This is a genomic window from Streptomyces sp. NPDC086777, from assembly GCF_040702065.1.
Classification (GTDB): Bacteria; Actinomycetota; Actinomycetes; order Streptomycetales; family Streptomycetaceae; genus Streptomyces.
The window spans coordinates 95149-150918 of record NZ_JBFBJI010000003.1 but is presented as its reverse complement, the minus strand read 5'-3'; the positions used below and the strand labels follow the sequence as shown (position 1 = coordinate 150918).

Annotated in this window: 52 protein-coding genes, 4 tRNA genes and 1 pseudogene (1 of these 57 only partly in view); 30 read left to right on the top strand and 27 right to left on the bottom strand. The window is 71.9% G+C overall.

Annotated elements, in window-relative coordinates; translation table 11 throughout:
* The 4 genes in view from AB0472_RS05645 to AB0472_RS05630 are tightly spaced (each overlapping or abutting the next) and all read right to left on the bottom strand, a layout consistent with a single transcriptional unit that may run on beyond the window.
* Window positions 1-827: the 5' portion of a site-specific integrase gene (locus tag AB0472_RS05645; RefSeq protein ID WP_366353667.1), read on the bottom strand. 157 nt of this gene lie to the left of the window's left edge; only the first 827 of its 984 coding nucleotides appear in the window; it begins with the start codon at window positions 825-827; its stop codon lies beyond the left edge, outside the window.
* Window positions 821-1027 (bottom strand): helix-turn-helix domain-containing protein, encoded by a 207-nt coding sequence (locus AB0472_RS05640; protein ID WP_366353666.1) that lies wholly within the window; start codon window positions 1025-1027, stop codon window positions 821-823. Before AB0472_RS05640 ends, AB0472_RS05645 begins: the two co-directional genes overlap by 7 nt.
* Complete coding sequence (locus tag AB0472_RS05635; protein WP_366353664.1) at window positions 1024-1380, bottom strand: replication initiator; 357 nt, start codon at window positions 1378-1380, stop codon at window positions 1024-1026. The genes AB0472_RS05640 and AB0472_RS05635 overlap by 4 nt, the downstream gene beginning before the upstream one ends.
* Window positions 1377-2522, bottom strand: a complete 1146-nt coding sequence (locus AB0472_RS05630; RefSeq protein WP_366353662.1) for a replication initiator — start codon at window positions 2520-2522, stop codon at window positions 1377-1379. The genes AB0472_RS05635 and AB0472_RS05630 overlap by 4 nt, the downstream gene beginning before the upstream one ends.
* A 563-nt stretch (window positions 2523-3085) precedes the next feature.
* Here AB0472_RS05630 and AB0472_RS05625 point away from each other — a divergent pair.
* A tRNA-Ser gene (locus AB0472_RS05625) sits at window positions 3086-3170 on the top strand.
* A 167-nt stretch (window positions 3171-3337) separates the two neighbouring features.
* On the opposite strand, the pseudogene AB0472_RS05620 reads toward AB0472_RS05625, so the two are convergent.
* Window positions 3338-3430 (bottom strand): annotated as a pseudogene (locus tag AB0472_RS05620) (GntR family transcriptional regulator); the annotation flags it as partial.
* Between the two features lie 172 nt (window positions 3431-3602).
* On the bottom strand, window positions 3603-3917 hold the full coding sequence (locus AB0472_RS05615; protein WP_366353660.1) for a hypothetical protein: 315 nt from the start codon (window positions 3915-3917) through the stop codon (window positions 3603-3605).
* A 674-nt stretch (window positions 3918-4591) separates the two neighbouring features.
* Here AB0472_RS05615 and AB0472_RS05610 point away from each other — a divergent pair.
* The 3 genes from AB0472_RS05610 to AB0472_RS05600 all read left to right on the top strand — a co-directional run bounded on the left by AB0472_RS05610 (window position 4592) and on the right by AB0472_RS05600 (window position 7270).
* Complete coding sequence (locus AB0472_RS05610; protein WP_366353658.1) at window positions 4592-5161, top strand: hypothetical protein; 570 nt, start codon at window positions 4592-4594, stop codon at window positions 5159-5161.
* 154 nt (window positions 5162-5315) lie between these two features.
* Complete coding sequence (locus AB0472_RS05605) at window positions 5316-5666, top strand: hypothetical protein (RefSeq protein WP_366353657.1); 351 nt, start codon at window positions 5316-5318, stop codon at window positions 5664-5666.
* Between the two features lie 701 nt (window positions 5667-6367).
* Complete coding sequence (locus AB0472_RS05600; protein ID WP_366353656.1) at window positions 6368-7270, top strand: GNAT family N-acetyltransferase; 903 nt, start codon at window positions 6368-6370, stop codon at window positions 7268-7270.
* Here the strand turns inward: AB0472_RS05600 and AB0472_RS05595 are convergent.
* The 4 genes from AB0472_RS05595 to AB0472_RS05580 all read right to left on the bottom strand — a co-directional run bounded on the left by AB0472_RS05595 (window position 7260) and on the right by AB0472_RS05580 (window position 10087).
* Window positions 7260-7670: a hypothetical protein gene (locus tag AB0472_RS05595; RefSeq protein ID WP_366353655.1), complete on the bottom strand. Its 411-nt coding sequence runs from the start codon at window positions 7668-7670 to the stop codon at window positions 7260-7262. The genes AB0472_RS05600 and AB0472_RS05595 overlap by 11 nt on opposite strands.
* 80 nt (window positions 7671-7750) lie before the next feature.
* Window positions 7751-8263, bottom strand: a complete 513-nt coding sequence (locus AB0472_RS05590) for a fibronectin type III-like domain-contianing protein (protein ID WP_366353654.1) — start codon at window positions 8261-8263, stop codon at window positions 7751-7753.
* A gap of 283 nt (window positions 8264-8546) precedes the next feature.
* On the bottom strand, window positions 8547-8990 hold the full coding sequence (locus tag AB0472_RS05585) for a hypothetical protein (RefSeq protein WP_366353652.1): 444 nt from the start codon (window positions 8988-8990) through the stop codon (window positions 8547-8549).
* A 221-nt stretch (window positions 8991-9211) separates the two neighbouring features.
* A complete protein-coding gene (locus tag AB0472_RS05580) occupies window positions 9212-10087 on the bottom strand; it encodes a bifunctional DNA primase/polymerase (RefSeq protein ID WP_366353650.1) in 876 nt (291 codons plus the stop codon).
* Window positions 10088-10448: 361 nt separating this feature from the next.
* Here AB0472_RS05580 and AB0472_RS05575 point away from each other — a divergent pair, with 361 nt between their 5' ends.
* From AB0472_RS05575 to AB0472_RS05540, 8 genes are all read left to right on the top strand, one after another.
* Window positions 10449-10766, top strand: coding sequence for a hypothetical protein (locus tag AB0472_RS05575; RefSeq protein ID WP_366353648.1), 318 nt, complete (start codon window positions 10449-10451; stop codon window positions 10764-10766).
* A 173-nt stretch (window positions 10767-10939) separates the two neighbouring features.
* Entirely contained in the window at window positions 10940-12109 is a 1170-nt protein-coding gene (locus AB0472_RS05570) for an acyl-CoA dehydrogenase family protein (protein WP_366353646.1), read from the top strand.
* Window positions 12093-13064, top strand: coding sequence for a bifunctional MaoC family dehydratase N-terminal/OB-fold nucleic acid binding domain-containing protein (locus AB0472_RS05565; protein ID WP_366353645.1), 972 nt, complete (start codon window positions 12093-12095; stop codon window positions 13062-13064). Before AB0472_RS05570 ends, AB0472_RS05565 begins: the two co-directional genes overlap by 17 nt.
* Window position 13065: 1 nt before the next feature.
* Window positions 13066-14097, top strand: coding sequence for an acyl-CoA dehydrogenase family protein (locus AB0472_RS05560; protein ID WP_366353643.1), 1032 nt, complete (start codon window positions 13066-13068; stop codon window positions 14095-14097).
* A complete protein-coding gene (locus AB0472_RS05555) occupies window positions 14087-14536 on the top strand; it encodes a MaoC family dehydratase (RefSeq protein ID WP_366353641.1) in 450 nt (149 codons plus the stop codon). Before AB0472_RS05560 ends, AB0472_RS05555 begins: the two co-directional genes overlap by 11 nt.
* Window positions 14533-15699, top strand: coding sequence for a lipid-transfer protein (locus AB0472_RS05550; RefSeq protein WP_366353639.1), 1167 nt, complete (start codon window positions 14533-14535; stop codon window positions 15697-15699). The genes AB0472_RS05555 and AB0472_RS05550 overlap by 4 nt, the downstream gene beginning before the upstream one ends.
* A gap of 168 nt (window positions 15700-15867) precedes the next feature.
* On the top strand, window positions 15868-16443 hold the full coding sequence (locus tag AB0472_RS05545) for a SigE family RNA polymerase sigma factor (RefSeq protein WP_366353638.1): 576 nt from the start codon (window positions 15868-15870) through the stop codon (window positions 16441-16443).
* Between the two features lie 167 nt (window positions 16444-16610).
* On the top strand, window positions 16611-18266 hold the full coding sequence (locus AB0472_RS05540) for a long-chain fatty acid--CoA ligase (protein ID WP_366353636.1): 1656 nt from the start codon (window positions 16611-16613) through the stop codon (window positions 18264-18266).
* 124 nt (window positions 18267-18390) lie between these two features.
* On the opposite strand, the gene AB0472_RS05535 is transcribed toward AB0472_RS05540, so the two are convergent.
* The gene (locus AB0472_RS05535; protein ID WP_366353634.1) at window positions 18391-22269 is read right to left on the bottom strand and encodes a PAS domain-containing protein; all 3879 of its coding nucleotides are present in this window, start codon (window positions 22267-22269) and stop codon (window positions 18391-18393) included.
* Between the two features lie 259 nt (window positions 22270-22528).
* Entirely contained in the window at window positions 22529-22960 is a 432-nt protein-coding gene (locus AB0472_RS05530; RefSeq protein ID WP_366353632.1) for an SSI family serine proteinase inhibitor, read from the bottom strand.
* A gap of 169 nt (window positions 22961-23129) precedes the next feature.
* On the opposite strand from AB0472_RS05530, the gene AB0472_RS05525 reads away from it, so the two are divergent.
* The 8 genes from AB0472_RS05525 to AB0472_RS05490 all read left to right on the top strand — a co-directional run bounded on the left by AB0472_RS05525 (window position 23130) and on the right by AB0472_RS05490 (window position 33085).
* Window positions 23130-23220: transfer RNA gene (locus AB0472_RS05525), tRNA-Ser, on the top strand.
* Between the two features lie 185 nt (window positions 23221-23405).
* Window positions 23406-23478, top strand: a tRNA-Arg gene (locus AB0472_RS05520).
* A gap of 423 nt (window positions 23479-23901) precedes the next feature.
* A complete protein-coding gene (fxsA, locus tag AB0472_RS05515) occupies window positions 23902-24081 on the top strand; it encodes an FxSxx-COOH cyclophane-containing RiPP peptide (RefSeq protein ID WP_366353630.1) in 180 nt (59 codons plus the stop codon).
* Window positions 24082-24123: 42 nt separating this feature from the next.
* The gene (locus AB0472_RS05510; protein WP_366353628.1) at window positions 24124-25275 is read left to right on the top strand and encodes an FxsB family cyclophane-forming radical SAM/SPASM peptide maturase; all 1152 of its coding nucleotides are present in this window, start codon (window positions 24124-24126) and stop codon (window positions 25273-25275) included.
* Window positions 25272-26705, top strand: coding sequence for an HEXXH motif-containing putative peptide modification protein (locus tag AB0472_RS05505; RefSeq protein WP_366353626.1), 1434 nt, complete (start codon window positions 25272-25274; stop codon window positions 26703-26705). The genes AB0472_RS05510 and AB0472_RS05505 overlap by 4 nt, the downstream gene beginning before the upstream one ends.
* A 236-nt stretch (window positions 26706-26941) precedes the next feature.
* Window positions 26942-28117 (top strand): FxsC protein, encoded by a 1176-nt coding sequence (gene fsxC / locus AB0472_RS05500; protein WP_366353625.1) that lies wholly within the window; start codon window positions 26942-26944, stop codon window positions 28115-28117.
* A complete protein-coding gene (fxsT, locus tag AB0472_RS05495) occupies window positions 28114-32118 on the top strand; it encodes an FxSxx-COOH system tetratricopeptide repeat protein (protein WP_366353624.1) in 4005 nt (1334 codons plus the stop codon). Before fsxC ends, fxsT begins: the two co-directional genes overlap by 4 nt.
* Before the next feature lie 121 nt (window positions 32119-32239).
* A complete protein-coding gene (locus tag AB0472_RS05490) occupies window positions 32240-33085 on the top strand; it encodes an AAC(3) family N-acetyltransferase (protein ID WP_366353622.1) in 846 nt (281 codons plus the stop codon).
* On the opposite strand, the gene AB0472_RS05485 is transcribed toward AB0472_RS05490, so the two are convergent.
* Window positions 33054-33545, bottom strand: a complete 492-nt coding sequence (locus tag AB0472_RS05485; protein ID WP_366353621.1) for a MarR family transcriptional regulator — start codon at window positions 33543-33545, stop codon at window positions 33054-33056. The genes AB0472_RS05490 and AB0472_RS05485 overlap by 32 nt on opposite strands.
* A gap of 143 nt (window positions 33546-33688) precedes the next feature.
* Between AB0472_RS05485 and AB0472_RS05480 the strand changes: the two genes are divergently transcribed.
* Window positions 33689-34051, top strand: coding sequence for an HGxxPAAW family protein (locus AB0472_RS05480; protein WP_366353619.1), 363 nt, complete (start codon window positions 33689-33691; stop codon window positions 34049-34051).
* A gap of 126 nt (window positions 34052-34177) precedes the next feature.
* Here the strand turns inward: AB0472_RS05480 and AB0472_RS05475 are convergent, their stop codons facing one another.
* Window positions 34178-34504, bottom strand: a complete 327-nt coding sequence (locus tag AB0472_RS05475) for a hypothetical protein (RefSeq protein ID WP_366353617.1) — start codon at window positions 34502-34504, stop codon at window positions 34178-34180.
* A 456-nt stretch (window positions 34505-34960) separates the two neighbouring features.
* On the opposite strand from AB0472_RS05475, the gene AB0472_RS05470 reads away from it, so the two are divergent.
* The 6 genes from AB0472_RS05470 (at window position 34961) to AB0472_RS05445 (ending at window position 43252) form a co-directional block, all read left to right on the top strand.
* Window positions 34961-35833 carry a DUF2797 domain-containing protein gene (locus AB0472_RS05470; protein WP_366353616.1) on the top strand — a complete coding sequence of 291 codons (873 nt, stop codon included), beginning with the start codon at window positions 34961-34963 and terminating at the stop codon, window positions 35831-35833.
* Window positions 35834-36101: 268 nt separating this feature from the next.
* Window positions 36102-36842: a response regulator transcription factor gene (locus AB0472_RS05465; protein WP_366353614.1), complete on the top strand. Its 741-nt coding sequence runs from the start codon at window positions 36102-36104 to the stop codon at window positions 36840-36842.
* A complete protein-coding gene (locus AB0472_RS05460) occupies window positions 36839-38467 on the top strand; it encodes a HAMP domain-containing sensor histidine kinase (protein WP_366353613.1) in 1629 nt (542 codons plus the stop codon). The genes AB0472_RS05465 and AB0472_RS05460 overlap by 4 nt, the downstream gene beginning before the upstream one ends.
* 14 nt (window positions 38468-38481) lie before the next feature.
* Window positions 38482-39978: a bifunctional glycosyltransferase family 2/GtrA family protein gene (locus tag AB0472_RS05455; RefSeq protein WP_366353612.1), complete on the top strand. Its 1497-nt coding sequence runs from the start codon at window positions 38482-38484 to the stop codon at window positions 39976-39978.
* Window positions 39975-42275, top strand: a complete 2301-nt coding sequence (locus AB0472_RS05450; protein ID WP_366353610.1) for a glycosyltransferase family 39 protein — start codon at window positions 39975-39977, stop codon at window positions 42273-42275. Before AB0472_RS05455 ends, AB0472_RS05450 begins: the two co-directional genes overlap by 4 nt.
* A gap of 239 nt (window positions 42276-42514) precedes the next feature.
* Entirely contained in the window at window positions 42515-43252 is a 738-nt protein-coding gene (locus tag AB0472_RS05445) for a TetR/AcrR family transcriptional regulator (RefSeq protein WP_366353608.1), read from the top strand.
* A gap of 221 nt (window positions 43253-43473) precedes the next feature.
* Here AB0472_RS05445 and AB0472_RS05440 read toward each other — a convergent pair whose 3' ends face one another.
* The 4 genes from AB0472_RS05440 to AB0472_RS05425 form a co-directional block, all read right to left on the bottom strand.
* Window positions 43474-43947 (bottom strand): PPOX class F420-dependent oxidoreductase, encoded by a 474-nt coding sequence (locus AB0472_RS05440; protein WP_366353606.1) that lies wholly within the window; start codon window positions 43945-43947, stop codon window positions 43474-43476.
* A 54-nt stretch (window positions 43948-44001) separates the two neighbouring features.
* On the bottom strand, window positions 44002-44823 hold the full coding sequence (locus tag AB0472_RS05435; protein WP_366353604.1) for a YceI family protein: 822 nt from the start codon (window positions 44821-44823) through the stop codon (window positions 44002-44004).
* A 115-nt stretch (window positions 44824-44938) separates the two neighbouring features.
* A complete protein-coding gene (locus tag AB0472_RS05430) occupies window positions 44939-47503 on the bottom strand; it encodes an MFS transporter (protein WP_366353603.1) in 2565 nt (854 codons plus the stop codon).
* A gap of 20 nt (window positions 47504-47523) precedes the next feature.
* Window positions 47524-48111 (bottom strand): MarR family transcriptional regulator, encoded by a 588-nt coding sequence (locus AB0472_RS05425; protein WP_366353601.1) that lies wholly within the window; start codon window positions 48109-48111, stop codon window positions 47524-47526.
* A gap of 205 nt (window positions 48112-48316) precedes the next feature.
* Between AB0472_RS05425 and AB0472_RS05420 the strand changes: the two genes are divergently transcribed.
* Window positions 48317-48520, top strand: coding sequence for a hypothetical protein (locus AB0472_RS05420; protein ID WP_093501049.1), 204 nt, complete (start codon window positions 48317-48319; stop codon window positions 48518-48520).
* A gap of 106 nt (window positions 48521-48626) precedes the next feature.
* Here AB0472_RS05420 and AB0472_RS05415 read toward each other — a convergent pair whose 3' ends face one another.
* From AB0472_RS05415 to AB0472_RS05395, 5 genes are all read right to left on the bottom strand, one after another.
* Window positions 48627-49514: a hypothetical protein gene (locus tag AB0472_RS05415; RefSeq protein WP_366353600.1), complete on the bottom strand. Its 888-nt coding sequence runs from the start codon at window positions 49512-49514 to the stop codon at window positions 48627-48629.
* A gap of 50 nt (window positions 49515-49564) precedes the next feature.
* Window positions 49565-50491, bottom strand: a complete 927-nt coding sequence (locus AB0472_RS05410) for an RNA polymerase sigma factor SigF (RefSeq protein ID WP_366353598.1) — start codon at window positions 50489-50491, stop codon at window positions 49565-49567.
* 331 nt (window positions 50492-50822) lie between these two features.
* Window positions 50823-51689, bottom strand: coding sequence for an RNA polymerase sigma factor SigF (locus AB0472_RS05405; protein WP_366354053.1), 867 nt, complete (start codon window positions 51687-51689; stop codon window positions 50823-50825).
* Between the two features lie 184 nt (window positions 51690-51873).
* Window positions 51874-52167, bottom strand: coding sequence for a Dabb family protein (locus AB0472_RS05400; protein ID WP_366353596.1), 294 nt, complete (start codon window positions 52165-52167; stop codon window positions 51874-51876).
* A gap of 17 nt (window positions 52168-52184) precedes the next feature.
* Window positions 52185-52361, bottom strand: coding sequence for a hypothetical protein (locus tag AB0472_RS05395; protein ID WP_366353594.1), 177 nt, complete (start codon window positions 52359-52361; stop codon window positions 52185-52187).
* Between the two features lie 261 nt (window positions 52362-52622).
* On the opposite strand from AB0472_RS05395, the gene AB0472_RS05390 reads away from it, so the two are divergent.
* The gene (locus AB0472_RS05390) at window positions 52623-52826 is read left to right on the top strand and encodes a PLDc N-terminal domain-containing protein (RefSeq protein WP_366353592.1); all 204 of its coding nucleotides are present in this window, start codon (window positions 52623-52625) and stop codon (window positions 52824-52826) included.
* 45 nt (window positions 52827-52871) lie between these two features.
* Here the strand turns inward: AB0472_RS05390 and AB0472_RS05385 are convergent.
* From AB0472_RS05385 to AB0472_RS05370, 4 genes are all read right to left on the bottom strand, one after another.
* Window positions 52872-52956 (bottom strand) — tRNA-Ser (locus AB0472_RS05385).
* 77 nt (window positions 52957-53033) lie between these two features.
* Window positions 53034-53465, bottom strand: a complete 432-nt coding sequence (gene tadA, locus AB0472_RS05380; RefSeq protein WP_366353590.1) for a tRNA adenosine(34) deaminase TadA — start codon at window positions 53463-53465, stop codon at window positions 53034-53036.
* Window positions 53466-53521: 56 nt separating this feature from the next.
* Window positions 53522-54049, bottom strand: a complete 528-nt coding sequence (locus AB0472_RS05375) for a hypothetical protein (RefSeq protein WP_351485584.1) — start codon at window positions 54047-54049, stop codon at window positions 53522-53524.
* Between the two features lie 384 nt (window positions 54050-54433).
* On the bottom strand, window positions 54434-54640 hold the full coding sequence (locus tag AB0472_RS05370; protein ID WP_366353588.1) for a hypothetical protein: 207 nt from the start codon (window positions 54638-54640) through the stop codon (window positions 54434-54436).
* Window positions 54641-54756: 116 nt separating this feature from the next.
* Between AB0472_RS05370 and upp the strand changes: the two genes are divergently transcribed.
* Entirely contained in the window at window positions 54757-55392 is a 636-nt protein-coding gene (gene upp, locus AB0472_RS05365; protein WP_189262743.1) for a uracil phosphoribosyltransferase, read from the top strand.
* The last annotated feature ends 378 nt before the right edge of the window (window positions 55393-55770 follow it).

The window sequence follows — 55770 nt, the reverse complement described above, 5'->3', positions numbered from 1 at the left end:
CCCTCTTCGGGCAAGGTGAAGTCTTCTTCCCGGAGATTGGCCGCCTCTCCAGGGCGGTTGGCCGCGTAGTAGAGGCAGCCGAAGAAGGCCATCAGGTGGCGTCCGCGTGCCCCCTGCTCTCCTACGGCGTCGATCAGCGCCTTCGCCGGCTTGGGGCCGGGTACGAATCGAAAGTCGATCTCGTCGTCAGACTCGGGCGGGGCCCAATCGACCTTGTCGAGCGGCAGGGTCGCCAGCAACTCCCGTTCCGCCGCGTACCGAAGGCGGTTGCTGAAGACCGTTCGCTTGCGATTCACCGTGTTCTCGGCAGCGGCCGTGCCGTCTTGCTTCAGTGTCAGAGCGTCGAGCGCCGCCACGACGTCGGCGGGCGGCTCCTCGACGTCGATACGGGGCTTCAGTGTCCCGTCGTCGCTGAGGACGAAGCGGTAGGCCCACGAGTAGAGGGCGATGCGGAGGACCTTCGGAGCCGGAGCCCCACGGTTGTCCTTGGCGAGCTTCGGCGTGATGGTGGCCAGCGTGTCAGCGATGCTCGCGCGGTGCTCGGCCGAGGCGCCAGGCCACTTCATCTCCGCATAGGCGCGGGTATGGGCGTACCACGTGGTGGAGTTGAGCGCCTGCACCTCCGAGGCAGGCAGGCCGGTCTCCGTGTCGAACTGCTCACGGCTGCGCAGGGCGGCCAGCAGCTCCGAGCGTCGACCGTCGGCCTGAGCCCTGATCTTGTAGCTCTTGGAGAACGGGCGGGGGCCGACCCGCCAACGGAGCTGATAGGCCGCCACACGGTTGGGCCGCTTGCGGATACCCCAGATCTGCACGTCGTAGGTCAGCACGTTTTCTGCACCTCGCACGAGTCGAACCAGGCGTCGAGGTCGGCCCGGCGTATGCGGATCTGACCGTTGGGGAGCTTCAGATGCCTGGGGGCCTGCCCCCGTGCGCGCATGCGGTAGAAGGCGGCACGGGACACCCTGATCTCGGCAAGAGCCTCCCCCAGCTTCAGCGTCGGCCCCTTGGCCTTGGTCGGAGTGGTCACAGCCAGGGATCTCCTTCCGGCTTGATGCGTTGGGCGTGGGCGATGTCGTGGCGGACTTGGGCGGCGATGAATTCCTCGCCAGGGCGGTAGCCGCTGCTGAGGTAGGTCCAGGAGGAGGCGGTGACGAGGGTGGTGTTCTCGTCGATGGCGGGGAGGCCGGCGCGGGCGCGGGCGGCTTCGGCCTGGGCGAGACGCCAGGCATGGCGAACGTCGCGGAGTGCGCCGAGGGTGGTGGAGTAGGCGCGGGACCTGGTGGAGAAGTGGCCGTGGAAGCCGAGCACGTGGGCCCACTTCCAGAGCTTGAGGTGGGCGAGCTCCGGCAGGTGGCCGAGGGCCCAGGCGGTGCGGATCATCTGCCGTACATGCTGCTGTACGGGCAGGGCCTTGATGGGTTCGGCCTGTCCGGTGCCGTCGCAGTCGGCGCACACGTCGTGGAAGCCGTCAGGGCCGCGTACGTAGCCGCGTTCGGCACAGGGACGACATCAGGGTGCGGTCCACGGTGCCGGTGCCTTCGGCGTTCTTGGTGGCGTACTTGGCGACGTGCCCGGTGACCTTGGCGTCTGTTTACTCGGCAACGCGCGCGTCTGTGAGTACGCCGTTCGCCCAGGGCGGTGATGGGGTCGACCTTGTACCGGCCGCCCCAGGCGATGACGCGTTCGCCGATGGCGTCGGACGCGATGGTGAGCCGAGCGCTCTTCACGGCCGGGCTCACGGCGGCGCTCAGGGCGTCGAAGGTGGCCCAGGCCGGGGGCGGGCTGGTATGTCCGTCGGGGCCGTCGAAACGGATCACGGCCTGGAAGTGGACCAGGCCGCGCTTCTGGTACTCGGCCACTTTGGCGAAGGAGACGCGCAGGGACTGGTTCAGGGCCTTCTGTGTCATGCCGAAATGCTTGGCCAGGACCCGGCGCAAGTAGGTGGTGAAGCGCGCCCAGAGCTGTCCGGCGTGGGCGTTCCACAGAACGGCGCCGGTGTAGTCGTAGGTGGCCGGGTTCAGGGGGGTGCCGAGTTCGGGGGCGTCTTCGGCGTGGGTGTCACCGCAGGCGCAGGGGCGGGCGAAGGGGCGGGGCTTGCCCGCACCGGTGGTGGGCCGGTTGTGGACGGGGCCGGAGGAGGGGGCGGTGAGGGTGACGAAGGCGCGGGGGTGGTCGCGGACGGTTTCGGCGACGTTCCTGCCGCCGGAGAGTCCGGCCTTGATGAGGTGGTAAGTGTCGGCGGCGTAGACGCGGGAGCAGGCGGGGCAGCGAGAGGAACGGCGGTTGCCGCAGGTGGTCAGCAGGCGTCCGGAGGGTTCGTCTTCGGAGCGGTAGGAGCGGACCACTTCCTTGGCGGTCTGGTCAGTGGTGATGGTGAAGCCGTGGAGGTTGACGGGGCTGGTGCAGCCGCGCAGGTCGCGCACCTGCTGCTGTACGCGGTCGAAGTCGTGGGTGTTGGCCAGTTCGATCAGATCCCGCAGGCCAGGGCTGATCACGTGGCGCAGGTCGAGGGGGCGGCGCATGGGTGGCGGGGTCTCCTTTCCGGCGCGAGGGTGGGACCTGCGGGCAGCAGCGATTCAGTGCGCTCGGGCTGCTGCCCGCAGGCATGGCGAGTCGGGCCCAGGGACGGGCGAGGTGGGTGGTGCCGGAAGGCCGGCGGGGAGAACGCGGCGCTACAGAGCGGCGTGAAGGGCCGTGGCCATGGGCAGGCCGATGCCGAGTCGCCTCTTGAGCTGGGCCGGAGAAATCGTTTCTCCGTGCTCGGCGTGGTGGGACGCGGCGATGGAGCGTGCTTCGGTCAGCAGCGGCTCGGGGACCTTGACCGCAGGCGCGGCGGGGGCCGGAGCGATCGGGGCCGGGGCCGGGGTCGGTTCCGGTGTGACGGGCGGGGTGGACGCAGCGACGGGAGCGGGCTGAGCGGGGGCCGGGGCACCGTGCCTAGGCGTAGAGCTGCGGACAGACTGCTGATCGGAGCGCGGTACCGGCGGCGGGACAGAGCCAGTGGACCCTGAGTGGACCACAACCCCCACGAGGCATCCGAGGCCGGTACTCTGTACCCGCTCCGCCCCTGGTGGGCCGGGGCGCAGGTGGGTTGCCCGAGCGGCCTAAGGGAACGGTCTTGAAAACCGTCGTGGCGCGAGTCACCGTGGGTTCAAATCCCACACCCACCGCATGACGTGGACGGCCCCTGACCAGGCAAGACGGTCGGGGGCCGTCGGCGTGTGCGCCCCCGTCGGGCACCGCTGTTCCCCCTGGTTTCCCGCTCTGTCGGGCACGGAAGCGGCACGGCTGGGACACAGCCTGAGGGCCTCGGATCGTGGCCTGAGGGGGCTGTCGCCTACCGGTTGATGGGAATCTCGTAGACGATCTCGCAGTGGGCGGCGGGCACGATGATGTCCGCGGTCTCCACGGGCCGTCCCTGGTCGCTGTACGACCCATAGCTTCATGCGGATCGCTCAGCGAGGCTCATACAGGTCGCGGTGCGTGCCGTGGGAGCCGCTTTTAGGCGTTGGCTCGGTTGCTGGGGTTGCTGTACTCCGCTGCGGTACGGCGGCTTGGGCAACTCCTCCACGGGCGTTCCCGGGAGACCGTCGGCGTGGCTGTCACGTGGTGCTGCGCGACCGGAAGAAGCCGCGCCCAGACCGGACGGCGAAGACCAACACCGCGACCGCCAGTACGAAGTTGAGCGCGTCAACAACCTCGATGATGGGATGGGGGGCGTGCAGGAGGCTTGGCAACTTCGCGCTGATCATCCCCAGGCCTATGAGGAGGGGGAGCCAGGCCCAGAAGTAACGCATGCCCGGGTCGGAGTTGTCTCCCCTCGAAACCTTGGCCCGTTCCCACCAGCGGCCACCGAGACTCCCCAGAACCAGGAGGCATCCCATCACGACCACGGACCAGTCCATGAACCGCAGCATTACATCTCCCTCGATCGGGGAGGATCTTCCTCTTGTGGGTGATCGCGTGCAAGAGCCGTCGCGCCGGAGTGGCGGATAGGAGGACGGCGTCGCCTTTGAGGAGTTCGATCCCGGCGTGGCCCGGCTGCTGTCGCCGCACGATGCGACGGTCGGACGGAGACGCTGGTGTACGTCCCCCTCCGGCGTCGTGGACGTCAGAAGCCTTCTGTTCCGTAGCTCTACAGAGATCGGTCTCGGTTGCTGTGGTTGCTGTACCTCGCTGCTGTACCGCAACCGGCCTCGCTGGCCGCCCACCGCTTCAAGGAGCGAGGTGGGGCGGGTTGGGCGCGGACCCGCAGGATTCTTGCTCGCGCTGACATCAGCATGAGGAGCCGTCAGCGTCGCCGAATCCCCGTGTTTCTCCGCTCCTTTCTTTCTCCGCTCCTTCTGCCATGGCTGTGGCACGGGCTTACCCCCTCGATGCGAACTATGGCCGGGGACGTGCTGGATCGCGGTATTCGCTGTTTCTGCGTCTGCTCGACCGCGCCCATCATCACCTCCGCCGTGCGTGTCGGCGGTTGATCACCGGCGTAGGCTCCGCGTGTCCGCATGCAGGGCACAACCGGGGGGCGTTCATGGGCGAATCTTGGAAGGCCGGTCCCGAGGCCAAGTCTGGGGTCGGGGGGGATGAGGAGTTGGACGGGACGACGTCCCCGGAGAACGTGACCGGTGTGCCGGACAGCGGGGGCGGGCTACGGCGCCGGCTGTCGTGCCTGGGGGTGGTCACCCTCGTCCTCGCGATGCTGGCTGGAGGGCTCGTCTGGCTGTTCCGGGATGAGCTGTTCTACCCGTTCGGCGATGTCCGGGCCTGCCAGGGAAGCGACGTGCAGTTGCCAGGCGTGATCGGCGCCGGGAGTGCAACGATCCCCGCCGACGCATCCGACATCCACTACTTCACGCGAAACGGCAGCGCCGAGGTCTCCTTCCTGAGCGACCAGATACCGAACTACCTACACCGCGCAGGCCTCGTCCCGGATGGCATGCCCCTGTTCGACGAGAATTACGGCAGTGCCTACGGGCTGGGCCGCGATGAGACCGAGCTTCCGGATGGCCTGTGCGGCTCGCCACTGCGGGGCCCCGCCTGGAGCTACCAGTCCACAGGCGACACCGGTCCCCGCGTCAGCGTATTGGTCGAGCGCTCCCCCACAAGCGGCGACTCCTTCCGGACCCCGGCCCGCGCCGTAGTCAGCTTCGACATCCAGTGACGCACGCTCGGGGCGGCCTCCTTACGTGTCACTGAAGTGCTTCACCGGCCCGCCCCCTCCTCGATGCGAACTACCGGCGGCGCGGTCGCCGAGGTCTGCCGCGGTGGTCGACACGGCCTTGGCGCGTTCCAGGCCGAGGTGCATGATCTGGGCCATGAGATTCATCGGTGGCGCAAGCATTCCGAACATGTCGGGTTGGCGGCTGAACGCAACGTGGCCGCTGGGTGTGCTCACGATGGAGGACGGCAGGCTTCATCTGCGTGTACGAGCCCTTGGGCCCCTCGCGAAGTTGTTCGGAATCAGGCCGCTGGAGTGCGCAGCCCAGGAGATTGCCGAAGTGTTCCCCTGTCGTGGGATGTTCGGTACTTCCGGTGTGGGATTCCGTACCGAAGACACACGCCACTTCTATTTCTTGACAGGTCGGATCCAGGACGTACTCGAAGTGTGCCGACAGCAGGGATTCGCCGTCTCGGATGAAAAGCAGCGGGTCAGATTCGGCCGTTGATGTGCATGCCCTCGCGGCGACCGTGGTGGCCTCCGTCGCGAAGGAGTGCGGGACCCTGGAGGCCCTGGTCGACCTGTCGCAGATGACGGTGTCGCAGATGACCGCCACCAGCACCGGGGAATCGCACCAGCAGCGGCTCCACCGGCTGGCGGAGGAGGTCTTCGACTGGTCCGGCCTGCCCGTGGTGCACGTGCGGCCGACGGTGTTCCTGGACCCCCCTGTTCACGACGATGGCGGCCCGGTCGATCCGGGAGAACGGCACGATCGCCCTGCCGTTCGGCGCCGGGCACACCTAGACAGACGTGCCCGCACAACGGTGGGAGGCCCAGCTCCCGAAGCTGGGGATGCCGCCGCACCTCGTACGGCACATCGCCACCATGGCCCGGCTGCACCGGGACGACCGTTACGACCGCACGGCCGACGGTGTCGAGCGGGTGACGGGCGCCCCCCGCGCAGTCGGTCGAGGCGTTCGTGGCCGCCCGCAGGGACCTCTACCTGGGCTCAGCCGCGGCAGCCGGGGCAGGCACACCGCCGCCGGGGCGGGAAAGCCGGCGCAGTGTGCGAACCCGGCGCAGTGTGCGAACCCGGCGGTGTCTCCGTCGGGGAACGCTCCGTCGCGGGTGGCTGGAAAGGGTGTGCGGGCGGCACCGGGCCCGGCGGGGTGGGGCTGGGTGCGGGGGCCGAGTGGTAGAGCATCGGGCATGCGTTCATCCGACTGGTACCTGACCCATGACGTCGACGAATTCCTCGCCCGTGCCGGGGAGTTCCTGCGTTCGCGTCCCGGCCCGCACGTCATGCAGTCGACGTGGGCCGAGCGGGTGCGGGCGCGGGGGGCCGGGGCGTTCGGCACCGGTGTTCCCGTCTTCGGGATGCTGGAGCGGGCCGGCGAGGTGCACGCCACCTGCTACCGCCTCCCGCCCCGTGGCTTCGGGCTCTCCCCGCTCACGCCCGAGCAGGCCGACTCGCTCGCCGCCCACCTGGCCGGCCTCGGGCAGCCCCTGCCCTCCGTCAGCGCGGACCACGGCACGGCCACCGCTTTCGCCGAGGCCTGGCAGCGACGCACCGGCGCGACGCCGAGACTCCGGGACACCCGGCTGTGTCTGTACCGCCTCGGCACGCTCACCCCACCGGATCCGATGCCGGCGGGCCGGGGCCGTGTTCTGGGCGAGCAGGATCTCGAACAGGCCGTGTTCTGGTGCGCCGAGTTCGCCAGGGCCGTCGGGGAGGACGTCGTCGTCGACGCCGCGACCTGGGCCGGCACGCGCTTCGCCGACAAGACCTACACGCTCTGGGAGACCCCGGACGGCACTCCCGTCTCCGTCGCGGGCCTCAATCCGCTGATCGGCGGCCAGATGCAGGTGGACGTCGTCCACACCCCCGCCCACCTGCGCGGTCGCGGCTACGCGGCGGCCGTGACGGCGGAGGTGAGCCGGGCCGCGCTGGCCGCGGGCGCCCAGGACGTCGTGCTGTTCGCGGACCTGTCCAACCCCACCAGCAACGCCCTCTACCAGCGCCTCGGATTCGTCCGGCTGAGCGACTGGTCCGGGTACGACTTCTCGGCGGCCGCGGAGGCGGCCCCACCGGCAGTCGGCATCAGCCGTTGAGCCACTCGTTGATGCGCTTCTCCCACTGCCTGTCGTCGGTCGTCTCCATGAACTCGCGGCGGTTGACGGGCAGGTAGAGGTCGCCCGGGGACGGGGCCGTGACGGTGAGGACGAGGGGCTTGCCGGCGTTGAGGAGGCCGCCCACGAAGCGGCCGTAGAGGTCGGTGAAGCGGGTCTCGGCCGCGGTGATGTCCGTGCGGACCAGCACCAGGGAGCCGGTGTCCGACCAGTTCGTGAGGACCAGCCGGTCGGGATGCAGGACGATCCGGCCGCGGCGCTGGAAGAGGGCTCTCTGGCTGACCAGCGCCGCGGCCCGGTCGGCGCCCTGCCTGCGGCTGAGCTCGTCGGCGGTGGCCGCGATGTAGTCGGCCTCGGCGAGGGGGGTGCCGGCGGTGTTCATGGGGTCTCCGGTTCTCCGGTTCTCCAGTTCTCCGGTCTTCCGTTTTCCGGTCTTCCGGTTTTCCGGTGGTGGGGGGCGGGTCAGGACACGGTCAGGGAGATCCGTTGGTGCAGGCAGTCCGAGGCGCTGCCGACGCTGAGGGTGAACGTGCCCGGCTCCACCACGGTGCGCAGCCGCTCGTCGACGAGGGTCAGGTCCCGGGCGGCCGCCACGGAAAACGTCACCGTGACCCGCTCTCCCGCCGCCACCCGCCTCTTGACCACGCCCCGCAGCCGGATCCGTGGCAGGGAGACGCTCGCCAGGTCGTCGGTGACGTACAGCAGTACGACCTCGGTCCCGTCCCGCCCGCCCGTGTTCGGCGTGAGCGGATGCGGCACCTCGACGGAACCGGACAGGGTCTGGTCGACCAGGCCGAAGAAACCGCCGCCCGGGCCGAGCCGCAGCCGCCCGGCCCCCGTGCCGACCACGGTCCGGCCGCGTACGTACGCCTCCCGGTGCTCCGCCGTGCCGGTCGGGTTCGTGGAGTCGCCGAGCAGTTCCTGCGGGAGGCGGACCGGGATGTTCAGCTGCGCGATCTTGTCCGCCGTCGTCATGCGGGCGAGCAGGGCTTCGACGCGGCGGGAGGCCGAGCGGCCTGTCCGTGGGCGGTCCGGCGTTGCCCGTGGAGCCGGGGCCGCACCGGTCGTCACGGCGGCGGCAGCTGCGGCCGTGCCCACCAGGGCACGCCGGGAAATCCTCGCCTGATCCATGCCGTCAGCATGGCGAGCGGGCCCCGCCCGGATCAGTTCCCGAAAGTCTGCGTCCGCGCATCTTTCGTAGCTGCCTCGGCACTCCCACGTCGCAGAGCGGGGAGCGCGGGAGATCAGCCATCGGCCCTCAGATCTCGTAGTCCTCCGCCAGTTCCTCCCAGGCCACCTCACGCAGCCCCGGGTCCGCGTCATGGCCCGACGGCGGCTGGGGGGTGGCCTGGAACCAGACGATCGTGAGGGCCGAGCCGTGCAGGACCGGGTCGATGTCCGGGGCGACGGGTGCGGATTCGAACAGGCCGATGCAGGCGACCGGCGGCAGGATCTGCACCGGGCCGAAGGGGCGGGTGGCGTCGGCGCGGCCGTCCTCGGGGTGTTCGCGCGGGGGCGGGACCAGATGGGTCGGGGTGCGCGGGAACCCGGTGGTGGCCGCGGCCAACAGGCGTTTCACGCGGCGGTCGTTGAGGGCCTGGTGCGGATAACCCTCCAGCAGCCCGCCGTACGTCGAGGAGAGCCGGAGGTGGGAGAGGCCGATCGTGCGGCCGGAGGCGAGGACGACACGGGTCAGGGTCACGGGGGCAGGTTAGGCGGGCGCGCGGCCTGGTGCGTTCGATTTTCGGGACCGCTGGGCACGTCTCGCCTCCCAGGGCTTCGCCGGGCTCCCTGGGATTCGCGGGGCTGCCAGGGCTTCGCCGGGCCGCCAGGGCTTCGCCGGGCTCCCTGGGCTTCGCGGGGCTGCCAGGGCTCCGCGGGCTTCGCCGGGCTGCCAGGGCTCCGCGGGCTCCGCAGGGCTTCTCAGGGGCGGTGGCCGGTCATGCGGGCCGCCGACGCGATCGTCGCCCGGGCCTCCTGTTCGGTGAGGCCGGTGTGGACCGCCGCGTCGATCAGGGGCGCCCGCAGGGCCCGGCCGATGCCGTTCTCGTAGGCGCGGCAGGCCGCCCAGAAGAGGCGGGTGTTGCGCTGGCCCTCGTGGGCGGAGAGGACGAACTGGACCAGGCCCTGGCCGCGGTTGCCGACCGAGGGGTGGGTCGCGGGGTGCGGCGCCCGTGGCGGGGGGAGCAGGAGGCGGAGCAGGGACGGGGGACAGGGGGCGGGGACCAGGTGCTCGGTGCCGGGGGCGGTGGCGTAGACGCCGTGGTCGGTGCGTGAGCCGGGGCCCACCAGGTAGCCGCCGGCACCGCGGATGTCGATGCCGGGGGCGAGCCGGCCGGCCGAGTTGGGGACGACGGTGTCCGGCGGTCCGGTCAGCCAGACGTGGCGGCCGCCGCTCGGGGTGAGGACGACGACCGTCGGCGGGATGGTGAACAGGTGCCGCAGGGCCAGTTCGCGCAGGGCGCCGGTGGCGTCCGTACCGCCCTTCACGTCGAGGTCGACGCCGATCAGGCGGTGCGGGGGCAGCCCGCAGGCGATGCCGTAGCCGGTCGCCCAGGGCGCCGCGGCGAACAGTTCGCGGATCCGGGCCGGGTCGGTGGTGGCGTCGTACACCCCGTGACCGGGGCGGCCGCACTCGCCGTGGCAGGGCGGCAGCGCGGGGTCCGGGTCGTGGCGGTGGGGGGAGCGCAGGGCGGGGAGTTTCGTGCGGGACAGGGGGATGACGGCCAGGCCGCGCTCGGCGGCTGACAGGGCGTGTGCGAGGGCCAGCGTCGTGGCCTGCCGATCGGTGGTGGCCATGGCTCTATGTTCGTACGTGCGTTCGAAAAAAGGAAGGGGGTGTCGACGGGACACGCCGGGGGTGGCGACTCGGCCGTGGATCGCGGGCGGAACGATTTTTCCCTTGAAGGGCTTGATGTGTGGTGATGTCCGGAGTGGTCATGACTCAGACGGAAGTCGATCAAAGATGGTGAAAGGGGTTTATCGACTTGTCATCACGCTTGAGGGCGAATGAGGGCTTCCGGGGTGGTTCGCCAGGGATTCGGTGGGCAACTCTGGTCTCGCGACGTCGAAGACAGACACCGAGGCAGTCGGCCAACTGCCTCGGAAAAGGACTTACTTGACGAACTTCCGGCACAGCCGGGCTCTGAGAGGAATCAACATGGCAAGCATCCGTACCGCCCGCGTTCTCGCCGCCGTCTCCGCCCTCCCGCTCGCCGCCGCCCTCTTCGCCGGTGTCGCGACCGCGGACAACGGTGCGATCGCGGACCACGGATCGAGCGCCAACGCCGGCTCCGCGGGCATCATCGGCAGCGGGGTCGGCCACAACAACAACGGCAACTCCTCGACCACCCAGCAGAACGCGGTGGGCAACGGCGCCTCGAACCAGAGCAACACCGCTCAGGTCAACGGCTCCGCGTGGACCGCGATCCAGCAGGGCAACGACAACGTCGCCGTCCACTTCACCAAGCTGTGGTAAGCCCCGCCTGAGCCCTGGGGGTGTGGTCTGTGGGGATGGGCAGTGCGTCCGCGCGGCGGTGCTTCGGCACCGCCGCGCAGGCGTTTCCGGCTCCTGTCGGCACTCTCCCCGGCCCCGCAGCCGCCGCCTTCCGACCTTGACAGCGAGCGGTATCTGACGGACAGTCAGAAACCATGCATCTGGCCCCCACCGAACGCCAGCAGCGGCTGCGCGCCGAACTGCGCGCCTACTTCGAGACCTTGATCCCGTCCCCGCCCCCCGAGGACCCCGCCGAACGCCGTGCCCTGCTGCGCCGCATCGGCGCGGACGGCCTGCTCGGCCTCGGCTGGCCCGTCGAGTACGGCGGTCAAGGCCGCGGCGCCGACGAGCAGTTCGTGTTCTTCGACGAGGCGTACCGGGCCGGTGCCCCCGTCTCGATGGTCACCCTGAACACGGTCGGGCCGACGCTGATGAAGTACGGCAGCGCGGAGCAGAGGGACCGCTTCCTGCCCGGCATCCTCCGCGGCGACCTCGTCTTCGCCATCGGCTACAGCGAGCCCTCGGCCGGCACCGACCTGGCCGCACTGCGCACCCGGGCGGTGCGGGACGGGGACGGCTGGCGGATCGACGGCCAGAAGATCTTCACCTCGGGCGCCCAGCACGCCGACTGGATCTGGCTCGCCTGCCGCACCGATCCCGAGGCGCCCAGGCACCGCGGCATCTCGATCCTCCTGGTCCCCACGGACGCGCCCGGGTTCTCCTGGACGCCGATCGAGACGGTGGGCGGGCAGGTCACGACGGCGACGTACTACGACGGGGTCCGGGTCCCCGCCGGTCATCTCGTCGGCACCGAGCACGACGGCTGGTCGCTCATCACCAACCAGCTCAACCACGAGCGGGTCGCCCTCGCCGCGACGGGCATGCAGGCCGAGGACTTCTACGCGGCCGCGCTCACCGCCGCCCGCACCCCCGATCCGGTGACCGGACGGCGCCGGGTTGACGAGCCGTGGATCCGTTTCCGGCTGGCCGAGGCACACGCCAGGCTGGCGGCGAACCGCCTGCTCAGCTGGCGTCTGGTGGGGGACGCGGGGGCGGGCCGGGTGCCCCCCGCGGAGGCCAGCGGGGTGAAGTTCGCGGGAACGGAATCGGCAGTCGCGACGTATCGCATGTGTCAGGAGATCGTCGGCGAGGCGGCATGGGTCCGGTCCGGTTCGCCGGGAGTGTTCGGGGACGGCGAACTGGAGCGGCTCAACAGGGCGGCGCAGATCAACACGTTCGGGGGCGGGGTGAGCGAGGTGCAGCGGGAGATCGTCGCGACCATGCGGCTCGGGATGCGGAGGGGTGGCCGTGGCCGGGGGGACTGACGAGCTGGGGGCGCGGCTCAAGGCGTACGAGGGGCAGCCGGCCTCCCGGGCGGGCACCGGCAAGGACCCGGTCAACCTGCCCATGATCCGGCACTGGTGCGAGGCCATGGGCGACACCAACCCGGCGTACGAGGGGCCGGACGCGATCGCCCCGCCCACCATGCTCCAGGCCTGGACGATGGGCGGCCTCTCCGGTAACACGGCACGCACCGGCGCGTACGACGAGATGTCCGCCCTGCTCGACGCGGCGGGCTGTGTCTCGATCGTCGCCACCGACTGCGAGCAGGAGTACCTGCGCCCGCTGCGGCCGGGCGACGAGCTGGTCTTCGACACGGTGATCGAGTCGGTGTCCGCGCGGAAGACGACGAAGCTGGGCACGGGCTACTTCGTCACCACGCGCACGGACGTCCGGATCGGCGCGGAGCTGGTGGGCGTCCACCGTCTCCGCGTCCTGAAGTACGCGCCCGCGGGGAGGCCGGCCAAGGCTCCGCCGCGCCCCCGTCCGGTGGTCAACCGGGACAACGCCGGCTTCTGGGAGGGCGTGGCCGACGAGCGGCTGCTCATCCAGCGCTGCACCGGCTGCGGCACCCTGCGCCACCCCTGGCTGCCGGGCTGCAACGTTTGCGGCTCCCTCGACTGGGACACCGTCGAGGCGTCCGGCGAGGGCACGGTCTGGTCGTACGTCGTGATGCACCACCCGCCCTTCCCGGCCTTCGACCCGCCGTACGCGGTCGGCCTGATCGAGCTCGCCGAGGGCGTGCGGATGGTGGGCAACGTGGTGGGGGTGCCGTACGACAAGGTGCGGATCGGGCTGCCGGTACGGGTGGAGTTCCGCCGGTACGAGGACGAGGGCGGGGCGTCGACCCTGCCCGTCTTCCGGGTCGCCGACACACTCGGCGCTCCCGACACACTGGGCGCTCCCGGCGCTCCCGGCGCTCCCGGCGCGGAGGCCTGACATGGACTTCACGCCCACCGAGGCGCAGGCCGAGGCCCGTGACCTGGCTGCCAGGATCTTCGGCGACCTCGCCACCCACGAGCGGCTGCGGGCGGCCGGCACCGGCAGCGACCCGGAGCTGTGGAAGGCGCTGTGCGGGGCCGGACTGGTCGCCGCGGTCGCGGAGCTGGGCCTGCTGGGACTGGTGCTCCTGCTGGAGGAGCAGGGTCGCACCACGGCCCAGGTGCCGTACGCGGCGAACTGTGTGTACGGGCAGCTGGCGATCGCCGCGCACGGCACCGACGACCAGCGGGCCCGGCTGCTGCCGGGGGTCGCGGACGGCTCGGTGGTGGTGGCCGGGGCGTTCCCCGCCCAGCAGGGGGTACGGCCCGGCGCGCGCGGCGGGCTGAGCGGCACCGCCCCCGTCGTGCCGTGGCTGCGGGACGCCACCCACGTCCTGGTTGCGGACGCCGGCGGGCGACTGTGGCTGGCGCCGCTCGGCGAGGGCACCGGCGCCCGCGTCGAGGAGGTCGAGCTGACCGCGCCCTGGTCGGCGGGGCGGCTCACCCTCGACGAGGCTCCCGCCGAGATCCTGGGCGGCGCCGGCGCCTGCGCCGACGTCCTGGCCACCGCCCGCACCGCCTTCGCCGGTCTCCAGGCGGGTGTCTGCGCGGGCTCCGTCGCCCGGGCCGTGGCCCACACCAACACCCGCGAGCAGTTCGGGCGCCCGCTCGCCACCCGGCAGGCGGTCCAGCTCCGGGCCGCCGACGCCCACATGGACACCGAGGCGATCCGGGTGACGGCGTACGAGGCGGCCTGGCGGCGGGACGCCGGTCTGCCGTACGCCACACACGCGCTGACCGCGGCCTGGTGGGCGTCCGAGGCCGGGCAGCGGGTCGTGCACACGGGCCAGCACCTGCACGGCGGTGCGGGTGCCGACGTCGGCCATCCCGTGCACCGGCACTTCCTGTGGGGCCGGCAGCTGGACGCGTATCTGGGCAGCGGGAGCGAAGTGCTCCAGGAACTGGGGGAGTTGATCGCGAGTGGGAGTTGAGACGACCCGGCCGGGGGTGGGCACCGAGCTGCCGCCGCTGGAGATCCCGATCACGCGGACGCTGATCGTGGCGGGGGCGATCGCGTCCCGGGACTACCAGGACGTGCACCACGACGCCGAGCTGGCCCGGCAGAAGGGCTCCCCCGACGTCTTCATGAACATCCTGACGACGAACGGCCTGGTCGGCCGGTACGTCACCGACTACTTCGGTCCGACGACGGAGCTCCGCAAGGTCGCCATCCGGCTCGGCGCGCCCAACTACCCGGGGGACACGATGGTGCTGACCGGCCGGATCGAGGAGCTGGACGGCGAGCGCGGGACGGCGACGGTCCGGGTGGTCGGCGCGAACGGCCTCGGCAATCACGTGACCGGCACGGTGACCCTCACCTTCGCCGACGCCACGGTGACCGTCACCCTCACCGACGAGGCGGGGTCATGAGCGCGCGGGGCCGGGACTCGCTCGGCGGGCGGGCGGCGGTCGTCGGCATCGGGGCCACCGAGTTCTCCAAGGACTCGGGGCGCAGCGAGCTGCGGCTGGCGGCGGAGGCGGTGCGGGCCGCGCTGGACGACGCGGGGCTGGCCCCGGCGGACGTGGACGGCATGGTGACGTTCACGATGGACACCAGCCCGGAGATCACCGTGGCGCAGGCCTGCGGGATCGGCGAGCTGTCCTTCTTCTCCCGCGTCCACTACGGCGGTGGCGCGGCCTGCGCGACCGTCCAGCAGGCGGCGCTGGCGGTGGCGACCGGGATCGCCGAGGTGGTGGTCTGCTACCGCGCCTTCAACGAGCGGTCGGGCCGCCGTTTCGGCTCGGGCGTGCAGCGCCGGGAGCCGTCGGCGGAGGGCGCGGCGCTGGGCTGGGTGCTGCCGTTCGGGCTGCTCACCCCGGCGTCCTGGGTGGCGATGGCGGCGCAGCGCTACCTGCACGCGTACGGGCTGACCCCGGAGGTGTTCGGGCACGTGGCGGTGACCGGCCGCGCGTACGCGGCGACCAACCCGGCCGCCTGGTTCCACGGCCGGCCCATCACCCTCGCGGACCACGCGGCCTCCCGCTGGATCGTCGAGCCGCTCCGTCTCCTGGACTGCTGCCAGGAGACGGACGGCGGCCAGGCCCTCGTCGTCACGTCGGTGGAGCGGGCGCGCGACCTGCCGCATCCGCCCGCGGTGATCGCGGCGGCCGCGCAGGGGGCCGGCCGGGCCCAGGAGCAGATGACCAGCTTCTACCGGGACGACCTGACCGGGCTGCCGGAGATGGGCGTGGTGGCCCGCCAGCTGTGGCGCACCAGCGGACTCGCCCCGGCCGACATCGACGTGGGGATCCTGTACGACCACTTCACCCCGTTCGTGCTGATGCAGCTGGAGGAGTTCGGGTTCTGCGGGCGGGGGGAGGCGGCGGACTTCGTCGCCGGGGCGCGGCTGCCGCTGAACACCCACGGGGGACAGCTCGGGGAGGCGTACCTGCACGGGATGAACGGCGTGGCGGAGGGGGTGCGCCAGCTGCGCGGCACCGCCGTGAACCCGATACCGGGGGCGGACCGGGTCCTGGTGACGGCCGGTACGGGCGTACCGACGTCCGGGCTGGTCCTGACCTCGGACGGGTGAGGCCCGGCCCCCCTGCGGTTCTCCCCCTCAGGGGTAAACCCGCAGGAGCTCCACCCGTACTCCACCTTCAGGAGGTGTAGGCAGCCCCACCCCTACAACCTGAGGGGGACGCGGCTTCGGGACCTGCGGCCGATCCGCGGTGACAACGCCCGCTCATAGCGTGGAGCCATGACCACACCCGTCTGCACCAGCGCTTCGGACGCCGCCGCTGTCTCGGCGCGGCAGACCCGCTCGCACACCCGCCCCTCCTACCCGTCGTTCGCGTCGTACGTCAGAGCCCGCCAGCCCGTCCTGCTGCGCACCGCCCGGTCGCTGACCGCGAACCCGAGCGATGCCGAGGACCTTCTCCAGACCGCGCTCGCCAAGACCTACGTGGCCTGGGAGCGGATCGAGGACCACCGGGCCCTCGACGGCTATGTGCGCCGGGCACTGCTGAACACGCGGACCTCGCAGTGGCGCAAGCGCCGGGTCGACGAGTTCGTCTGCGACGAGATGCCCGAGCCCGAGCCGTTGCCCGGCGAGGACGACCCGGCCGAACGGCAGGCGCTGCACGACGCGATGTGGCGGGCGATCATGAAACTCCCGGCGCGGCAGCGGGCGATGGTGGTGCTGCGGTACTACGAGGACCTGAGCGAGGTGCAGACGGCCGAGGTGCTCGGGGTCTCGGTGGGCACGGTGAAGTCGGCCGTGTCGCGTGCGCTCGGCAAGCTGCGCGAGGACCCGGAGCTGGACCTCGCACGCTAGCGGCCCGGCCGACGAGGCGTGCGCGACACCCGGGAACGTCCGGGGTGTTCGAAGCGTCCGAACAGGCTTTGTTGGCTTTCTCCTAGTGACATACCGCACGGTATGTGAGCAGAATCAGCGCAGCCCCTTTACCACCGAGTAGGCAATGTCGCCCCCGGGAGGACGCCGTGCTGAGCACCATGCAGGACGTACCGCTGCTGATCTCAAGGATCCTGACCCACGGGTCGAGGGTTCACGGCACGTCACAGGTGATCACCTGGACCGGCGAGGGCGAGCCGCACCGCCGCAGCTTCGCCGAGATCGGCGACCGAGCCGCCCAGCTGGCGCACGCCCTGCGGGACGACCTCGGAGTTCAGGGCGACGACCGTGTGGCCACCCTGATGTGGAACAACGCCGAGCACACCGAGGCGTACTTCGCGATCCCCTCCATGGGCGCGGTCCTGCACACCCTCAACCTCCGCCTGCCGGCCGAGCAACTGGTCTGGATCGTCAACCACGCGGCGGACAAGGTCGTCCTCGTCAACGGCTCGCTGCTCCCGATGATCGCGCCCTTGCTGCCCAGGCTGCCGACCGTCGAGCACATCGTGGTCTCCGGTCCGGGCGACCGTTCGCTCCTCGCCGACGCGACCGCGGCCGTGCACGAGTACGAGGAGCTCCTCGCGGGCAGGCCGACCGGCTACGACTGGCCGGAGCTCGACGAGCGCCGGGCCGCCGCCATGTGCTACACCTCCGGCACGACCGGCGACCCCAAGGGCGTGGTGTACAGCCACCGTTCGATCTACCTGCACTCCATGCAGGTCAACATGACCCAGTCGATGGGCCTGACCGACCAGGACGTCTCCCTGGTCGTGGTGCCGCAGTTCCACGTCAACGCCTGGGGCCTGCCGCACGCCATCTTCATGACCGGCGTCAACCTGCTGATGCCGGACCGCTTCCTGCAGCCCGGCCCGCTCGCCGAGATGATCGAGCGTGAGCGCCCCACGCACGCGGCCGCGGTCCCCACCATCTGGCAGGGCCTGCTCGGCGAGCTCACCGCCCGCCCCCGGGACGTCTCCTCCCTCACCCAGGTCACCATCGGCGGCGCCGCCTGCCCGCCCTCCCTCATGGCGGCCTTCGACAAGCTGGGCATGCGGGTCTGCCACGCCTGGGGCATGACCGAGACCTCCCCGCTCGGCACCGTCGCCCGCCCGCCGGCCCACGCGGTCGGCACCGCCGAGGAGTTCGCGTACCGCCTCACCCAGGGCCGCTTCCCGGCCAGTGTCGAGGCCCGGCTCAGCGGCCCCGGCGGCGAACGCCTCCCCTGGGACGGCGAGTCGGCGGGCGAGCTGGAGGTGCGCGGCCCCTGGATCGCGGGCGCCTACTACAACGGCCCCGACGCCGAACCCCTGCGTCCCGAGGACAAGTTCAGCGAGGACGGCTGGCTGAAGACCGGCGACGTCGGCACCATCTCCGCCGACGGCTTCCTCACCCTCACCGACCGGGCGAAGGACGTCATCAAGTCCGGCGGCGAGTGGATCTCCTCGGTCGAGCTGGAGAACGCGCTGATGTCCCACCCGGACGTCGCCGAGGCCGCGGTGGTGGCCGTACCGGACGAGAAGTGGGGCGAGCGCCCGCTGGCCACGGTCGTCCTGCGCGAGGGTTCCACCGCCACCTTCGAGACCCTGCGCGTCTTCCTCGCCGAGGAGGGCAAGATCGCCAGGTGGCAGCTCCCCGAGCGCTGGACGGTGATCGAGTCGGTGCCGAAGACGAGCGTCGGCAAGTTCGACAAGAAGGTGCTCAGGAGGCGGTACGCCGACGGGGAGCTGGACGTCACCAGCCTGTGAACGCCCCGGGCGGGGAACTGCTGTCGGCCGGCCGCGGGTGGTCCGTGGCCGGTCGCGCAGTTCCTGCCCCCGGCCTTCGACCGGGGGTACCCCCACCGCCCCTTTCGGGGCGCTTCAGTGAGCCCTAGTTCGTACCGATCCGCGCCAGCAAGTCCACGATCCGGCTCTGCACCTCGGCACTCGTCGACCGCTCCGCCAGGAACAGCACCGTCTCCCCCGACGCCAACCGCGGCAGGTCAGCCTGGTCCACCGCCGCCGTGTAGACGACCAGCGGCGTCCGGTTCAGCTGCCCGTTCGCCCGCAGCCAGTCGATGATCCCGGCCTGCCTGCGGTGCACCTGCATCAGGTCCATCACCACCAGGTTCGGCCGCAGCTGCCCGGCCAGCGTCACCGCGTCCGCGTCGCTCGCCGCCCGCGCCACCTGCATCCCGCGCCGCTCCAGCGTCGAGGTCAGCGCGAGCGCGATCTCCGCGTGCTCCTCGATCAGCAGCACCCGCGGCGGGTGCTGCTCGCTGTCCCGGGGCGCGAGCGCCTTGAGCAGCACGGCGGGATCGGCGCCGTAGGCCGCCTCGCGCGTCGCCTGTCCGAGACCGGCGGTGACCATCACCGGCACCTCGGCCGCCACCGCCGCCTGCCGCAGCGACTGCAGCGCGGTCCGGGTGATCGGGCCGGTCAGCGGGTCCACGAACAGCGCCGCGGGGAACGCGGCGATCTGTGCGTCGACCTCCTCACGGGAGTTCACGATCACCGGCCGGTAGCCGCGGTCGCTCAGCTCCTGCTGGGTGGTGACGTCCGGCGCGGGCCACACCAGCAGCCGGCGCGGGTTGTCCAGCGGCTCCGGGGGCAGCTCGTCGTCCATCGGCTGCGGGCGCGGCGGGTCCGCGACCTCGACCGCTCCACCCGGACCGTCCAGCGGCTCCGGGCCCTCGGCGGCGTTCACGTCGGGTGCGCCTATCGCGTACGACCGGCCACCGCCCTCGGTGGCCCCCACCAGCCGGGACTGCCCGGCCGGCGACGGCTGCGGCAGCGGCTGGGCGGCGACCGGCTGCTCGGCCGGCAGATGCGGCCGGGCGGACTGCGCGGCCCGGGCCGGCTGTTCGGTCCCCGGCTGCTCGGCGGCGCCCGGGTCGGGACGCGTGCCCAGCTTGCGGCGCCGCCCGTTGCCGCCCGGCTGGTGCGGGGGCGGCGTCGGCGTCGGCTGCTGCACCTGCGCGGCCTGCCGCGAGAACGGCACCCCCTGCCCCAGCGTCCGCACGCTGAACGCCCGGCCCTGCGTGGAGTCCGGATCGACCGGCGCCGGTGCGGCCGCCTCGGCGGGCAACGGCTGCGCGGCACGCGCCGGTTGGGCGGCGGGGGCGTCGTCGGCTCCCGGCCACTGCTGCGGTACGGGCGCCACCGGCGCGGCCTCCGCCGGAAGCGGGAGCGGGAGCGGCTGGGCGGGAACCGGCGCGGCCCCGGCGGCCGGGGCGGGCTGCCCCGGGGCCACCGGAGCAGCGGCCGGCGGCTGCGGCGGCTGCGGTTGCGGCTGGTTCTGTGCCGTCTGTGCCGCCTGCGCCGGTACGGCCGCGCCGGGGGCGCCGGGGGCGCCTGCCGCCGGGACGCCGGGGACACCGGCCGGCGCGACGACCTGGGCCGCCGGGGCGCCGGTCTGCGCCGGGACGCCCTGCGGCTGTGCGGGCTGGACGGGGACGCCCTGCGGCTGCCCCGGCTGCGGTCCGGGAGCGGTGGCCTGCGCGGGCACCGTCGGTACCGCCGCGGCGGCCGGGGCGTTCTCGGCCGGCGGCCGGCCGACCGCCCGCCGCCGGCGGCCCGTCGGGGCGTCGGTGGGGTGCGGCTGCGGCGGGGTGTGGTCCTCGGATCGGTCGTGCGCCACGGCGTCGTGCCGGCCCTCGTCGCCGGCCACCTCCGTCGCTTCCGTCGCCCGGACCGGCTCGGGGGCGCGGTCGGCCGCCGCGGGCGGCAGCGCGAAGACCGGGCGGGGCCCGGCCTGCTGCTGCTCCGCCCGCTCGGCCGCGGCGGCCAGCGCACGTCGTCGCCGCCCGCCGGACTGGCTCTCGTCGAACACCGGCTCGGCCGCCTGCCCGGCCGCCTGCTCGGACGGCGCCGAGGGCAGCGCGGGCTGCAGTGCCTGCCGCTCGTCGGGCTCGCGCCGGGCGCGCCGGCGCCGCCGCCCGGTGGGCGCGGCGGGGGCCTCGCCCTCGGCGCCCGCCTCGCCGGGAACGTCGCTCTCCAGGAAGGCGTCCACGGAGGACCGCCGGGCCCGCCGCCGGCCGCCGGCACCGGTGTCGTCGGCGGCCGGGACGAGGTCCAGTTCGGCACCGGGCGGCGGGGGCACCGCGCCGGCGCCGCCCCCGATCGGCACCTCCAGCACGAACGCGCTGCCGCTCATGCCGGGCACCTCGTGGGTCTGCAGCACGCCGCCGTGGGCCCGTACGATCCCGCGCACGATCGGCTCGTGCACCGGGTCTCCCCCGGCGTAGGGACCGCGCACCTCGATCCGGACGACCTCGCCGCGCTGCGCCGCCGCGACCACGACGGTGTTGTCCATGTAGCCGCCCGCGGAGACGGGCGCGTTGCCGGTCGCGTCGACCCCTGCCACGTCCGCGACGAGATGCGCGAGCGCGACGGCCAGCCGCTGCGGGTCCACCTCGGCCTCGATGGGCGGCGCGTGCACGGCGAACTGCACCCGTCCGGGGCCGATCAGCTCCACCGCCCCGTCCACACCGGCGGCGACGACGGCGTCGAGCATGACCTTCGTGCGGTGGATGTCCTCCGAGCCCGCGTCCAGCCGCTGGTAGCCGAGCACGTTGTCGATGAGCTGGGTGATCCGCGAGTAACCGGCGGAGAGGTGGTGGAGCACCTGGTTGGCCTCGGGCCACAGCTGCCCGGCGTCGTCGGCGGCGAGCGCGGCCAGTTCCCGGCGCAGCTCGTCGAGGGGCCCGCGCAGCGACTGCGCGAGCAGCGTCAGCAGCTGCTCGTGGCGCCCGGAGAGGGCCTCGTACCGGTCCTTCTCGCGCTCGCCGAGGGCCGCGTACCGGTCCTCGCCTGCCGCCAGCTCCTCGGCGTGCCGTTCGAGCAGCTCCTCGACCTCGGTGACGTGTTTCTGGCGCAGCGCGGTCAGGTCGGAGGCGTGTTCCTCGGAGAGCCGCTCCAGCTCGTCGGCGTGCGTCTTCTCCTGGGCCGTCTTCTCGTCGACGACGGAGTCGTAGGGCCGTCGGTCGGTGAACGTCATCACGGCGCCGACCAGCTGGTCGCCGTCGCGCACCGGCGCGGTCGTCAGGTCGACCGGCACCTTCTTGTCGCCCTTGGCCCACAGCACCTGCCCGCGCACCCGGTGCTTGCGCCCGGAGCGCAGGGTGTCGGCGAGCGGCGACTCGGCGTACGGGAAGGGGGACCCGTCGGCGCGGGAGTGCAGCACGAGGTCGTGCAGCTCCTTGCCGCCGAGCTCACCGGCCCGGTACCCCAGTATCTGGGCGGCGGCCGGGTTCACGAGGACGATCCGCCCGTCGGTGTCCGTCCCTACGACGCCCTCGCTCGCCGCCCGCAGGATCATCTCGGTCTGCCGCTGCGAGCGGGCCAGCTCGGCCTCGGTGTCGACGGTGCCGGTCAGGTCGCGGACGACGAGCATCAGCAGCTCGTCGCCGCTGTAGCCGTAACCGTCGTAGGCCTGCTGTCCGTTCTCCAGGTTGGCGCTGGTGACCTCGACCGGGAACTCGGTCCCGTCGGTGCGCCGGGCGATCATCCGGGTCGGCTTGGTCCGCCCCCGCGGGTCCATGTGGTCGGGCCGCCGCATGGATCCCGGGATGAGCCGGGAGTCGAACTGGGGGAGCAGGTCGAGCAGCCCGCGTCCCACCAGCGCGGTGCCCGGGGTCTCGAAGGCCTCCAGGGCGATGGTGTTCGCGTTGACGACGGTGCCGTTGGCGTTGACCAGCACCAACGCATCCGGCAGCGCGTCCAGTATGGCTGCGAGGCGAGCAGCGCCTCGGGATGGCCTGCTGCTCACGAGACGCTTCCTCCCTGTTACCGCACCTTGCCGACCGCTCGGGCCATCTTGCCAACCGGCCCGCGGCGTGTCACGCGAGGGAGTCTAAAGGCACCGGTTGCGCTCGCGACGCCGGATGAGAGGGAGGTCGCACGACGAAGTGACGGCGAACATGTGACCGACACGCCTCGCCTCCGCCATACCTTCGCGAGACTTTTGCGGGAGCGGGGCCGCGCCCGTGCGGCGCCTGTGCCCGCCCTTGGCGGCCGAGGCCCGTACGTCAGCCGGGATCACCCGATGTGCCCTGATCGGGGAGCAGGGGCACCAGCCGGTCCCAGCGGCCGATCTCGCAGCCGTTGCTGCGGTCGTACGTCGCGTCGACCGGGCGGCCGGCCCAGGTCCCGGTGACACGGGCGGTGGCCGGGCCGCCGTAGAGCATGGTGCAGACGGTGCCCGGGGCGACCGGTGCGAAGGTGTCCCGGCCCCAGCGGGTGTTCCGGTCCAGCACCTGGCAGGCCCCGGCCACGTCCGGGTGGCTGCCGGCGCCGGGGTGACAGGACAGCTCGTACGTCCCGTCCCGCCCGTTCCCGGTGTGGCGGACGGTGACGGTGAGGTGGTCGCCCGCGACGGCGGCGGAGGCGGGCAGGGCGGGTACGGATCCGAGGACGGCGGCGACGGCCCCGAGGGCGCCCCGCACGGCGAAGTGCGACATGTCCTGCCCAACGCGCACCCCGGCCGGACGTTGCGCGACGCCCCCGCCGGAGGGGAGGGCTTTGCCCTGTGGCCCGGCTGCCTAGTACCGTGGGAGCCGATTGGTGACAGCACGCTCGACTGTGTCATCATCTGCACGCACCACTCGCGCTCACGCGGGCGGCTGTGCTGGAGGCGTCGCCTAGTCCGGTCTATGGCGCCGCACTGCTAATGCGGTTTGGGCCTTAAAGCCCATCGAGGGTTCAAATCCCTCCGCCTCCGCATCCGACTCAGGGAGTCCAACCGTTCAGGTCTGGGCTCCCTGATTCGCGTTCGGGACGTTTCCGCAGCTCACAAGGGGTGCGCCTAACGGATTTCACATGGCGGCGGCAGTCATGTAATGTTCTTCCTGTCGCCGAGAGCGGGCCGGAAGGGCCGGGAGCGGGGACAGAAAAACAAAACAACAAGCACTCGTAGCTTAACGGATAGAGCATCTGACTACGGATCAGAAGGTTGCAGGTTCGAATCCTGCCGAGTGCACAGAGATCAAAGGCCCCGGATCACTCCGGGGCCTTTGGCGTTCCGGTGGCCGACTGGCCTCCGGGCTGCCACCCGCCCCGCCCCCCCCCGGAGACGTTTTGCCCAGGTGTGGCCCGCCGTCATGGGTCACACCGCCCTGAAGAGGGGAAGGCTCATGGTGACGTGGGGTGGAACCGCCGGGGACGTCACGTCGCTCCGGAGGACTTGAGGCCAGGGCCGATGAGATCAGGCCGCACCCGGGCCGACGGCCCCTGCGTGCTGGCCCTCGATTGATCCGTGTGCTTCCCTGAGACGAGAACTGGACAGCGCTACCTCTTCCGCAACCCGGCGCCCGGCGCCGCCGGTTGCGGCCCGACGCAGGTTGACATCCGCGGGGTTCGGAACACCGGCCGAGGTCCGCGGGGCGAGGAGCACGGGGGGTTCATGGAGACGTCAGCGGCTGACGTGGAGATCGACTTCGACGTGGTGAACCTCAGCGGTTCCGCGAATCTGGATCTGGAGGAACTGCCAAAGAACGCTCTTGGCCGGTCCATACGGCGGGTTCGGCGGGACACTCTGGAGCATCGCGCAGTGGACGTGTCCATGTTCACGTCGGCGCTCTGATGGGTGCGTAGACAGCGGGGACCGCGTGGCAGGAGGTGGCACGTGCGTGATGCGAACCCCTTCGTCGAATGGGTGGTCAAGGTCGCCCAGCCGTGCAATCTGGCATGCGACTACTGCTACGTGTACGAGACGGCCGATCACAGCTGGCGGCACAAACCGACGGTCATGGCCCCCGGGACCGCGGACCAGCTGGCCCGCCGCATCGCCGAGCACGCCAGGCGCCACGCCCTGCCCCGGGTCCGGGTGACCCTGCACGGGGGCGAGCCCCTGCTCGCCGGCCCGTCGCGAATCGAACACCTGCTGGACGTACTGGAGTTGGAGCTCCACGACACGGCTGAGTGTGATATCTCCGTGCAGAGCAATGCGACTCTTCTGAATCCCTTATGGATGGACCTGTTCCGCCGACACGGGGTCTCGGTGGGCGTCAGTCTTGATGGCGGTCGCGAGGCCAACGACCGCCACAGGCGTGCCAGGAACGGGCGAGGCAGCCACGCCGCCGTCCAGAGGGGATTGGAACTCTTGAGGAGACCCGAGAACAAGGCGCTGTTCGCGGGCCTGCTCTGCACGGTGGACCTGGACAACCCGCCGCTCGACGTCTTCGAGTCGCTGCTCGCGCACGAGCCGCCGGCCGTCAACTTCCTGCTGCCGCACGCCACCTGGGAGCACCCCCCGCCCGGCCACGACCCGGATCGCACACCGTATGCGAACTGGCTCCTGGCGGTGTTCGAAAGGTGGTACACAGCACCGAGTCAGGAGACCGGCGTCCGCCTGTTCGAGGATCTCGTGGACCTCGCGCTCGGCGGTGAGGTGCGCTCGGAGAGCACGGGGCTGGCCGACACCGACTTCCTGGTGGTCGAGACCGACGGGACGATCGAGTTATCCGATTCCCTGAAGGTCACACAGGACGGCGGCGCGGCCACCGGTCTCGACATCTTCGCCCACGACTTCGACACCGCCGCGCGGCACCCGGCCGTGGCCGACGCCCGCCGCGGGGGCCTGGCGGCGCTCGCGGACGTGTGCCGCGGCTGTGAGGTCGTCCGGCTGTGCGGCGGCGGCCTCCGTGCCCACCGCTTCCGCCCGGACAACGGTTTCGCCAACGCCAGTGTGTACTGCGCCGACCTGCGCGTGCTCATCACCCGGATCCGGGACCGCGTCGTGGCCGACGCCGGCGCCCTGCTCGGGAGCAGGTCGTGACGGCCCCGGCGCCCCTGCGCATGACCGTCGAGGACTTCGCGGGCCTGGCGGCCTGCCGGCCGTCCCCGACCGCCCTGCGGGTCCTGCGGGAAGGCCAGGTCTCCCGGCGCCTGCTGATGCTGATGAGCGTCGCCGACGCGGCCCGGAGCGGCATGCCGGAGTTCTGGGAGTCCTGGGGGGCGGCGGCCTGGGAGCTGTGCCTGCGGGCACGCGGCACGGACGTCCGGGCCTTCGAGGACGTACTGCTCCACCCCCATGTCGGTGTCTGGCTGGGCCGTTGCCTGCGGGACCTGGACGACCCGAGTGCCGCCGACCGGGCGGCCGCCGAATGCGCCAGGCTGACCGGTCTGGCGGCCGCCGCCGCGTTACGGGCCGGACTCCGCCCGCACCTCGCCCTTCCGGCACCCGGCTCCCTGGTCTGGCTGCCCACGCTGGGCAGCGTCCGGTCGGCCGAGGACACGCGGGAGGTCCGGCTGCGGGGTGACGTCCTGGAGCTCGCCGGGCGGTCCGTGGCCCTGCTGGAGCGGGACGAGCCCGCCCCCGGTGACCCGGCCCTGTGCGCCCCGCGTCCCCTGACCGCCACGCCCCCGGGAGACGCGCCGCCGCTGTCGGTGGTCCTGGAGGACACGGACCCCTACCGGGACGCGCACCGCCATCCGGTGCTGCCCCGCCAGACGGCCGCGGAACTGCGTGCCTGGCAGGTGTCGGTGGCCTCGGCGTGGGACGTGGTGACCCGCCTCGTCCCGGAACGGGCGGCGTCCTGCGCCGCCCTGTGGAGGGCGCTCGTGCCGCTGCGGCCGCCGTGGACCGGGCGGGGGGTGAGTTCCTCGGCGCGCGAGGCCTACGGGGCGATCGCGGCCTCCTACACCACCGATCCGGTACGGCTGGCCGAGACGGTCGCGCACGAGAGTGCGCACATCGCTTTCGGGGCCCTCGCCGATCTGGTCGATCTCGCGGATCCCGGGGACCGCACACTGCAGCAGGTCGGCTGGCGGGAGGACGCCCGCCCCGTCGGGTCCGTGCTCACGGGAACCCATGCGCATCTGGCGCTCCTGGAGTTCTGGCGCCGTCGCCACCGGGAGCTGAGCGGCATGCAGGCCCGTGCCGCGCGGGCGCGTCTGCACCACTACGGGCGGCAGGTCGCGGACGCCCTGGGGATCCTGCAAGTCCATCCCGCACTCACGCCCGTCGGGGCCCGATTCGTCGCGAGCATGGCGGACGAGGCGGCGCGCTGCGGCTTCCCGGTGCGTCCGCCACCCTCCCTGCGCCGCAGTGGTCCCCCACCCGTTCGGGTGGCGTCGCGGCAGGCGCCGAACCTGACGCGAAGGCGCGGCGCTTCCTCCCCTGTACAGGGCGTGGCGGGCCCGGGCCGTGGCACGGCCGGGTGCGGTGGGAAGACGTCCGACGAAACGACACCGGGGGCGGGCTGATATATGAGGACGCGGTGGCAGGGCGGAAACGCGACGGCGCGGCGGAAGGCCGCGAACGCGCAGCGAGCGGCGAGACCGCGTGGCCCGGGTGCATCAGCAGATTTTCGCCATGTCCGGAACAAACATCGACGTGGTGCCGGTGGTGACGAGTCGCGCGGAGTGTGCCCCGCAACCACTCGGACCGTCCGCCGGTCCGGCTCGCCCCGGGACCGCGTTGCGCCAATGGAGCAGCCATCGTGAGCCACTTCTACTTGAGTCACGTTCGCACCGTCGACGAGGAGTGGGTGGCGTCGTTCTTTCACGACCTCTGCCGGGTCGTGGCCCAGCGCACGGGACGCTCCCCGGACGTCGTGGGGGTCCGTGGGCAGCCGCACTCGTCGGAGGTGTCGGTGGATCTGCTGGGCCGGTCCACCGTCCTGGTCGTGCTGCACTCGCCCCGCTATTTCAGCCAGTCGTACTGCCGGGCCGAGCTGTCCTACTTCCAGCGGCGCCTCAACATGCAGCGGTCCAGGACCGGGCACAGTGCGGACGCGGTCGTCCCCGTCATGTGGGAGCCCGACCCGGCGCACGCACTGGACGCCGTCCTCCCGTACCCGCCCCTCGGCGTGCGGTCCCAGGCCTACCGGCGTGACGGGCTGCTGCACCTGCTGCGGCTGAAGGCGCGCTACCGGTCCGACTACGAGGAGGTGCTGAGGGCCACCGCCGACCGCATAGTCGTAGCCGCCGAACAGCTTCCGGAGGTGCACGGGTTCGATGCCGCCGGCAGCCATTCCCCCCTCGGTGCGCCCGTTCCGGCCGGCGGCCAGGCGGTGAGCTTCGTCGTGGCGTCCACGGCCGAGGACGACCTGCCCGAGGAGCGGCGCTCCAGCCAGTACTACGGGAAGACGGCCCTGGACTGGTCGCCCTACGCTCCGGGGGAGCACGAGGCACTGGTCGCGCTGGTGAAGAACACCGCCACCGCCCTCGACTTCACCGCGACCGTGCTGCCGCTGGACCAGGAGACCGTCGACCGGATCAGCGGGGAAGGCGCCCCCGAGCAGCTCGTCGTGCTCCTCGTGGACGCCTGGGCGGCTTTGCGGCGGGAGAAACGCCTGCTGCTGGCGGCCGTCGACGACCGCAGCCCCGACGCGACCACGGCGCTCGAACCCAGGTCCCGCGACGACACCGAGTCCCTCGAACAGACCGTCACCCTCGACGAACTCCTGGACCGCACGCTCCCCCTGATGCGCGGGCAGCACAGCGAGTACGACCGCTGGGGGCTGCCGGACGCGGAGAGCTTCACCTCCTCCCTGCGCAAGGTCCTCATCCGCCTCCAGAACGAGGCGCTCAAGTCCGTGGAGCCCGTTCGGTCACCGGCCACGCCGGCCGAAGGTCTCCGCACGTTTCCCCTGCTCGGAAGGTATTCCTCATGACGTTCGACTCGGGTGACGCCGGCACCCGCGAGTCCGGCACGATCGTCACGTTCTACTCGTTCAAGGGCGGCACCGGCCGCACCATGGCCCTGGCGAACGTGGCCTGGATCCTGGCCAGCAACGGCAAACGCGTGCTGGCGATGGACTGGGACCTGGAGGCTCCGGGGCTGCACCGCTACTTCGCCCCCTTCCTCGGCGACCCGGAACTCGACTCCACGCCCGGTCTCATCGACCTGATCCGCGGGTTCGACCTGGCCAGGCCGAGGCCCGCCGACGGCGACTACAGCCCGTACGCGAGGGTGGAGCGCTTCGCCTCGACGCTGGCGTGGAGCTTCGACAGCGGCGGCTACGTCGACTTCGTCTCCCCGGGGCGGAAGACCCCCGAGTACTCCGAGACGATCAACACGTACGACTGGAAGGGGTTCTACGACCGCCGGGGCGGCGCGGCCTTCCTGCACGCCCTGCGCGAGGACATGCGGCGCAACTACGACTACGCCCTGATCGACAGCCGGACGGGCTGGAGCGACACCTCCGGCATAACCACGATGGTCATGCCCGACGTGATGGTCGACTGCTTCACGCTGAACACCCAGTCGGTGGACGGCAGCGCCAGCGTGGCCGGCGACGTTCGGCGCACGGTCCCGCACGTCAAGATCCTCCCCGTGCCCATGCGGGTGGAGGACGCCGAGCAGGAGAAGCTGGTGATCAGCCGGGGCCATGCCCGCCAGCGGTTCCAGGAGTTCCTGAAGGACACGCCGCGGGCCGCGGACCCCGACGGCTACTGGGGTGCGGTGGAGATCCCCTACAAGCCGTTCTTCGCCTACGAGGAGGTGCTGGCCACCGTCGCGGACACGCCCCGCCAGCCCGCCTCGCTGCTGGGCGCCTACGAACGCCTCACCTCGGTGATCACGGACGGTCAGGTGACGGCCCTGCGGCCGGTCGAGGAGCCGGTGCGCAGGCAGCTGCTCGCCCGCTTCCAGCGGGTGCCGGTACCCGGCGGCCGTCTGGTGCCCCGGGTGCGGGTCGACTACGCGCTGCGCGACGGCGCCTGGGCGGAGTGGATCGCGGCCCAGTTGCAGGCCGTGGGCATCGCCGTGTCGCTGCGCGGGAGCAGCCCCTCCGTGCCGCTGTCCAGCGGACCGGCGGACGGTGCCGACGTGGTCGTGGCCCTGCTGTCGCCCGACTTCGCGACCACGCCGGTCGCCGACGAGGTACGCGCTCTGGCGGCGGCTCCCGAAGGGCCCAGGATCATAGGGCTGCGCACGCGGGAGCATCAGCCCGAGCCGGCGCTGCGCGGGCTGCCGGGATTCACCCTGGTGGACGTGTCCGCCGCGCAGGTGCTCAGCAAGTTCTTCGGCCTGCTGGAACTCGAGGCGCCGGCCGCCGAGGTCGGAGACGGGCTCACCTATCCGGGTCTGGCCCCCCGCATCTTCAACGTGCCCCGCCGCAACAACGCCTTCACCGGCCGCGACGTACAGCTGGACCGGCTGCGGTCCGAACTCAGTTCCGAATCGCTGCGCGCGGAAACACCGGTCGGCAGGGTCTTCCTGTACGGCCTCGGCGGGATCGGAAAGACCCAGATCGCGCAGGAGTACGTCCACCGGTACGGTTCGCAGTACGACCTCGTGCACTGGGTTCCGGCCGAACAGCCGAACCGCATTCCGCAGCTCCTCGCGGAACTCGGACTGGAACTGGGAATTCCGGGCGACACGGTCGACGAACGTGCCCAGGCAACCGTGACAGCGCTGAAAAACGGAGATCATGGTCGTTGGTTGCTGGTTTTCGACAACATCACCGAGAACCAGGGCATGAACGGAGAGACCCAGGACCGGGACGAGGTAGACATGACAGTGGAGCGGTACCTTCCCGCCGAGGGGCCGGGACACGTCATCCTCACCGCCCGGCGGTCGCCCCACGAGGAGAACCAGACCGCCGTGGAGGTCGACGCCTTCAACAGGTCCGAGAGCATCGCCCTGCTGCGCCGCAGGGTGGACGGACTCTCCGCGGACGACGCCGACCGGATCGCCGAGACGCTCGGCGACTTCCCGATGGCCATGGAACTCGCGGCGGCCTGGCTGCGGCAGACCGCCATGCCCCTGGACACCTACCTCGAACAGGTCAACAGCCGGGTCAGCACGGTGCTGAGCGGCACCGGCGGCACCGGCGGCAGTGGTGACAGCCAGCAGGAGTCCCTGCTGGCGGTCTGGCGGCTGACCGTCGACCGGCTCGGCAACGAGCGGCCCGCGGCGGTCCGGCTCCTCGAACTGTGCGCCTTCCTGTCACCCGAGCCGATCGCGCACTCCCTCCTCTACAGCGACGCCATGCGCAACCGGCTCGCCGAGGAGACCGGCGACGAGTCCGTGCTCGACCCCATGGTGATGGGGTACCTGATCCGGGACCTCGGGCGGTACGCGCTGGCCACGGTGGACCAGCAGAGCGGCTCCATCCAGGTGCACCGACTGGTCCAGGCCGCGGTGCGCGAATGGCTGAAGGAGGACCCCGAGCGCGAGGAACGCACGCGGCGCCAGGCACAGCTCGTGCTGGCCGGAGCGCTGCCCTCGGCCTCCCTCGCGGAGGACAGCGTCACCGTCCGGCAGCGTTTCGCCGAGCTGCTGCCGCACCTGGAACCCTCCGAGGCGCTGACCAACACCGACGCGCGGGTGTGCGAGTGGGTCATCCGCCAGGTCCGCAACCAGTGGCGGATCGGCGACCACCGGGCGGCCGCCGCGCTGGGGCAGAAGGCGCTCGACATCTGGACGGACTCCCTCGGCGCGGACCACCACCTCAGGCTGCGGCTGGCCGCCCAGGTGGCCAACCCGCTGCGTTCCCAGGGCCGTTACCGGGACGCCCACGCCCTGGACGCCGACACCCTGCAGCGTCAGCGGGCGCAGCTCGGCGAGGACGACGGCTACACCCTGGTGACCGCGCGCAACTACGGCGCCGACCTGCGTGGCCTCGGCCGCTACCAGGAGGCCTACGACGAGGACGACAGGACCTACCAGCTCTACCTGAACAGCCAGCACTTCGGCGTGGACCACGAGGACACCCTGCGGGCCGCGAACAACCTCGGCGTCTCGCTCATCCTGGCCGGCAGGTCCGCGGACGCCCTGAAACGCGCGACCGAGACCTACCAGCGGTCCCGGCAGGCACTGGGGCTCCAGCACGTGCTCACCTGGTCCTTCGCGGGAAGCGTGGCGCTGGACCGCCGGGAGACGGGGGACTACCAGGGCTCCCTCGACCTGCTCATCGAGATCCGCAAGCGGTTCGTCAACATCCTGAAGGACGAGCAGTCCGACGACGTGCTGCGCACCGACGCGTCCCTCGCGGTGACCCAGCGCCGCCTCGGCAACTACGCCGAGGCGGAGGCCCTGACGCGGTCCACCCTGAACGTGTACCGGCAGCGCTACGGCGAAGCGCATCCCGACACCATGTCGTGCACCGCGAATCTCGCCTGCGACCTGCTCGCCCTGTCGCTGGTGGACCCGGTCCGCGGCGCGGAGGCGGTGGACCTCGGGAAGCAGAACTTCGAGCGCTACCGCGAGCGCCTCGGCGCGGACCACCCCTTCACCCTGTCGGCCGCCACCAACCTGGTGGCCATCCTCAGGAACCGCGGCGAGACCGAGCCGGCGATGGAACTCGCCGACGAGTCGCTCCCGCTCCTCGTCGAGCGGCTGGGCGCCTCCCACCCCGCCACCGTCGCCTGCCGCGCCAACCGGGCCGGTGTGCTGTCCGCGCTGGGCCGGTACGACGAGGCGCTGGCCCAGGACGAGGAGGCCCGCGAGACCTATCGCGCCCACTACCGCAACCACCACCCCCGGGTGCTGTGCGCGGAGTACAACGTCGCCCTCGGCCGCAGCCTGATGGGGGACGACAACACCGCCCAGGGCGTCCGCGGGGCGGTGCTGGCCGCCGAGCGGGAGTTCGGGCCGCACCATCCCCTGGTCCGGGTGATGAGCGACCGGAAGCGGATCGACTTCGACCTGGAGATGCCGCCGACCTGAGCCCGGCCGTGCGTGCGGCCGCCCCGGCTCGGCGCCGGGGCGGCCACGGCACCTCCGCGTCAACTCCACTTTCTCCAGTCCTCATTGACGAACCGCTCGGTCCCGTCTCCGGGAAGTCAGGGTGATCGCCGTCGACAGCCCCCTCGACCACGCCGAACTCGTGGCCCAGTTGCGTGCGTTGGGAGTCCGGTCCGGGGACACGCTGCTCGTGCACGCGTCCCTGAGCGCCGTCGGGCCGGTGCGGGGGCGGGCGTCCACCGTCGCCGACTCCCTGCTGGAGACGCTGGGTCCGGACGGCACCCTCGTCGTCTACACCCAGACTCCCGACAACTCCGACCCCTCCCGCTGGCCCGTCACCCGGGGGTATGCCGTGCCGGCGGAGGAGTGGCCCCGGCTGCGCGCGACCCTGCCCGCCTTCGACCGCGAGCGAACCCCGAGCTTCCGGGTCGGGGTGCTGCCGGAGGAGGTGCGCACTCGCCCCGGGGCGCTGCGCAGCGGCCACCCGCAGAGTTCGTTCGCGGCGCTGGGCCCGGCGGCCGAGCGGATCACCGCCGGGCACGCCCTGGACTGTCACCTGGGCGAGGACTCCCCCCTCGCCCGCCTCGAGGAACTGGGCGCCCGCATCCTGCTGCTGGGCGTGGGCTACTCCGTGTGCACCGCCTTCCACCTGGCCGAGTACCGGGTGCCGGGCCGCGGCAGCCGCCTGTACGGCTGTGCGGTCGCCGACGGCCCGCAGGGACGGCGCTGGCACCGCTACCGGGACGTGGACTTCGACGCGTCGGACTTCCCGGCGCTCGGCCGCTCCTACGCGTCGCTGCCGGAGCGTCCGGTGACCCGCGGCCGGGTGGGGGCCGCCGACAGTCTGCTGTTCGACCTCGCGCCGGCCGTGGCGTACGCGGAGAGGTGGCTGGTCGAACACCGGCCGGGCGGCGGTCTCAGCAGGGTTCCGCCGGGTCGTTCCTGTTGAGCTTCTCCGGACAGCTGTGGGCCAGTGCGGTGGCACGGGTGAACCAGTCGGTGAGGATGGCGAGTTCGTCGGGGGTGTAGTCGGCGAACAGTTCGGTGAGGCGGGCGTGGTGGCCGGCGTGGACCGCCTCGACGCGGGTGACGGCCTCCGGGACCGCGGCGACCCGGACCCGGCGGCGGTCGTCGGGGTCGGGGCGGCGGGTGACGTAGCCCGCGCGTTCCAGGCGGTTGAGGATGCCCGTCACCGCGCCGGTCGTCACGTGGGCGCGGGCGGCCAGGTCGCCCGCGGTCAGCAGGGCGTCGCCCGCCTCCAGGACGAAGGCGAAGCAGGTGAGGTCCGCGATGCTCAGCCCGAGCCGCCGGGCCAGTTCCTGCCGGCCGATCACGTGGGCCGCGATGAGGTGGTCCATGGCGGACAGTGCCCGGGCCGGGTCCGCGGGCGGTCGCGGCTTGCCGTGCATCGTTGTTCCCGTCTCCGTGCGGATCCGCAGATTCCCTTAGCGCGTGAGAGGTATGGGGAGTAAATTTCTCACTCGGTGAGGGATTCTAGTCGCCCTCGCGTCGGACTGGGTGTTTCCGCTGCCTATGAAGGGGAGGCGGGTACGTGAGTCAGCACGACGAAGGCCACACGGTGGCAGGGTGGACAGGTACCGCGATCGCGACCGTCGGGAGCGGCCTGCTGGGGCTGGGCGTGTGTACGGTCTCGGCCGCCGCCCTGGTCGCGGGGCTCGCGGTGTGCGCCGTGAGCGTCCTGGTCACCTGGTACCTGCATCTCGCCGGCCGGGGCAAGCCGCCGGGCCCGCGCCCCCGGGCGCAGTGGCCCCTCCGGGTCCGGGACACCGGCGCCCGCGACGGTCACCCCGGCTGCGTCTCGTGCCGGCTCGCGGGCCGGGGGCGCCGTACCGCGTCCGCGCTCCGGCCGGTCGCCGGCGCCGGCGAGACGGAGCCGGCGACAAGCACCAGATGAACCTCGGCTGCCCCGCCCGGAGTCGCGCACCAGGGCGTGCGGCTCCGGGCGGGGTCCTGCCGAATCAGCGGGAAAGCACTCTCCGGCGCCGACCGGCGTGCGTCGAACCGCTCACGCGGTGCCGCGTCACCCCGTCCAGCGCCCCATGTCGGTGATGCTCTTGACGGCGCCGTAGTCCTTGTAGCTGCCCTTCTCGTCGGCCTGGTAGGGAGCCTCGTACTCGCCGCCGCCGTGTGTCCACACGATGTCGATCCACTCGGCGTGGCCGCAGGTGTTGTGGAAGTACACCGTGGTGGTGACGTCTCCGTCGGCCCAGGACCAGTTGAAGCAGCCGGCCGTTCCGGTGTGCTTGCTCATGGGCTGCATCTCGGCCGCCGATGCGGGCGCGCCCGCGGCGCCGAGCGCGATCAGCGCGGCGGCGCTCGCCAGCACGGTACGAAGTCTTGTCGTCATGCGAGTCGATACCTCCTGGGCGGAGTTCCGGCGTGACCGGAATCCGCGTCGTCCGATGAGGGGTGGGGGGCTGCCGGACGGACCATGCGCGACGGACATGGCAGGAACCTGCCAAAGCGCGGTCCCGGCTGCTTGCGCGAGCCTCATCACTCCCCGTTGTGTGGCGATCGCACGGATCTGCGTACCAAGGTGGTCGGCCCTGTTCAGCCGCACGACTCGCAAGATCGTCCGGCTAGAGCTTCGTGGTGGGGCCGAAACTGTGTCAAGAAAGTTCTGATCAAGAACACCCCAGGTCCGGGTGGCCCCGCCTCGGCCGGACGGCGGGGGCGGATCCTCGTCGCCCCGGGCCGCCATGCCGTTGGACAGCCGGCAGGGCGTCGGTCAGTGCCCGAGCCACAGCCAGCGGAACCCGAGTATCAGCATCAATGTCAGTGCCGCCCTCTACCCTCGCGAGTGATGGCACAGGTGTGGAAATGCTCGGGGCTGCGGTGGTCGGACGACGGCCCGGTGCTGCGCTGGAGCGGTGGGCGGCGCAGTCCGCTCGGCCGGGGGAAGCGGGTGGCCTTCGGGGTCGCCGAGGGGGGTGTGCGGGAGTGCGTGGGGGCGCGCGGACATGCCTGTCCGACCCGGACACCCGTCTCGGGGCGGAGCACCGGGGCCCGGTGCGAGGAGTGCGCGCGGTTGGACCGGGCGCATTCCGTGGCCGCCGACACCCTCGCCGACGACCCCCGGCCCTACCACGTGTACCTCGCGTGGTTCGGGCCCGGCATGGTCAAGGTGGGGATCACGGCGGTCGAGCGGGGGCCGGCCCGGCTGTTGGAGCAGGGGGCCGTGTGCTTCAGCTGGCTGGGCGCCGGGCCGCTGATGGCCGCCCGGCGGGCCGAGGAGCTGCTGCGGGCCGCGCTCCGGGTGCCGGACCGGATCCCGTACGGCGCCAAGCGCGTCGTACGCGCCCTGCTGCCGGCGGACCGGGCCGCGCGGGCGGCCGAGGTCGAGGGACTGCACGCGCTTGCTGTCGGGCTCGGCGGCTGGCCCGAGTCGCTCGTCCCGGAGCCGTGCCAAGTCGTCGACCACATGGCGGTGTTCGGGCTGGACGGGGTGGCCGCCGCCGTCGGCGAGGTGGCCGAGCTGGTGCCGGGCGGCGTGCTGAGCGGCGAGCTGGTCGCGGCGGCCGGGCCGGATCTGCACCTCGCCACCCGGCGCGGTGTCGTCGTCCTCGACACGCGCTTGCTGCCCGGGTGGGAACTGACCGCTGCGGGGGGCGGTGGGGACGGCCGACTCCAGGTGCCGGTAAGGGAGTTCGAGACCCCGCAGGACGGCCTCTTCTGAGCGCGGGCGGCCCCCGCCGGAAGGTCTCGCCGCGCGGGACCCGCGCCGGGTCGGTAGGCTCTCATCAGCGGCTCACCGGCAGTTCATGAGCGGTCCGGGGCGTGGCCCGGACGGACATGGTCCGCACAGCCCGGCGCGAGCGAGGTCACGAGTTCATGCGCGCGTGAGGGGATTCCCAGGTGTTCCCTGAGAGGCGCCTGTGCGTTTCTCAGGGAAATCACAGATTAGTGAAAGCGTGTTCTCAGAGGACCTCGACAAGGTGTCCACCATGACCACGACCTCGCCCCAGGGGCGCACCGAACTGCTGAGGCCGGACGGGAGCCCCGTCCGAGTGCTTGTGGTGGACGACGAGCTGTCGATCACCGAACTCCTTTCCATGGCCCTGCGGTACGAGGGCTGGCAGATCAGGAGTGCGGGCGACGGTCAGGGCGCCATCCAGACCGCCCGGGAGTTCCGCCCCGACGCCGTCGTCCTCGACATGATGCTGCCCGACATGGACGGCCTCACCGTGCTGGGGCGCCTGCGGCGCGAACTGCCGGACGTGCCGGTGCTGTTCCTGACCGCGAAGGACGCGGTCGAGGACCGGATCGCGGGTCTCACGGCGGGCGGCGACGACTACGTCACCAAACCCTTCAGCCTCGAAGAGGTCGTGGCCCGGCTGCGCGGGCTCATCCGCCGCTCCGGCGCGGCCGACCGGCGGTCGGACTCCGTGCTCGTCGTCGGTGACCTCACCTTGGACGAGGACAGCCACGAGGTCTCGCGGGCCGGGGACTCGATCCACCTCACCGCCACCGAGTTCGAGCTGCTGCGCTTCCTGATGCGCAACCCGCGCCGGGTGCTCAGCAAGGCCCAGATCCTGGACCGGGTGTGGTCGTACGACTTCGGCGGGCAGGCCAACGTGGTCGAGCTCTACATCTCGTACCTGCGACGGAAGATCGACGCCGGCCGGGAGCCGATGATCCACACCCGGCGTGGCGCCGGCTATCTCATCAAGCCAGCCGTGTCATGAGCGGGCGACGACGGCCGCGTACGCAGAAGCTGCGAGCAGGAAAGCCGCGCACCCTGCGGACCCGGCTCGTCGTCGCGTCGGTGGTGCTGATCGCCGTGGTCTGCGCGGTGATCGGCACGGTGACGACGCTTGCGCTGCGATCCCACCTCTACGGTCAGCTGGACGACCGGCTGAGCGAGGTCGCCGCGCGCGTGGCACCCCGGGAGTTCGGGCCGCCGAACGGGGTCAGGAACGGCTCCAAGGGGCCCAACCAGCAGCAGGGCGGGCTGCACGTCACCACGCTCGAGGATTTCGTCAAGGGACCGCAGCTGCCGGACGGAACGATCGCGGCGTCGGTCGTGAACGGCAACGTCACCGATTCCCGGGTCGGCGTGAAGTCCAAGACCCAGGCCAACTTCTCGATGAGCGCGAAGACGCTGTCGACGGCCCAGCAGAAGGTCCTCAACTCGGTTCCGCAGGACGACAAGCCGCACACGATCGACATACCCGGGCTGGGCAGCTACCGGGTCGCGTACGCCAGCAACGACAACAACGCCTACTACGTCGCCATCCCCACCAAGGACGCCGACAGCACCATCAGCACGCTGATCCTCGTGGAGATCAGTGTCACCGTCTCCGGCCTGATCGCGGCCACCCTCGCCGGTACCGTCATCGTCGGCGTCGCCACCCGCCCCCTGCGCCGGGTCGCCGCCACCGCCACCCGGGTCTCCGAACTCCCCCTGCACACCGGCGAGGTGAACCTCAGCGAGCGGGTGCCGGAGTCCGAGTGCGACCCGCACACCGAGGTCGGCCAGGTCGGCTCCGCGCTCAACCGCATGCTCAACCACGTGCACGGCGCCCTGCACGCCCGCCAGCAGAGCGAGATGCGGGTACGGCAGTTCGTCGCCGACGCCAGTCACGAGCTGCGCACCCCGCTCGCCTCCATCCGCGGGTACGCCGAGCTGACCCGGCGGGGCAGGGAGCAGGTCGGGCCGGACACCCGGCACGCCCTCGGCCGGATCGAGTCCGAGGCCGGGCGGATGACCCTGCTCGTGGAGGACCTGCTGCTGCTCGCCCGGCTGGACGCGGGGCGTCCGCTGCAGTTCGAGCACACCGACCTCATCCCGCTCGTCGTCGACACGATCAGCGACACGCGTGCCGCCGGCATGGACCACAACTGGCGCCTGGACCTGCCCGACGAGCCGGCGCCGGTCGCCGCCGACGCGGCCCGGATCCAGCAGGTGCTGATCAACCTGCTCGGCAACGCGCGCAAGCACACCCCGCCGGGGACCACCGTCACCGCCCGCATCCAGCGGCGCGGGCCGTGGATGTGCGTGGACGTCGAGGACAACGGGCAGGGCATACCGGCGGACCTGCTGCCGCACGTCTTCGAGCGGTTCGCGCGCGGTGACTCCGCGCGGTCGCGGTCCACGGGGTCCACCGGCCTCGGGCTCGCCATCGTGCAGGCCGTCGCGACCGCACACGGCGGCGCCGTCACCGTGGACAGCGTGCCCGGCCGTACGGTGTTCACCCTCTATCTGCCCGCGCTTGCCCCGGCGGCCCCGCAGCCCGCCCCCGAAACCAACTGGCAATCGCACTCACAGGCACAGCACAGTGCCACCACATGGGTGCAACAGGGCGCTTGACGAGAGTCGATGCCATGCGAACCGACTCTTCTCCCGGCACCCTGCCGGCGCGGGAGCACCTCCCGGCCGGTAACGCCGGTACGCCTGTCCTGGACGTAGTGATCCCCGTCTACAACGAGGAGAAGGACCTCGGCCCATGCGTCCTCAGACTGCATGACCACCTGAAGCGAACGTTTCCGTACGCATACCGCATCACCATCGCGGACAACGCGTCCACGGACACCACGCCCCAGGTGGCGAAGCGGCTGGCGGCGGAGATCGCCGAGGTGACGTCGTTCCGGCTGGAGCAGAAGGGCCGCGGCCGTGCGCTGCGGACCGTCTGGTCGGCCTCGGACGCGCCGATCCTCGCGTACATGGACGTGGACCTGTCGACCGACCTGAACGCGTTGCTGCCGCTGGTGGCGCCGCTCATCTCCGGCCACTCCGACCTGGCGATCGGTTCCCGGCTGGCCCGCTCGTCGCGCGTGGTGCGCGGCGCCAAGCGGGAGTTCATCAGCCGCTCGTACAACCTGATCCTGCGCGGCTCGCTGCAGGCCCGCTTCTCGGACGCGCAGTGCGGCTTCAAGGCTATCCGGCGCGATGTCGCACAGGTGCTGCTGCCGCTCATCGAGGACACCGGCTGGTTCTTCGACACCGAGATGCTGGTGCTCGCCGAGCGCGCGGGGCTGCGCATCCACGAGGTGCCCGTCGACTGGGTGGACGATCCGGACTCGACCGTGCACATCGTGAAGACGGCCACCGACGACCTCAGGGGCGTCTGGCGGGTGGGCAAGGCGCTGGCCACCGGCGCGCTGCCGCTGGACCGGCTCACCCGCCCGTTCGGCGACGACCCGCGCGACCGCGACGTCCAGGACGTGCCGAAGGGCCTGGCCCGCCAGCTCGTCGGGTTCTGCGTGGTCGGCGGCCTGTCCACCCTCTTCTACCTCGTCCTCTACAGCCTCTTCCGCGAGTTCTCCGGTTCGCAGATCGCCAACGCGCTCGCCCTGCTGGTGTCGGCGGTGGCGAACACGGCCGCCAACCGGCGCCTGACCTTCGGGGTGCGCGGCCGGGGCGGGGCGGTCCGCCACCAGGCGCAGGGCCTGGTCGTCTTCGGTATCGGCCTCGCGCTGACCAGTGGCTCGCTCGCCGCCCTGAACGCGGCGAGCAGCGACCCGGCGCACTCCACCGAGCTGGCGGTGCTGATCGCCGCCAACCTCGCGGCGACCGTGCTGCGCTTCCTGCTCTTCCGCGCATGGGTCTTCCCGGACCGCGACGACACCGGCCGGCCGGAGTCGGCGGTGGTGGCCCAGCACCACCCGTCGTCCCCGGCCCGCACGACCGGCGGATACCGGCCGTATCCGCCGCGGGGCCCGCTCCCGCAGCGCCCGGCGCACCCGCCGTACGCCCAGAACGGCACCACCACGACCACTCAGTTCCGCGCCGGTGAAGCCGCGGACGGCACCTGGAGGGACGCCACCGTGCAGTTGCAGCCGGTGCGCCCCCACGACACCGAGCCGGGGGACCCCCGATGAGCACCGACACCGAGCACACGCCCCAGTGGGGCCCGCCCCCGACCGCGCCGCCCACGGCTCCCGCGCAGCCTCGGCACGCACCGGACGTGCCGGCCGCCGGGGCCGTCACGCCGGCCCCGGCGCCCGGGGCGGGTGAGCCCGAGCAGCCGTTCGTACGGAGAGTGTGGCGCGGCCGCCCGGAGGACCCCCGCTGGGTGCGCCCGGCCTTCCTCGGCCTGCTGCTCGCCACCGCGGTCCTGTACTTCTACGACCTGAGCGTCAACGGCTACTCCAACTCCTTCTACTCGGCCGCCGTCCAGGCCGGCACCAAGAGCTGGAAGGCGATGTTCTTCGGCTCGCTGGACGCGGGCAACGCGATCACCGTCGACAAGCCCTCGGCGTTCCTGTGGCCGATGGAGATCGCGGCCCGGATCTTCGGCCTGAACTCCTGGACGATCCTCGGCCCCGAGGTCCTCATGGGCGTCGGCACGGTCGCGGTCGTCTACGCCTCCGTGCGCCGCCGGTTCAGCCCCGCGGCCGGTCTGATCGCGGGCGCCGTGCTCGCGCTCACCCCGGTCGCGGCGCTGATGTTCCGGTTCGACAACCCGGACGCCATGCTGGCCCTGCTGATGGCGCTGGCCTGCTACTTCGTGGTCCGGGCCGTCGAGGACGGGCGTACCGGGTGGCTGGTGTGGGCGGGCGTGGCGATCGGCTTCGCCTTCCTCGCCAAGACCCTCCAGGCCTTCCTCATCCTGCCGGCGCTGGCGTTCGTCTACGCGGCCGTCGGCCCGCACACCTGGAAGAAGCGGATCGGGCAACTGGCCCTGGCGACCGGCGCGCTGGTCGTCTCCGGCGGCTGGTGGGTGGCGATCGTCGAGCTGTGGCCCGCCTCCTCCCGCCCCTACATCGGCGGCTCCCAGGACAACAGCTTCCTGTCGCTGACCTTCGGCTACAACGGCCTCGGCCGCATCAGCGGCGACGAGACCGGCAGCGTCGGCGGCGGTGGCGGCGGCACCGGCTCCGGCCGCTGGGGCGCCACCGGCTGGAACCGGATGTTCAACGACGAGATCGGCAGCCAGATCTCCTGGCTGATCCCGGCCGCGCTGATCCTCCTGGTCGCCGGTCTGGTGGCCACCCGCAGGCTGAAGCGGACCTCGGTGACCCGGGCCTCGTTCCTGGTCTGGGGCGGCTCGCTGCTGATGACCATGATCGTGTTCAGCTACATGGCGGGCATCTTCCACCAGTACTACACGGTCGCCCTCGCCCCCTACATCGCCGCCGTGGTCGGCATGGGCGCGGGTCTGCTCTGGGAGAAGCGCGCCGAGCTGTGGGCGTCGCTCACCCTCGCCGCCGCCGTGGTCTCGGCCGCGGTCTGGGGCTACGTGCTGCTCGGCCGCACCTCCAGCTACCTGCCCTGGCTGAAGTACCTGGTCCTGATCGGCGGCCTGGCCGCCGCGCTCGGCCTGATCTTCGCGGGCCGGATCCCGCGGCGGCTCGCCCTCGGCGCGGCCGCGGTCGGCCTGCTGGCCGCGCTGGCGGGCCCGACGGCGTACACCCTCTCCACGGTGGACTCCGCGCACACCGGCTCCATCCCGACGGCCGGTCCGGCGGGCGCGAGCATGATGGGCTTCGGCGGCGGTGGCGGTCCCGGCGGCGGCCGGGGCGGCTTCGGCGGCGGCACGGGCGGTGGCTTCGGCCAGAACCAGCAGGGCGGCAACGGCACCACGCAGGGGCAGGGCCAGAACGGCGCCGGCGGGTTCCCGGGCGGCACCGGCGGCTTCGGCGGCGGCATGGGCGGCGGTGGCTTCGGCCAGAACCGGCAGAACGGCAACGGCAGCACGCAGGGGCAGGGCCAGGGCCAGAACGGCACCGGCGGGTTCCCGGGCGGCGGCCGGACGGGCGAGGCCGGTGCCATGGGCGGCGGTATGGCCGGTGGCGCCGGCGGCCTGCTGAACGGCGCGACCGTCTCCTCCGACGTCAAGGCGCTGCTGCAGAAGAACTCCTCCCGCTACACCTGGGTCGCGGCGGCCGTCGGCGCCCAGAACGCGGCGAGCTACCAGCTCTCCACCGGCGACGCGGTGATGGCGATCGGCGGCTTCAACGGCACGGACCCGTCCCCGACGTTGGCCCAGTTCGAGAAGTACGTGGCCGAAGGGAAGATCCACTACTTCGTCTCCTCCGGCACCGGCGGCGGCATGGCGGGCGGCAGCAGTGGCACGTCCTCGCAGATCTCCTCCTGGGTCGAGAAGAACTTCAAGAAGGTGACGGTCGGTTCGGCCACCTTCTACGACCTCACGCAGAAGACGAGCACCAGCTGACGGCTCCCCGAGCGGCACAAGGGCGGTGACCTCCACGGGCACCGCCCTTCGCCGTGCCCCCGCCCACCCGGTACCCGGCACCCGCACCTCGTCCTCGCCCGCCGCCCGCTGCCGGTGTCACCGGGCCCGGGTGCCGTGCCCACGTGGCGGAGCCGCATATCGGGCACAACCCCGCGCCCTTTTCAGGGGCGTCGGAGTTCTAGCATCTTGAGAGGTGGACGTGGAGGAGGGTGTCGCTTATGGCGCGGGCCAGTGTGTGGCTGGAGGAGAAGGGCGGCAAGGGCGGGCGCAGTGGTCAGCCGTCCGGGCTCGACCGGGCAAGGATCACCTCCGTCACCGTCCGGCTCCTGGACGCCGACGGGCTCGACAGGTTCTCCATGCGGCGGCTGGCGGCCGAGCTCAACGTGACCGCGATGTCGGTGTACTGGTACGTCGACACCAAGGACGACCTGCTCGAACTCGCCCTGGACGCGGCCTTCGGCGAGCTCGCCCTGCCCGACGCCGCGGCCGGCGACTGGCGCGGGCAACTGCGGGCGCTCGCCACGGAGTACCGCGCCCTGCTGGTCCGCCACCCCTGGCTCTCCCCGCTGGCCGGCCGCTACCTCAACATCGGCCCCCACTCGCTCGCCTTCTCCCGGGTGGTCCAGCAGGTGGTCCGCCGGGCCGGCCTTCCCGCCCACGGCGTGACCGGCGCGATCTCGGCCGTCTTCCAGTTCGTCTACGGCTACGGCACGATCGAGGGCCACTTCGCGGAGCGGGTGGCGGCGGCCGGCATGACGCAGGACGAGTACTTCACCACCGCGATGAACGCGGTGACCGAGACCCCGGCGACCGCACGGATCGTCGAGGAGTCCAGGGACCTCCTGGCGGCGCGGGGCGGCGACACCGTCGCCGAGATGCTGGACCGGGACTTCACCTTCGCGCTGGACCTGCTGGTCGCGGGGATCGAGGCGATGGTGGAGAAGCGCGCCCGGTGAGGGGTCCACCGCCGGCTCCGCGGCGCCGTCCGCCGGACTCTCCGCACACCGGCGGCGGCCGCCGGGAACACCGCGCCGGACGCCGGCGACCCCACGTAGCGCGAGCTGCGCCTAACCGTCCGGTCCTACCCGTCCGGTCCCGCCCGTCCGGTCCTACCCGTCCGGTCCCGCCCGTCGGTCCTACCCTCCGGTCCTACCCGTCCGGTCCTACCCGTCCGGTCCTACGCGTCCGGCGAAGCCAGCCGTGCCGGGAATCCGCCGGTGGCCACCGGCCCCCACTTCTCCGGCGTCACCCGGATGATCGACTTCCCCTGCTTCACCATCGCCGCCCGGTACTCGTCCCAGTCCGGGTGCTCCCCGGCGATGTTGCGGTAGTACTCCACCAGCGGCTCCACCGACTCGGGCGAGTCGATCACCTCGGCGCGGCCGTCCACCTGCACCCACGGCCCGTCCCAGTCGTCGCTCAGGACGAGCAGGCTGACCCGCTCGTCCCGCTTGGCGTTGCGGGTCTTGGCCCGCTCGGGGTAGGTGGAGACGACGATGCGCCCGGAGTCGTCCACCCCGCAGGTCAGCGGCGACCCCTGCGGGCCGCCGTCGGCGCGCCGGGTGAGCAGGATCGCGCGGTGGCGGGGCCGTACGAAGTCCAGCAGATCGTCGAGGGAGACGGTGGTGTTCGTCGCGATGTTCGGTGCCATGGGGCCAGCCTAGGGGCGCGGGGCCCGCTCAGCCTGTCCCCGGCGGGCTCATGTTCAGGCCTGCGGCAGCGACTCGCCCTGGACCGCCTGGATCTCCAGCTCGATCTTGAGGGTGGTACCGATGGCTGCGATGCCCGCCTGGACCACCTGGTTGTAGTTCATGGCGAAGTCCTCGCGGTGCAGCTCGGTCGTCGCGCGGAACGCGGCACGGGTGCCGCCCCACGGGTCGGCGCCGGTGCCGAGGTAGGCGAGGGCGAGGTCGACCGGCCGTACGACGCCGTGCAGCGAGAGCTCGCCGTGCACCGTCCAGCGGTCGGAGCCGGCCGCGGTGAGGCCCGTCGAGGTGTAGGTGATCTCGGGGTGGCGTTCGACGTCGAGGAAGTCGGCGGAGCGCAGGTGGGTGTCGCGCGTGCCGTTGCCGGTGTCGATGGAGGCGGCCTGGATGACCGCGTGGACACGGGACTTGGTGACGTCGTCGGGGGCGATCTCGATCCCCACGCCGAAGTCCGTGAAACGGCCGCGGACGCTGGAGATGCCCAGGTGCTGGGCGACCGCGCCGACCGTGGAGTGCGCCGGGTCGACCGTCCAGGGGCCCGGCGGGGGCAGCTCGGTGCCGCCCACCCGTGCCAGCGTCACCGTGCCGATCTCGGCGCGGCCGCTCGCGGTGACGATGGCGCTGGAGGCGGCGGGCGCGTAGCCCAGTGCCGTGACGATGACGGTGTACGCCCCCGGCGCGAGCGGGTTCGGGTCGCGCACCGTGCCCTCGTCGTCGGCCTCGGCACGCAGCACCTGGCTGCCGGTCATGTCGGTCACCGTGACGACCGCGTGCGACACGGCCCATCCGTCCCGGGTGCGGATCCTCGCGGTCAGTCCCATCCCGTTTCTCCCTGCAGACACTAAAACACTCAGGCAATGACAAATTGGTCGTCATGAGACCGGCCCGCGGCGGGCGCCTCCCGGTGGGCGCGCCCCCCACGGGCCGGAGTTCGGACTACTCGCCCGGGTGGGAGAGTTCGATGTCGTGGCCGTCGACACCGGCGCCCGTGACGTTCAGGGCGGTGGCGACCGGCGGGTAGCCCGTCGCGATCACGGTGTAGTCGCCGCCGTCCAGGTCGGCGAAGGCGTACGCGCCGTCCAGGCCGGTGGTGGACGTGCCGACCACGTTGCCCGCCGCGTCCACGAGGGTCACGCGGGCGTCGGCCAGCGGGCCGTGCGGGGCCCGTACGACACCCTGCAGCTGGGCTCCGGCGTCCAGGTCGACCTCGATCCGGGTGACCCCGGCGGTGCCGATCTCGACGGGCAGGGCGCGGGGCCGGTACCCGGCCGCGTTCACCGCGACCGTGACCACACCGGGCACCAGTTCGCCGAACCGGAAGTCGCCCTGGTCACCGGTGGCCGTGGTGGCCAGCAGGTCCCCGCGCACGTCGGTGACTATGACCATCGCGTCCTTGACCGGGAGCGTGCTGCCGGCCCCGCGGACGACGCCGGTCAGGCCGCTGGTGCCGCTCAGCAGGATGTCGTAGGGCACCGGCTCCTCGCCCACCACGACCGTGGCGGCCTGCGGCTGGTAGCCGTCGGCGGAGGCGATCAGCACGTACGAGCCCGCACCGGGCGCGTCCAGCCGGTAGGAACCGTCGAAGCCGGCGACCGCCCGGCCCAGCTGGCGGCCGGAGAGCGAGATCAGGGTGACCGCGGCCTGCGCGACCGGGGCGCTCTCGGCTCCACGCACGAAGCCGTGCACCGGGGTGGCACCGGAACCCGCCGACTGCTCGGGACCGGCGATGGTGGCCACGGCGGTGAACAGACCGGCGGTCGCCGGCTCGGCGGCGGCCTCCGTGGTGCTGCTCACGACCGGGACGGCCCAGCTCGGGACCTGCTCCTCGGCGGGAGCCGCGACCGGCGCGGCGACGGCGGCGGACACGGTCTCCGGGACCTCCGCGGCCTCGCCCTCGGCGGCCTGGGCCAGCGCGCCCTTGGTCCGCAACGGAACCTCCTTGATGAACAGGCTGATCAGGAACGCGAGGGCCGCGAGGGCACCGGCGATCATGAAGACGTCGGCGATGGCGTGGCCGTACGCGCTCTCGACGAGGGTACGCAGCGGCTTCGGGTACTTGCCCAGGTCCGGGATGCTGTCCGTGGACGAGCTGGAACCGGCCAGGGCGGCCTGGTACTTGGGGGAGAGGGAGGCGATACCGTCCGTGACGTAGTGCGTGATCCGGTTGGCCATCACCGCGCCCAGCGCCGAGACGCCGACCGCACCGCCCAGTGACCGGAAGAAGGTGACCGTGGAGCTGGCCGAGCCGAGGTCGGACGGGGCGACCTGGTTCTGCGTGCAGAGCACCAGGTTCTGCATCATCATGCCGATGCCGAGACCCATCAGCGCCATGAAGATCGACATCTTCCAGTACGCCGTGTCGTAGCGGATGGTGCCGAGCAGGCCGAGGCCCGCCGTCACCAGCACGCCACCGCTGACCAGCCACGCCTTCCAGCGGCCGGTGCGGGTGATGAACTGCCCCGAGACGGTGGAGGAGATGAACAGACCGCCGATCATCGGGATCGTCAGCACACCGGACATCGTCGGGGACTTGTCGCGGGCCAGCTGGAAGTACTGGCTGAAGAACACCGTGCCGGTGAACATCGCGACACCGACGAACAGGGAGGCCAGCGAGGCCAGGGTGATGGTCCGGTTGCGGAACAGCCGCAGCGGGATGATCGGCTCCTTGGCCTTCGACTCGACCAGGACGAAGATCAGTCCGAGGACGATCGAACCGCCGATCATCGCGTACGTCTGCCAGGAGATCCAGTCGTACTTGTCACCGGCGAAGGTGACCCAGACCAGCAGCAGCGAGACGGCGGCGGCGACGAAGAACGCGCCGGCCCAGTCGACCTTGACGTCCCGCTTCACGACCGGCAGGTGCAGGGTCTTCTGCAGCACGATCAGCGCGATGACGGCGAAGGGGACGCCGACGTAGAAGCACCAGCGCCAGCCCAGCCACGAGGTGTCGGTGATGACACCGCCGAGCAACGGGCCGCCGACGGTGGCGACGGCGAAGGTCGCGCCCAGGTAGCCGGAGTAACGGCCGCGCTCGCGCGGCGAGATCATCGCCGCCATGACGATCTGGGCGAGCGCCGACAGACCGCCGACCCCGACGCCCTGGACGACACGGCAGGCGATCAGCATCTCGGGGTTCTGCGACAGGCCGGCGACCATGGAGCCCGTGACGTAGATGACCAGGGCTATCTGGACGAGCGCCTTCTTGCTGTACAGGTCGGAGAGCTTGCCCCACAGCGGGGTGGTGGCCGTCATGGCCAGCAGCGAGGCGGTGACGACCCAGGTGTAGGCGGACTGGCCGCCGCCGAGGTCGCCGATGATGTGCGGCAGGGCGTTGGTGACGATCGTCGACGACAGGATCGCCACGAACATGCCGAGCAGCAGCCCGGTGAGGGCCTCCATGATCTGCCGGTGGGACATCGGGGCCTGCTCGGCGGAGCCGGCGGCGGTGCCTCCCCCGTGCTTGGCGTGAGCCCGCACACCGGCTGGTGTGGTCGTTGCCATGGGCTTCCTTTTCTTACGTCTTATGCGGGTGTACGGGTGGTCGTCGGTTCGAGTACGGGGGTGGGGGCGCGGGCGGCGGAGGTGACCGTGACCTTGTCCATGGCCTCGGGCGTGGCTTTCGGGGTGCCCGGGAGGGGCGCCGTGCCGACGGCGGCGGGCCGCGGGTGCGGGGCGGTCGCCCGGCAGTCGCCGAAGCTGTCCAGGAGCCGGGTCATCAGCCTGATCAGCTGGTCGACCTCCTCGTCGCTCCAGTCGCCCAGCCGCTCGGCGAGCAGTCCGGTGCTGCGCCGGGACAGTTCCCCGAGGGTCGCCTCGCCCGCGGGGGTGAGGCGCAGGATGCGGGAGCGCTTGTCCGCCGGATCGGGGGAGCGCTCGATCCAGCCGCGGTCGGCGACGTGCGCCACGTGCCGGCTGGTCACGGACATGTCCACGGCGAGCAGCTCGGCGAGCTTGCTCATGCGCATGGAGCCGTGACGGCCGAGCAGCGTCAGTACCGCCGCCGAGCCGGTCGGGCACTCGGGCGGCAGAATGCGGCCCAGGTCCCGCTTCACGGCTCCCACGGCGCTGAGCTGACGTGCCAGCTCCTCGAACTGCGCCTGCTCCGCCATCCCGCACACCTCCTCACGACCGTATTCGTTGCTTGGGGCAACCATAGAACCGCTTGGTTGCTACAGGCAAATACATCGGCGGAGGCAGGCATAAAAACTTGGCAAAGACAAGTATTGCGAACGTAAACACGCAGGTGGGGTGTACTGGGTGCAACGGAGGCCCCCCACTTGGGCCGGACCCCCGGATTCGCTAGTGTCTCGGCCCATGGCTAACACCCAGGGCCCCCAGGGCAACTACGACCCCGCCGGCAGCACCCAGATGTTCCGCGCGTTCGTCGACGAGGCCCCGCAGACTCCTCAGCAGACGGCGACCACCTACTCCAGCTCCGGCCCCCGCCTCGGCCTGATCCTCGGCATCGTCGCCGCGGTGGTCGTGGTGGCGGCGGTGGCCTGGCTCGCGTTCATGTAGGACGGCCGCGGCGGCAGGTACGGCGGTCACGCGGCCGGTACGGCGGTCACGGCGGCCGGTACGGCGAAGGGAACCCGGGGTCACGTGCCCCGGGCTTTCGTCGTGCTCAGCTCCAGTCGACGGTCACCACCCGGGTCTCGACGTGCATGCCGAGCGGCACCCGCCAGTCGTCCACGCAGACCGTCCAGGTCTGCGCCTTGCGGGAGCCGGGCGCGACCGGGGCCGGCACGGGTTCCGTCGACGTGACCGTCGACCAGTCGATGCCCAGCAGGCCGATGATGTGCGTGCCGAGCGTGACCGTGCCGGAACGCACCGCCGTACCACCGGAGTTGGTGAAGGTGACGGTCACTTTCTCGCACCAGCGCCTGTCGGTGGCCTCGCGGGTGGGGGTGCTCCAGGTGAGGGCGGCGGGCGCGGGCGAAGGCGTGGCCGAAGAGGTGCCGGGCCGTGCTGGGTCGGGCGACGCCGGATCGCTCCGTGAGGGCCGGCCGCCGTCGTGGCCGGAAGAGGGGCCGGGGGAAGCCGTCGTGAGGGACGGCGAGGTGGCTGTGGCCGTTGTGGTGCCCGTTGCGGCTGTGGTGTCGGCCGGGGTCGGCTCGCGCCCGCCCGCCCGGGCCGTCGGCCCCTCCGCCCCCCTCGCGCCGTCCAGGGGGACCAGTGTCACCGACCCCGTCGGCCGCGCCGACGCGCTCGGCGCGCCGCCCGCGGCACCCACCGCCGTGTAGCCGGCGTGGCCGCCGCCCGCGCACGCCGTGAGCGCGGAGGTCAGGCAGACGGCGACGGCGGAGGCCGCCGTGCCGGTGCCCCACCCGCGGCCGGGCGCCCTGCCCGGCCGCGCAGGACCGGCCACCGGCGCCGCGGGGGCATCGGCCCCCCGGCCATGCGGCTTTTCGCTGCCGGACGTGTCGCTGCCCGGCGTCCTGCGGATCTGCGTCCTGCGGATCTGCGTCCTGAGGAGCTGCGTCCTACGGATCCGTGTCCTGCGGAGAGGCATCGCGCCAGTGTGGCTGACACTCCGTCAGTAAGGAACCCGTAGGCGCGACTTCAGTCCGAGATCAGGCCCTCGCGGAGCTGGGCCAGGGTGCGGGTCAGCAGGCGGGAGACGTGCATCTGGGAGATGCCGACCTCCTCGCCGATCTGCGACTGGGTCATGTTCGCGAAGAAACGGAGCATGATGATCCGGCGCTCGCGCGGCGGGAGCTTGGCGAGGAGCGGCTTGAGCGACTCGCGGTACTCGACGCCCTCCAGGGCGGTGTCCTCGTAGCCGAGGCGGTCGGCCAGGGAGCCCTCGCCGCCGTCGTCCTCGGGGGCCGGGGAGTCGAGGGAGGAGGCGGTGTACGCGTTGCCGACGGCGAGGCCGTCGACCACGTCCTCCTCGGAGACGCCCAGGACGGCCGCCAGCTCCGTCACCGTCGGGGAGCGGTCCAGTTTCTGGGAGAGTTCGTCGCTGGCCTTGGTGAGGGCCAGCCGCAGCTCCTGGAGGCGGCGCGGGACGCGGACCGACCACGAGGTGTCGCGGAAGAAGCGCTTGATCTCGCCCACGACCGTCGGCATCGCGAACGTGGGGAACTCCACGCCCCGTTCGCAGTCGAAGCGGTCGATCGCCTTGATCAGGCCGATCGTGCCGACCTGGACGATGTCCTCCATCGGCTCGTTGCGGCTGCGGAAGCGGGCCGCCGCGTAGCGCACGAGGGGGAGGTTGAGTTCGATCAGGGTGTCCCGGACGTAGGCACGCTCGGGGCTGTCCTCGTCGAGTGCGGCAAGGCGCAGGAACAGGGAGCGGGACAGGGTGCGGGTGTCGAGGCTCTCCGAGGCGTTCGGGAGCTCCGGGGCCGGAGGGGCCTCCAGCGCCGGAGCGCCGTCGATCGCGCCATCGATGCTGTCGAGCACGTCGATGGCGTCGAGCTGCTTGGGCGCTGCCTCGCTGTTCGTGGGCGTAAGCACCTTCGAGCTGCCCTGGTCTGCGGACATGCCACCCCCTTTGGGTCGCGGGACGGTCGCGGCGGCGTTCCGTGCGAGGAACGATGCCTTCACCTGAATACCGGAGCCGGAGCCCCTGCAAACGCGCTTCCCGCAGAATGTCACATGTCGGCAACACGCTGTAGTGACATGTCGACATGCGAGACGTGAATCCGCCCTGGAAGAAGGGGGTCTGACGCTTTTTCGCCCCTCAACTGTCGGGAAGTGCGCTGGTGAGCGATTCGCTCGGGGCGGTGATGGCTCGATCCTGTGCGCGGTTACGGCTTCACCAAGTCGCCTGGGGCCGGTCTCGGGCCGGTAACGGTCCCCCCGGGGGTGGGGCCTATGCCTCGATGCGGTTGGCCGAGCGCAGGCGCTGGAAGCTGCGGGCCAGGAGGCGGGAGACGTGCATCTGGGAGACGCCGAGCTCCGCGCTGATCTGGGACTGGGTGAGGTTGCTGTAGTAGCGCAGCAGGAGGATCCGCTGCTCCCGTTCAGGGAGTTGGACGAGCAGGTGGCGGACCAGGTCGCGGTGTTCCACGCCGTCCAGGGCCGGGTCCTCGTAGCCGATGCGGTCGAGGAGGCCCGGCAGCCCGTCGCCCTCCTGCGCGGCCTCCAGGGAGGTCGCGTGGTACGACCGGCCGGCCTCGATGCAGGAGAGCACCTCCTCCTCGCTGATCCGCAGCCGCTCGGCGATCTCGGCGGTGGAGGGGGAGCGTCCGAAGGCGGTGGTCAGGTCCTCGGTCGCGCTGTTGACCTGCACCCACAGCTCGTGCAGCCGGCGCGGTACGTGCACGGTGCGGACGTTGTCCCGGAAGTAGCGCTTGATCTCCCCGACGACGGTCGGCATCGCGAAGGTCGGGAACTGCACGCCCCGGTCGGGGTCGAAGCGGTCGATGGCGTTGATGAGCCCGATGGTGCCGACCTGGACGACGTCCTCCATCGGCTCGTTGCGGGAGCGGAAGCGGGCGGCCGCGTAGCGCACGAGCGGGAGGTTCGCCTCGATGAGCGCCGCGCGCACGCGGTTGTGCTCCGGCGTGCCCGGCTTGAGCTCCTTGAGCTGCCCGAAGAGCACCAGGGTCAGCGCCCGGGTGTCGGCGCCCCGCCGCTTCTCCGGGGCGGGGGCGGCGGCTTGGGCGGGAGCGGCGGGGGTCTGGGCTGGGGCGGGCGCCTCTTCCTGGGGCGGCGCAGAACTGGCCGACACGGTCAACGCCACCTCTTCATCGGTCAATCATCCGTCAAAAGCGGTCATAGCATCACAAGACATGTGCACTGTGTGCAAGCACCTGGTAACGTCGTGTTGGGTATTAATACGGGCAAGTTGAGGCATGCGGCACAGCAAAGCCCCCTGTCCGGCGGGCAGAGGGCTCGGGATGCGGAAGCGGCCGTCCGGCTCAGAACTCGTAGTCGGCGATCACCCATGTGGCGAACTCCCGCCACTGCGCCACGCCCGCCTGGTGTGCCGGGTGCTCCAGGTACCGCTTGAGCGCGTCCCGGTCCTCGACCGCCGAGTTGATGGCGAAGTCGTGGGCGATGGGGCGGTCGCTGATGTTCCAGCCGCACTCCCAGAAGCGCAGCTCCTCGATCTGGTCGCCGAGGGCTGCGAAGGCCCGGGCGCCCGCGACGACCCGCGGATCATCGCGCTCGACGCCCTCGTTGAGCTTGAAGAGGACCAGGTGGCGGATCATGAGAACTCCCGGCGCGTCTACTTCGCCCCGTCGGCCAGCCAGGTGAAGAAGTCACCGACGGCCTTCGCGGCGTCCGATATGCCCTGAAACACTACCTGGATCCAGTCTGCCGCCTTGGGCGGGTCCGTGATGATCACGTAGAGCGCGAAGATCACGAGTACGTAGACGGCGATCTTCTTGGCGTTCACCGCCACCTGGCCTCTCCCCTGTCACTTCCCCCGGGCTCCCCCGGTTGCCGGGCGCGAGTGTAACCCTCCGATCGTTTTGTATGACCAACGGCGCGATGTGTGCGGGGCTTTTTCTCCGAACCGATCGCCTGAACCGGCCCTGTGAACGGGCGGCGTGAACCGGCCCCGTGAACCGGCCCCGTGAACCGATCGGGGGTTCCGCTCCGATGAAGGGCCGAGACGACGGAGGCGAACCCGGGCCGACCCGGGGCGAGAAGGAGAACACGGATGCTGATGACGGCGATGGCCTTCGGGCTCGTCACCCTGCTGATCGTGCTCGTCGTGGCGGCACTGCTCGACTGCGTCCGCACGCCGAAGGCGCGGGTCAGGTACGTCCCCAAGTGGCTCTGGCTGCTGTTCCTGCTGCACGCCCCGGTCTTCGGGGCCCTCGTGTGGAACTACGCGGGCAAGCGCCCCGAGCAGCCGGCGTAACCGGAGGAAGGGCGGTCCCGTACGGGACCGCCCTTCCTCCGACAGCGGTAGCGGAGGGATTTGAACCCTCGGTGACTTGCGCCACACTCGCTTTCGAGGCGAGCTCCTTCGGCCGCTCGGACACGCTACCGAGGGAGACCTTACAGCACGGGAGGCCGTGCTCCGAAATCGGTATTCGACGGGCGGGGAGCGCCCCCGGCGGGCGGGTCAGCGGGTGCGGAAGAAGTCCGTGAGGAGGCGGGCGGAGTCGTCCGCCAGGACGCCCTCGACGACCTCGGGGCGGTGGTTCAGGCGCCGGTCGCGGACGACGTCCCAGAGGGACCCCGCGGCGCCCGCCTTCTCGTCGCGGGCGCCGTAGACGACCCGGTCCACCCGGGACTGGACCAGGGCACCGGCACACATCGTGCAGGGCTCCAGCGTGACGACCAGGGTGCAGCCGGTGAGCCGCCACTCCCCGAGCGCCGCGGCGGCCCGGCGCAGGGCGAGGACCTCGGCGTGCGCGGTGGGGTCGCCGGTGGCCTCGCGTTCGTTGTGCCCGGCCGCGAGGACCGTCGTACCGTCCGGGGACAGCACGACGGCGCCGACGGGGACGTCCCCGCCCCGGACGGCCCGGCCGGCCTCGTCCAGGGCGAGCCGCATCGCGGCCCGCCAGCGGTCGCGTACCGGGTCGGGGGACCCGGATGCCTCGTGGAGGGTCAGCGGACGGTCTCCAGGACGTCGGAGGCGCCCAGGGCCTCGGCGATCTCGCCGAGCGCGTCCTCGTCCAGGGACAGCAGTTCCTTCGCGCTCACGCCCAGGTCGTCCAGGATCGCGGCGTCGCCGACCGGGCCGGCCGGCACGGCGGAACCGTCCGCGTCGTCGTCCTCCTCGGCATCCGGCTCACCGTCCTCGGTGCCGTCGAGGTCGAGGGCGTCCAGGTCGTCGGCGTCGTCCTTGGGCTCCCTTCCGAGCAGTTCGTCGGTGAGCAGCAGCTCGCCGTACGAGCTGCGGGCGGCGGCGGCTGCGTTGGAGACGAAGACCCGGGGGTCCTCCTCGCCGTCGACGCGCACGACGCCGAACCACGCGTCTTCCTGCTCGATGAAGACGAGCACCGTGTCGTCGGCGTCCGGCGCCGATTCCCGGGCCAGGTCGGCCAGGTCCGACAGGGTCTCCACATCGTCGAGCTCTGTGTCGCTCGCTTCCCACCCGTCTTCGGTGCGCGCGAGCAGTGCGGCGAAGTACACCGTGACTCTCCCACTGGTCTTAGGCGTGCCGGTTGGGGGTCCCCCCGGCGGAGGTTCTGAGCGGGGAGAGCTGTGCTCCGAGCCCCGCCCACTCGGAATCGTGGCAGAAACAAGGCGTTCAGGGGACGTCTTCGGCTCCCTGTGTCTGGCAGTTTTGATCGCACGTATGCAAAGAGCCATCCATGCGCCCGTCAACGCAGTCACCAGCGCACTCGTTGCCGCCACCTGCGGATCGTACGCGGGTTTTCCCGCGGCCCACGCACGGCCTTCCCCGTGACGGACCGCAACGCGTCACAAGGAGTGGATCTTTGCCGAAGGATCGGCTTTACGACTGTTGCCGCGGCTTGCCGTCTCTCGCCGTCCCTCGACGTGTCCTGGCGATTCCTACCAGCGGAACGTCCGCATGCGCATCGCGTGCCGCAGGCGGGCCACCTTGGCACGGCGGGGCTGGACCCGGTCGCGCAGCGCCCGCGCCTCGGCGAGCTCGCGCAGGAACCGGGCCCGGCGGCGCCGCCGCTCGGCCTCCGTCTCACCCTCGGGCGCGCCGTACGCACGGTCCGGCCGCTCGGGCGGCTCGGGATGCTCGGGCACGGTCACATCACCCCCAGTCCGACACCACCACTTTCCCCCGGATGGGGGGTTTGATGCCAGCGTGGAGCCGCGCGGGCGTGCGCGAGGTGTGAGGGGGCGCGGTTACTGTTGTGGACATGCGTCTCCACGTCGTCGACCACCCCCTGGTCGCCCACAAGCTCACCACGCTGCGCGACCAGCGCACCGACTCCGCGACGTTCCGGCGGCTCGCCGACGAACTGGTCACCCTGCTCGCCTACGAGGCGACGCGGGACGTGCGGACCGAGGCCGTCGACATCCAGACCCCGGTGGCCGCCACGACCGGCGTCAAGCTCGCCCGGCCGCGGCCGCTGGTGGTGCCGATCCTGCGGGCCGGGCTCGGCATGCTGGACGGCATGGTGCGGCTGCTGCCGACCGCCGAGGTGGGCTTCCTGGGCATGATCCGCAACGAGGAGACGTTGCAGGCGTCCACGTACGCCTCGCGGATGCCGGAGGACCTCTCCGGGCGTCAGGTGTACGTCCTGGACCCGATGCTGGCCACCGGCGGCACGCTGGTCGCGGCGATCCGCGAGCTCATCAGGCGCGGCGCGGACGACGTGACGGCGGTCGTCCTGCTGGCCGCGCCGGAGGGCGTCGAGCTCATGGAGCGGGAGCTGGCGGGGACGCCGGTCACGGTCGTGACGGCGGCGGTCGACGACCACCTCAACGAGCACGGCTACATCGTGCCGGGGCTGGGCGACGCGGGCGACCGACTCTACGGCGCGGCCGAGTAACGGCCGGTCCGCCCCACCTCTTCACCCGCCGCCCGCCGTCACGGCGACCGGCCAAGACGCCGGAGCCCGGCGGCGGGGCGCTCGCCTCCGCGCCGTAAGCGTCACGGACGCGTCGGCGGCCGCGGGCCCGTCGTGGCTTGTCGCGCAGTTCCCCGCGCCCCTTCGGGCCGCCTGGTGAGCCGTCTGTTTCAGGTGCTCCCGGCTTTTTGACCGCTGGGGCGGCGGGTGTGTCGGCGGCCGCTGGTTTGTCGTGGCTTGTTGCGCGGTTTCCCGCGCCTCTTTTGGGCCGCCTGGTGAGCCGTCTGTTTCAGGTGCTCCCGGCTTTTTGACCGCTGGGGCGGCGGGTGTGTCGGCGGCCGCTGGTTTGTCGTGGCTTGT

Coding starts and splice junctions, on each gene's coding strand:
- AB0472_RS05570 (WP_366353646.1), top strand. CDS start 10,940: ATGCATCTGGCCCCCACCGAACGCCAGCAGCGGCTGCGCGCCGAACTG.
- AB0472_RS05435 (WP_366353604.1), bottom strand. CDS start 44,823: ATGGGACTGACCGCGAGGATCCGCACCCGGGACGGATGGGCCGTGTCG.
- AB0472_RS05470 (WP_366353616.1), top strand. CDS start 34,961: ATGGCACAGGTGTGGAAATGCTCGGGGCTGCGGTGGTCGGACGACGGC.
- AB0472_RS05445 (WP_366353608.1), top strand. CDS start 42,515: ATGGCGCGGGCCAGTGTGTGGCTGGAGGAGAAGGGCGGCAAGGGCGGG.
- AB0472_RS05390 (WP_366353592.1), top strand. CDS start 52,623: ATGCTGATGACGGCGATGGCCTTCGGGCTCGTCACCCTGCTGATCGTG.
- AB0472_RS05485 (WP_366353621.1), bottom strand. CDS start 33,545: ATGCACGGCAAGCCGCGACCGCCCGCGGACCCGGCCCGGGCACTGTCC.
- AB0472_RS05430 (WP_366353603.1), bottom strand. CDS start 47,503: ATGGCAACGACCACACCAGCCGGTGTGCGGGCTCACGCCAAGCACGGG.
- AB0472_RS05400 (WP_366353596.1), bottom strand. CDS start 52,167: ATGATCCGCCACCTGGTCCTCTTCAAGCTCAACGAGGGCGTCGAGCGC.
- AB0472_RS05410 (WP_366353598.1), bottom strand. CDS start 50,491: ATGTCCGCAGACCAGGGCAGCTCGAAGGTGCTTACGCCCACGAACAGC.
- fxsT (WP_366353624.1), top strand. CDS start 28,114: ATGACGTTCGACTCGGGTGACGCCGGCACCCGCGAGTCCGGCACGATC.
- AB0472_RS05440 (WP_366353606.1), bottom strand. CDS start 43,947: ATGGCACCGAACATCGCGACGAACACCACCGTCTCCCTCGACGATCTG.
- AB0472_RS05580 (WP_366353650.1), bottom strand. CDS start 10,087: ATGGCCACCACCGATCGGCAGGCCACGACGCTGGCCCTCGCACACGCC.
- AB0472_RS05420 (WP_093501049.1), top strand. CDS start 48,317: ATGGCTAACACCCAGGGCCCCCAGGGCAACTACGACCCCGCCGGCAGC.
- AB0472_RS05550 (WP_366353639.1), top strand. CDS start 14,533: ATGAGCGCGCGGGGCCGGGACTCGCTCGGCGGGCGGGCGGCGGTCGTC.
- AB0472_RS05415 (WP_366353600.1), bottom strand. CDS start 49,514: ATGCCTCTCCGCAGGACACGGATCCGTAGGACGCAGCTCCTCAGGACG.
- AB0472_RS05575 (WP_366353648.1), top strand. CDS start 10,449: ATGGCAAGCATCCGTACCGCCCGCGTTCTCGCCGCCGTCTCCGCCCTC.
- AB0472_RS05560 (WP_366353643.1), top strand. CDS start 13,066: ATGGACTTCACGCCCACCGAGGCGCAGGCCGAGGCCCGTGACCTGGCT.
- AB0472_RS05600 (WP_366353656.1), top strand. CDS start 6,368: ATGCGTTCATCCGACTGGTACCTGACCCATGACGTCGACGAATTCCTC.
- fxsA (WP_366353630.1), top strand. CDS start 23,902: ATGGAGACGTCAGCGGCTGACGTGGAGATCGACTTCGACGTGGTGAAC.
- AB0472_RS05545 (WP_366353638.1), top strand. CDS start 15,868: ATGACCACACCCGTCTGCACCAGCGCTTCGGACGCCGCCGCTGTCTCG.
- AB0472_RS05590 (WP_366353654.1), bottom strand. CDS start 8,263: ATGACGACGGCGGACAAGATCGCGCAGCTGAACATCCCGGTCCGCCTC.
- AB0472_RS05605 (WP_366353657.1), top strand. CDS start 5,316: ATGAGATTCATCGGTGGCGCAAGCATTCCGAACATGTCGGGTTGGCGG.
- AB0472_RS05595 (WP_366353655.1), bottom strand. CDS start 7,670: ATGAACACCGCCGGCACCCCCCTCGCCGAGGCCGACTACATCGCGGCC.
- AB0472_RS05635 (WP_366353664.1), bottom strand. CDS start 1,380: ATGATCCGCACCGCCTGGGCCCTCGGCCACCTGCCGGAGCTCGCCCAC.
- upp (WP_189262743.1), top strand. CDS start 54,757: ATGCGTCTCCACGTCGTCGACCACCCCCTGGTCGCCCACAAGCTCACC.
- AB0472_RS05465 (WP_366353614.1), top strand. CDS start 36,102: ATGACCACGACCTCGCCCCAGGGGCGCACCGAACTGCTGAGGCCGGAC.
- AB0472_RS05630 (WP_366353662.1), bottom strand. CDS start 2,522: ATGCGCCGCCCCCTCGACCTGCGCCACGTGATCAGCCCTGGCCTGCGG.
- AB0472_RS05615 (WP_366353660.1), bottom strand. CDS start 3,917: ATGCTGCGGTTCATGGACTGGTCCGTGGTCGTGATGGGATGCCTCCTG.
- AB0472_RS05460 (WP_366353613.1), top strand. CDS start 36,839: ATGAGCGGGCGACGACGGCCGCGTACGCAGAAGCTGCGAGCAGGAAAG.
- tadA (WP_366353590.1), bottom strand. CDS start 53,465: ATGCGGCTCGCCCTGGACGAGGCCGGCCGGGCCGTCCGGGGCGGGGAC.
- AB0472_RS05530 (WP_366353632.1), bottom strand. CDS start 22,960: ATGTCGCACTTCGCCGTGCGGGGCGCCCTCGGGGCCGTCGCCGCCGTC.
- AB0472_RS05425 (WP_366353601.1), bottom strand. CDS start 48,111: ATGGCGGAGCAGGCGCAGTTCGAGGAGCTGGCACGTCAGCTCAGCGCC.
- AB0472_RS05450 (WP_366353610.1), top strand. CDS start 39,975: ATGAGCACCGACACCGAGCACACGCCCCAGTGGGGCCCGCCCCCGACC.
- AB0472_RS05455 (WP_366353612.1), top strand. CDS start 38,482: ATGCGAACCGACTCTTCTCCCGGCACCCTGCCGGCGCGGGAGCACCTC.
- AB0472_RS05475 (WP_366353617.1), bottom strand. CDS start 34,504: ATGACGACAAGACTTCGTACCGTGCTGGCGAGCGCCGCCGCGCTGATC.